This is a genomic window from Streptomyces sp. MB09-02B (assembly GCF_033794485.1).
Taxonomy (GTDB): Bacteria; Actinomycetota; Actinomycetes; order Streptomycetales; family Streptomycetaceae; genus Streptomyces.
Genome location: NZ_JARGEE010000024.1, coordinates 1 through 41,430, shown reverse-complemented (window position 1 = coordinate 41,430; position 41,430 = coordinate 1). Strand labels below are relative to the sequence as shown.

Sequence of the window (41,430 nt, the reverse complement as noted above, 5' to 3'; positions counted from 1 at the left end):
GGTGGGAGCGGCGTCGGCGGCCCTCGTGACGTCGGGGGCGGCGGCATGCGGGGCAGGATTCGCGGGAACGGTGCCTTGCGGAGTCGCGCCTTGCGAAGCGAATCCCTCTGCGGGAGCGTCCGCCGGGACGGAGCCCTGGCCGGGGCTGACCTGCGAACCGGGGCCCTGGTGGGACGGGTCTTGCGGGCCTGTGCTCAGAGCGGACGGTTCCTGCGGCTCTGAGCCCTGAGCGGACGGCTCCTGCGGACCGGCAGGCTGCGTGACGGCGTCCTGAGACCCCGAACCCTCCGGCTCGGCCCCGTCGGTGACGCTTGCGGAGACGTCCTCGGAAGCCGCGACGCCGCCCGGCTGTGCGCCCTCAGTGTCACCCGCAGAGCCGGACACCACCGCGGCAGCGGAACCCTCGGCGTTGCCACTCCCCTCCTCGGTCTGACCGTCGCCGCTCTCCGCCTCCTGTCCCTCGCGGGACGAGGCGGCGTCACTCGACGTCTCGACGACCTCAGCGGCAGCGGAGGGGGCGGCACTCTCTTCGCTCGCACCCGAAGTCGCACCCGCATCCGCGGGATCGCTGGAGGGACCCGTGTGCGCGGCCACATCCGCGATCTCTTGCCTCAACGCGGTAGCCGAGATGCGCATGGTCGCGCCGCTCTCGATGTCCGCACCGTGGCCGCCGGCCTCGGGCGCCGCTGCCACCGGGGGCCACGGCGGCGGAAAAGCGCCACCCGAAGCGGCACCGGGCGGACCGGCCGCACCGGACATGTCGACGGGCGGACCGGCCGGCGGCGCGGGCGGGGGCGTCACGGCCCCGACGGCGGGAGGAACGCTCCCCGGCCCTGCCGCCGCGTCAGCGTGCGTACCCGAACCCGAACCCGAACCAGATTCCGAACCGACCCCTCCCGACGAAGCGTTCTGCGTGTACCAGGCAGGCGGCGCGTAGTCGATGGTGAACTCGCCCGTCGTCTCGACGGCGGACTCCGCGTCGGGCTGGTCATCGTCGGGTGTGGCCCATCCCCCGCGCATCCCGTCCCGATCGCTGCTCACAATTCCTCCTGGTGTGGTCGAGCACCCTCATGCCGTGCTGGGGCGACCGTTCCTGTCGTCCGTTTCGCCGGGCTGATCCCCCCTCGGGCCCCGGGCCATGCCGCACAGCCCGTACCACCCGATCGCGGGCAACTCGCGACGTGCTGTACCCCAGCCTAATCATCGCAACCGCGGGCACAGCAGGCCCGCCTCTCCAGACCGGCTTCCGTGAAGCGCTCAATTGCCTTGATCGTGTCGCAACTTGGACATACGCCCCTACCTGATCTCCGCTGCCGGGCTCGTCCCCGTTCGGACGACTCAGTCCACGCGACGTGCTCCGCCCAGGAGACCGGTCTCCGCGTCGGTGGCCTGGGTCATCACGTACTGCCGGTCCCGCTCCGTGCACCACAACGTGATGCCGTCCTGCAGTCCGGGCAGGGACCGGATCTCGGGGTGCGGCAGCCCTATCACACGCCCGATCTCCGTGGCCTCGTCCGGCGACACCCGCTGTACACCCACGAGGCGAGCCTGGCGCATCAACCGCGGCGCGACCGGACTCAGATAGGGAAGAAGTGTGAGTACGGACTGCCAGGGTGCTGATGCCACGCGTCCGCGGGGCGGTCGCATGCCGCAGTCACGCACCACCAACACCGGTGTGCCGGCCGACGCGCCCTGGGGCGGCACTCGCCCCACGTCGTACACGGCCAGGCCGTTCTGGCCGCCGCCGACGGCGTGCACCAGCGGCATCCAGGCCTGTGCCCGTCCTGTCTCCACGGCAACACGCGCCCCCGTCGCCGCCGCGCGGAGTGCCAGGACCTGGGCCGTCCACAGACCGCCGATGAGGACGACGTCGAACGGGGTCGGGCGGTTGATCCCGAGAACGGCGGGCTGGCCCTGTTGGTTGACACCCACCACCACACCGTCGTCTCCGATGGGCAGGGAGAGTGCCCCCACCTGTTCCACGGGCAGTGTGTGGCGCGGGTGCCGGGGACCCAACAGCCCGAACCCGGTGCGTAGTCGCTGTCCGAGGCCCGTGACCTCCGAAGTGCCTTCCGGTGCGGACGCGGACGACGGCGATGCCGATGCCCTCATGGCCATCAGCGGGTACCTCCGAGCGGCAGGGTGGCGAGAACGCCGGGGAGTTGTTCACGGTCCAGACGCACGAGCCCGGTCCGCGCCTGACGCGCTTCATGTTCCAGCTCGCGCCGCGCGTCGGTCAGCTCCTGATTGCTGCGACCGGTGATGCGAAGGTGGCCCGCAAGGGTGACGTCTTTCCGGCCTCCCTTGGCCAGCGTCAGACTGAAGGTCGTCGCCAGCGCGGGAACCGCGGTCAGATGTGCCACCAACTGTGCCAGCGAGGTGCCGGACTCGCCCAGTTGAGGCCAGCGGCGCACCCAGTACGTGGTGTGGCGACGATTGTCACAGCGCCAGCTGCGGCTGGACTCCTCGGTCCGCCGCTGTGGTGCCTCGTCCCGCCCGGTCTGTGCGGCCTGCGCGGTCACCATCGGGTTGGCGCACGCCGAGGTGGCGATGGCAGCTGTCAGCTCCTCCTCCGTCAACAGATTGGCCCGGAAGCCGGCGCCGGTCAGTCGACTGGACAAGTGCTCCGCCGACCGCACCAGACACTTCTGCGCCCCGCGGAGCCCGCCGCCGCGCGCGGCCACCGCTTCAGGGCACGACTCGGGGTCGAGTTTCAACGCTATCCACACGATGCGCACCGCCGGAGCGCCGGTCTGGGCCTGGAGCGGTGCGTAATTGCTCACGACGACCGACTGCTGGGGCAGATGCAGCGCGGGCGCCGGCTGGGTGTGCACCAGGATCTGCGCCGACTCCAGCCGGATTCCGTCGACTTCGAGGACGTCCTGCACGAGCGCGACGGGCAGCGGCCGGCGACTGCGCTCGGCGCGCAGCGCACCGGCATCCGACTCCAGCTGGAGCACTGCGGTGAGGAATCCTCCGTCGCCCACCATGCCGACCGGCCGCTGGTCGCGACGGTCGCCGCGGTGGAAGCTGTATGTCCGCAGGCTGGGATCACACTCCACGGCAGGTGCGAGGCCGGAATCGATCCCCGAAGGAGCCGGTGTGCTCGCGGCCCTGCGCATACGGGCCCGCAGTGCCAGCAGCGAGCCCAGCCACTCGGGCAGGGAGTGCCCGCGGCGTCGTACGAGAGCGAGCACGACCAGCACGGCGGCCGCCGCGACGGCCGGAATGAGCGCGGCCGTACCGGCGAGCCATCCGACGACCACGAGGGCGGCCGCCATCTCCAGCATCACCAGCCGCTGTACCGCGAACGAGCCACCGTGCCCCGAGTGGGACCTCAGATGGGGCGACACGGACCCGCGGGAAGACGCGGCGGCGTCGGGCGCCGCTCCCGACCGCGCTGTCGGAGAAGGAGAAGACGAACCGCGCGAACGCGACCGAAGCGTGCCACCTGATCGCGGCCCCGATTGCGATCGCGACCGGGCCCGTGTTGCGGAAGCCATTGCTCCAAAACCCCCGAACTCTCCCTAAAACCCATGCACTCAGGGCCCTGCACAGCCTGAACGCCCTGCCCGTGCCATCAGCACAGTCACGCAACAGGCATAGTAGGGGGCGTCTCTGACAGCCTGGGCGCCAGAGGCAATTGAGGACAGGGGCGGATCTTCACGGTTCCCCCCATGGCTCCGCACGGGGAGAGAGCGGACACAGATGGCATCACGGCGGGACGAACTCAACGCCTACACCTTCGCGAAGCGCCGTACGCTCGCATCCTTCCTTCAGCCGTCTCCGTCGGGTTCGGAGGAAGGCGCCCCCAAGCCGCTTCGGGCGCTGTGGCCCGGCGCTGTCGTCGGTGTGGTGATTCTCGCGGTCTTCGGGGGCATCGGTGTGTTCAGCCCGAAGGCACCCAAAGACTGGGCCAAGGCGGAGGAGCACGTCATCGTGGCGAGCGATTCCACCACCCGATACGTGGTGCTGAAGACGGATGGTCGCGAGCAGCTGCATCCGGTTCTCAACATGGCGTCGGCCAAACTGCTCCTGGATCCCGGCAAGGCCGACATCATCACCGTCGACGAGGAGATCCTCGACAGCGGCAAGCCGCCGCACGGTGCCACGATCGGGATCCCCTACGCCCCCGACCGTCTCCCCTCCCCCGACGAGGCGGAGGTCGCCAAGCGCTGGGCCGTGTGCGAGCGTCCCGGTGACGGCGGCCGCGCCATCCAGAAAGCCGCGTTCGTGCTGGCCGAGAAGGAGTTCGACAAGACGGGAGGCGCCGAGAAGCTCTCTGGCGGCGACCTGATGTACGTTGTCGGCCCGGACGGCAAGACGCAGTACGTGGTCGACGCGCGGGGCACGGCGTACCAGCTGGCCGACCCGACCGATACCGAACTGCTCAGGGCCCTCGACACCCAGGGCAGAGACCCGCAGCGCGTGTCCCAGAAATGGCTCGACACCCTCCACAAGGGCGACCCGATCTCCATCCCGGAGATCGACGGTACGCCCGGCACGAAGGCGAACGCCTCCACCGGCCTTGAGCAGTACGACAAGGTCGGTGAGGTCATCAAGGCATACGACGGTCGGCGGATGCAGTACTACGTGGTGCTGCAGGGCGAGGTGGCCCGGATCTCCGAGTTCGTCGCCACGCTGCTGCTCAACAGCGGGGACCTCGTCGACGTCGGACAGGCCGGAGAGGCACAACAGGTCCACCCCAGTGCGGTCGCCGACAGCACGACCTTCGAGGCGGACAAGACCTGGCCGGCGTTCAAGCCGAAGACGGTGAACGACGGCTCCAGCGCCACCTCGGGCCGCAACACCGTCTGCAACGTCCTGCTGTCGGTCGGCTCGCAGGGGAAGACAAAGCTGTCCACCTGGGTGGGCACCGACTTCCCGGCTCAACTGCCGACCGGTTCCTCCAGCGCGTATGTCACTCCGGGCTCCGGCCAGCTCTACCGCCAGTTCAAGGGTGCGGAGACGAGGGCAGGTGGCGTCTTCCTGGTCACGGACACGGGCCTGCGTTACGCGCTGCAGTCCAACAGCGACAGCACCACCGGGGACGAGGGCATCGGCACCTCGGCCAAGCAGCGTGAGGAAGAGCTCAACGAGGCGAAGATCGCCCAGACCCGGCTCGGCTACGAAAAGGTGACGCCCTCTCCCGTCCCGGCGCAGTGGTCGACGTTCCTGCCGACGGGGCCGCGCCTGTCGGAGGCGGCGGCGCGGCAGCCGCAGGGTTCGTAGACGCGCGGTGGAGGGGAGCGAAGCGATGTCGAAGGCGAACGCGAGGGCGCTGAGCGCGCGGCTCAGGCGGAACACGCGGCTCAGGCGGAACACAGAGACGTGGGGGCTCCGGAGCGGCTGGGGTACGAGACCGACGGCCCGGGCTGCCGCGACCGCGCTGATCGCCACCACCTCGGTACTCGCTCTGCCCGCGACCACTGCCTGGGCCGACGCCGGTCAGTGCACGTTCCCGTCGAAGGACTATGCGGGCCGTCCCTGGGCGCTGCAACGCGTCAACCTCGACGAGCTGTGGGCGCTGTCCACGGGGAAGAACGTCCAGGTGGCCGTGATCGACACAGGGGTGGATGTCAAGAACCCCCAGCTCACCAAGGCCGTGGACGCCGCCAAGGGCGCGAACTACCTGCCCGCGAAGAACTCCGAGGGCGAGAAGATCGACCGCGGCAACAGCCAGGGCACCACCGACACAGTGGGCCACGGCACACGTGTGGCCGGCATCATCGCGGCCCGGCCGCTGAAGGGGACCGGCTTCGTGGGCCTGGCCCCGGACGCCGAGATCATTCCGATCAAGCAGAACAACGCGGAGGGCGACGGAACGGCCCTCACCCTGGCGTCGTCGATCCGTCACGCCGTCGACGTGGGCGCCGATGTCATCAACATCTCGCAGGACACGGCCAACGCCGTGAAGCCCGATGCGAGGCTGGAGGACGCCGTCGACTACGCCCTCGACAACAAGGTCGTGGTCGTCGCCTCGGCCGGCAACGACGGCCTGGGCGGCAACGTCAAGGTCACCTACCCGGCGTCGTACGAGGGAGTCCTGGCGGTGGCGTCCTCCGACCGCAACAACGAACGAGCCCCCTTCTCACAATCAGGGGAATTCGTAGGAGTCGCAGCCCCGGGCGTCGACATGATCTCCACAGTCCCCGACGGCGGGCACTGCTCCGACAACGGCACGAGCTTCTCCGCGCCGTACGTGGCCGGTGTGGCGGCTCTCCTGAAGTCCAAGTACCCGGACTGGACCGCCCAACAGGTCGTCGCCCAGATCGAACAGACAGCGGAACGCTCGATCCCCGGCCATGACCCCTTGGTGGGGTGGGGAGTGGTCGACCCCGTCAACGCGCTGACGAACGTGGACCCGAAGCGCCCTGTCGAGAGCCCGAAGCCCGAGGGCGGAGTAGCCAGGGGCGAGGCACCCTCGGTCACCCCGCTGCACTTCGGCGAGTCGGCGGAGGAACGAAACACGCGCCTGGCGACGTATGTGACCGTAGGCGGCCTCGTCCTGGTGGCGGGGCTGAGCGGCACGGCGGTGGCGGTGCGGGACACACGACGCAAACAGCGACGCAGCCCGGAGGGCAACACCACATGGACCCGCTGACCCAACTGACCGTGCTGGGCCTGATTCTGTCCGCGGTACTTCTGGCCATGGCCTGCGTCAAGGCGGACTGGGTACGCGCCTGGCGCTCCCGCGTCAACCCATCGGCCGAGGAACTGCCCGACTCCGCCTTCATCGTCGCCCGCATCACCCTTATCACGATGGCCGGCATGCTCATCTACCTGGCTGTCCAGAGCTTCGGCGTCTCCCGATGACGCGGGGTGGGACGACAGCGAGCTGACCGGGGCGGTGCAGGGCCACGGACGGCCTGGACGGCTGGATGCAACCCGACCGACTGGGCTGGCGACTCCCTTTGCCTCGATCACTACTCGACTCCCCGCAAGGACATGGTGTCGCAGAACGGCGGCGGTGATGCCGGACTCTTGTCTGCCCGGCTACGTGAGAAACATGCTGCCCCTCGCCGCCCGTTGCCGCTCGGCCGACTGTGAGCGCCAAATGGATCGCAGGACGCACCGCGTTGCGTCGAAGTCGGCGAGCCGTGCTGGCCTCCACCTCGCGTGCACCGGCAAACCGACTCCGTATAGCTTGACTTCATGGGACTCTTCGACAAGCTGACCGGAACCAAAAGCCCCGCCAGCGGTGTCGCCCCGCGATCTGCGGCCGAGGTGCACGCGGCTCTGCTCGACCTCAACCGCCTTGACCTCCCCTACGTCATCCGAGACGGTCGAGAGGAGGGGGCAGACCTGGTGGCGGAGTGGCGCATCCTGGACCCGGCCTGGCAGACCTTCTTCGGCCGCACCCAGGGGAGTCGGGTCTTCCAGGTGCGGATGCGCCTAGTTCCGGAAAAGAACGAAGTTCGTTCCCTCGATCAGGAATACGAGGTCACTTGGGTCGGCGAAACGCCCAGACTGGCCGTCGCGGCAGAGGCCCGACGTGGCCAGGGACATACGGTTTCCAAGAGCTGGACGCTCGGCCGGGGCCAAGACGGCCGCCTCGAAGCGAACGAGACGTTCACCTTCGACAGCTTCGAGCTGAAAGGCCCTCTGCAGGACGCCGTTCTGGACGCGGGATGGACCTGGCGCGGAGTCATCACCGGCAAGTTGTGAGGTTGGCGGGCCCTGACCTCGCCGCCTTGGTGTGCGGCTCAACAACCTCACCCTGGCGGCCGCACGTCAGTGGTGGTCGTCGAGATCACCGGGCAGGCCCTGGTGATCGCGTACCGAGTTCAGCCCAGAACGTCGGGCCGCCGCCCGCCCGACGCTGCCCCCCCAGCGGCTGGCCAGGGCAGTGGTGATGAGCAGGCCACGCCTGTGTTCTTCTTCTGCTTCCACTTGCGAGCCCGGTAGCCGTGACGGCGGGATCGGGACCTTGAGCCTCGGACCCTGCACTCGTCTCTTCACCAGCGGCTAGGCAGAATCCAGCACGGGCTTCGGGGGAGCCCGCCGTTCTTCTCGCAGCGCAGTTCCTTGGCCATGGCCAGCGAGACGGAGTGGGCCACGGTCGCGTAGGCGTCCTTCAACGCCTCTATGGCACCCTCGGGTTCATGAAATGGATCCCGGTACTCCACGCCGATCTCGATGTGGGCCGCATCCGACGAGCCACCCAACTTGTCGCTCTTGCATGCGAACTGGACGTACGCCTTGTTCGCCGCTGCCAGGGCCCGCTCCCCCATCTTCAGCACGGTGAACTCCGACGCGGGGGTGCCCGTCGCAGCAGTGTCGACCCGCCTCCAGGTGATTCTGAGGTCGAAATCCGGCGTGTCGGTGGGCGTGTAAACACGGCAGACGTCCCCGCGGTACACGTTGGGATCCCAGAATGTCTCGACAATGGTCGTCGCGGCCTGCGCGGTGGTGTACCTCTCTGCCGAGGCCTCGAACCGCGACGCCCCCGTGATCACCTTCAGTGCCTTGGACGCGTCGTCGGACATGGCGTCGCCACCGCAGAGTTGTGTCCCCGTAACGACCTTGTAGTCGTCCGGAACTCCGTCCCCGTCCCCTCCACAACCTGTGGCCCCGAGAAACAACGAGCCGGCCACGGCCGCGGAGAGGAGCCCCCCGCGTACTGACCTACGACTGATCACTGTCCGCATCCTTATGTGTCCCCGGCCGTCCACCGGCCTCAACCGGTTTCCGGGTCGTGGCCCTGCTGGTTCTCCCGGTCGTTGCCGACTGCGTAACAGAGCAGCATCGATTCACGTAGGTCCTGTGCGAAATCGCTGCGGGGGTCCACGCCGTTGTGCCGCAAGAAAGCATCCATCGGGACCTCGGCCATACTCTCACCGGCGGAGTAGATCTCGTCCTTCTCCGCGTCGGCGAGGTCCTCCATCTTCCCCTTGTGCTCATCCACCGATTTTTCGGACATGTCGCCGACCATCTGACCGATGACCTGTTCGGCAGCGCCAGCGGCGGTATCCGTCGCCAGCGAGATAAGCACTGCGGCCGTGCCTACGGCCGCAGTCGCGGGCAGGAAGGCGACGCCCGCCGCGATGCCCACCGCGGCCCCGAACTGGACCCAGCCCGCTCGCTTGGCGACCGCCTTCTCGTAGTCCTCGTGGGTCTTGAGGTTCGTCGCCTCCACATGGTCGGCCCGGGACTGGTCGAGCATGCCCTGGACCTCGGCGCCCACCCGCACGGTCGCCCTGGCAGCGCCCTCCTTGATCCCGTCCGAACCCACTGTCTCTTCCAGCACGCTACGGGTGTAGACCTGCTCCGCGGCCGAGACCGTCGCGTAGGCGTCCGGGTGCTGACCCAGGGTGCTGAGGAAGCCCCGGACGATACTCCGCCCGTGACCGTCAACGGTGTCCGCGAAGTCGAGGTGGCCCTCCGGGTTCTTGCCCGGCGCGAACACGCTCTCCGGGTCGTTCTTGTCCAGCGCCCAGTTGATGTCGTCGATGTAGCCGCCGCCCATGACGCCCAGGCTGTCGGCCAACGCTTCGTGGCGCTCCTTCAGCAGACCCCGGTCCGCACCGTACTTCTCCATGACCTGCTGCATGACCGCGGCGTTGTCCGCGTCCCGCACCACGCCGGCGTCCGAGTGCCCAGCCGGGTAGCCGAGGGTTGCTGCCTCCAAAGCGTGGCCAAGAGTGTCCGGCATCTGGTCGAGGGCTGCCTCGTGCTCGTCGACCGAGTTGACGTCAGGGAAGGACTCCCACTTCTCGTTGCCGAAAAAGTCGAAGTAGTTGTCGATCGCCTGGCCGTCCTTGTCCTTCCCGAGGTCGGCCGTGGCACCGCGGTCGACCGTGCCGTCCTCGTTGTACGCGGTCGGCGGGTCGGTGATTCCTAATGCTGTTTGTCAAGCCGCGTGAGCGGCGGGAGGCACGGCCCCGTAGGTCCGTCCGTCGCGTAGGAGGGCCCAGAGGACGTTGACACGGCGGCGGGCCAAGGCGAGGACGGCCTGGATGTGGCGCTTGCCTTCGGAGCGTTTGCGGTCGTAGAACCGTCGGGAGTCGTGGGCGGCGGAGGTTGCCGCTGATCATGCCGGAGTCACGGGGAACGGGAGCAACGCCGCCGAAGCCGGCTAGGCGGTCAGGAGTGCCGAAGAGACTCATGTCGCCGCCGGTCGCGGCAAGGAACTCGGCACCGAGGATCACGCCCAGGCTGGGCATGCTGGTGATCACTTCGAAGTCCCGATGTTCGCGAAACCGGGCCTCGATCGCCTCATCGCGCTCGGCGACCTGCTGGTTGAGGGCCTTCACTTCCCGCGCGAGTGTGTGCACCATCTGGGCGGTCAGTTGTTCGCCGGGCAAGCTGGCGTCCGGCGGCTTCCAGCGCTGTCTCGGCGAGCCGGTCAGGGCGCAGGACCTTGCGGTTGCGCAGCCAGGTCTCGAGCCTCTTCTTGCCTGTCCGGCGCAGGGAGGTCGGGGTCTGGTAGCCGGTCAGCAGCATGAGCGGGCCGGTGTTGGTGAGGTCCAGTGCCCGTTCCAGGCCAGGGAAGATGCCAGTGAGTTGGGCGCGGAGCTGGTTGACGGTGCGGGTGCGGTCGGCGACCAGGTCCGTGCGCCGGCCGGTGAGGATCTTGAGGTCGGTGACGGTCTCGTCGCTGGTGCGTAAGGGGTGCAGGTCGCGGCGGATTCGGATCTGGTCGGCGATGACGGCGGCGTCTTTGGCGTCGGTTTTGCCTGCGCCGCGGTAGCTCTCGGAGGCGCGGTGGATGGCCCGGCCGGAGATGTTGTGCACCGGCTGGTCGTGGTTGGACAGGATTGTGATGGCCAGGGCGGCTCCGCCGTCGCCCAGGTCGATGCCCCAGGTCACGTCATCACCCAGGGCCAGGACGTCGGTGAGAAGTTCGAGGAGTTCGGGTTCATCGTTGGCGACGCGTCGGGACAGCAGCTGGTGGCCGCTCTCGTCGATCGCGACGCAGTTGTGGTGCGTCTTGCCTGCGTCGATGCCGGCCCAGATCATGGCCATGTGGTGCCTCCGCGTGGTGTGGTGCTTGTGCCTCCCGACGGACGACCTCGCTGTCGATTCCCTAAAGCTTGTCCCGTAAACGATCTCCGTACCTTCCGCGACCAGTAGCCCTGTCCGCTGGTCCAGATGTGCGGCAGACTTCGGGCAACAGACATGACCGAGGGGATGGGGAGGGCGCATAGAACACGTCAGTGAGTCGTTGAAGGGCTGTGGTCCATCGGTACTGGACGCGCTTGGTGCTGCTGGGTGGACAGCAGGTCGCAAGATCGCCACTGGAGACTGGACTCAGCAACTGGCAGCCGCTGGGTTCGAGCTAAACGAGATGGGGGTCGGGGTCTGGGCCGAGTTCGGCGAGCTGACGATCAGAAGCTGCCCCGCTCGCGTTCCTGCCTCGTCACTGCACATAGACCCCGTGGACGCTTGCGTCGACACCGCCGCGGAGGCGTCCAAGCTGAGGCGCCGATACGCGGAGAGCTACAGCCCTCTGGGTATGTGGTCGGTCCAGTTCAGGTCGTATATCGCGGCCAGCGGGCGCGTCGTCGCCGTCGGCCCGAATTTCCTCTGGCCCCTGGGGTCGACCTTCGCAGAGGCGCTGGCCTACGTGGTGGACGGCGATGCCGGCGTCAATCGCGCAGAACAAGCAGACTGGCTCGCCAACTGCCTCCCCGGCAGATGAGACGATCTCGCGGTGGCTGGTGTGATCACGGCGTCGGAGCCTTCCTGGATAGCCCCGTTCACCGGGCTGAGCCCACGGCAGTTCGACAAGATGGTCACCGCGCTGCGGCGCGAGGGTGCGGACCCGGTCCGCAAGGGCCGGCCCTGGAGCCTGCCGCTGGAGGATCGGGTCCTGCTGGTGGCCGCGTACTGGCGCACGAACCTCACGCTGCGGCAACTGGCCCCGCTGTTCGGGGTGTCGAAGTCGGCCGCAGACCGCATCATCGACCACCTCGGCCCTTCGCTCGCGTTTCAGCAGCGCAGACGGTTCCGCAAGGACACCGTGCTGATCGTGGACGGCACCCTGGTTCCCACCCGCGACCACACCGTCGCCGAGCAGTCGAAGAACTACCGGTACTCCACCAACCATCAGGTCGTCATCGACGCCGACACCCGGCTCGTCGTCGCCGTCGGCCGGCCGGTCCCAGGGAACCGCAACGACTGCACGGCATGGGAACTCTCCGGGGCGAAGGACGCCGTCGGCCGCACCACGGTGATCGGGGACGGCGGCTATCGCGGAACCGGCGTGATCATCCCGCACCGCCGTGACCCCGGGCAAAGTGAACTCCCGGCCTGGAAGGAAGAGCACAACCGTTCACACCGCAAGGTCCGCGCCCGCGTCGAGCACGCCTTCGCCCGGATCAAGACCTGGAAGATCCTCCGCGACTGCCGCCTCAAAGGTGACGGCGTCCACCACGCCATGCTCGGCATCGCCCGCCTGCACAACCTCACGCTGGCCGGCTGAGAAGCAACAACGATGGTCAACCGGCATGTCGTAGATCATTTACGGGACAACGCTTACTCAGCGATCATCCGCAATTCCTAATTGGCAGCCGAGTCGTCGTGGGGGACCGGGCGGCCAATCACTGAAAGCCACAAGCGGCAGAGCTTTTTAAATCACACCCGGTGCCCCTGGGTGGATGAACCATACGAGGGGCTCACCGCGTCCCGCAGAAAAACGTAGGGAGCTTCTTCGAGTTGGCCACCGATCAGGTGATGGCCCCGTGAAGCGCAGCGAGCGAGGCCCCCGGGCTGTTGATCGAGATGTCTGACGTCTCAATCACGTTGCTCGGGGGCCTCACTGGTCATGATCCTGCCGCACTCGCTACCGCATGCGCTCGTGGAGTGGGTCACCATGCTGATCGTCACCCGCGAGGGCGACTGCCGCTGCAAGGTCCGTCCGTCCCAACGCGCGATGATGGCACTGGTGTACCTGCGCGAACACACCACCCGGGCAAAGATCGCCGCCGGGTTCGGGATCAGCGAGTCCACCGCACACGCCTACACCAGCGCGGTCATCCACCTGATCAAATACTAGCCCTGCCGCCTCAGTTGCATCGACTAGAGTCCTCAAGTTCCTTGGTGTACGCCGTGATCAATTTCTTCATTGCATCGGAGTCCGATCGATCGGGAGTGAACACCTGGATCACGGCGTACATATTCTGATCGAGATGATCCGATGACTTGCAAGATGCCGAGGTCTTCCCTACAGCGCCAGTGCCCGAGTATAGGTAGCGGTTGTCGTCGGTCACTTGGCCATCCTCCATTTTGTCGTAGGCGGCGGCGACAGTGGACGCGCTCTCTCCGGTACTCCACCATGTCTGGATTTGCCGAACTGTTACGGCTCCATCGACGATCACGTCACACCGTTTCGTTCCCCCGTTGGGGGAGGCGGGCTTCACGGAGATGGAGTCTCCCCCCGGCAGGAAAGCGCCGAGTAGAACAGGTTTCAATGCAATTCCGCAGAGTGCGCTGGGGACCGTGTAATTCTTCTCTTCTTCTCCGCCTCCGCCTGAGCATGCGGCAATTGCTGTGGTGACTGCCAGCGTCATGGCGAGAGTGGCTGAAGCTCGAACAATTCCTACAGGGCGGTTGGGTTGGGGGCGGAACATGACCAGTCCCTCTCGTATGGTGTCAGATATCGGTCTTGAGGTGTGGTGTCATGTACTCAGTGTTTGTACCCGCGTCCCGGAAGCCCTGCTGCGCTGCCGTGCGCGCCTTCTCATCGACGCTGATGTCTTGAAGGTCAGTGCGACCGTGGGCCTTGGCCGCGAGTTCGGCGGCCCGCTCGGTGTAGGCCGCGTTCTCTTCGAGTCCGCTCTCCCAGTTCTCTCCCATAGTGGATCCAGCATTTTCCTTTGCGTGCCCCTCTGCATTCTGGAAGAGCTCCTCGAGGACCATGCTGCTGACAGTGCCAGCTAGGCCGCCAGCGGCAGCACCGGCAACCGGGCTTGCGACGAACGTCGCGCCAACGCCAATACCCGTTCCGATGACACCTGAGACACCGTTCTTCCACTGGGCGACAGAATGGTCGTAGGCTTTGTCGTCCTCGTCTGCCGGGCCGGCAACTGCCTCTTGACGTCCGATGGCCAATGTCCCCGAGACCTCGCCCGAACCGTGTGCGAGCTGCTCGACAGCGAATTGCGTGTCCTTCGAGTATCTGTCACTTGCCGGCAGGTCCGGGTTCATGTGGTAGTCCATCAGGTTTGCCATGTAAGACTTATTCGCTACTTCGACGGCTGCATAACCTTCAGGGTTCTGCCCGACTGCAATAAGTAGTGCAGTCACGTCCCGATGGTTGAGGGTGGCGGATGAACCACTGACAGGGAAAAGTTTGTTTGTGTCTTCGTCGGAGTCGTCCGTCATTGCCCGATTAATATCCGGGAGATACTCTGATGTGATCTGTCCAATACTGTCGGACATGTACCCATTATCGGTGAGACGTCCGCCATCATCTGAAATGGACGATACGAGACTCTCGAACAGCCTCGTCTGTTCTTCGTTGTGGGCAGGTGTGTCCGCTGTCGGTAGCTCGCCAGCCGGATGCCCTGTAGTCGCCGCCTCCAGCGCTAGTGCCAGATTGTTCTTCCCCGTGTGGAGATCATCTCCGGTGGAGCTCGTCTCCTGGGGCCAATCCCGTTCCTCAAAAAGGTACTGGAAGTTGGATAGCTCCTTTTTGGCCATGTATTCGTCTTCGTCATCGGAGTCCCACTCGAAGGGGTTTTCCGGATCGTCCTTCGAAACGTATTGCTGGTTGAAGAAATCGGTAGCCGCCGCAGGGCTGTTGGACAGGCCCTTCAAGTAACCCGTGAGCGGGTCGGAGCCGCTGTCCTCTCCGATCCGGTTCAGTCGGGGACTGCTGCCGATCTGCTGCCAGACCCCGTTCCCATGCTCGCCATTTCCGGTGAGCCTGCGCTCGGTGTCCATGAGCTTGGTGCCGTAGTCGTGCAGGAACTGGTCGTCGTAGTCGCCGGTTCGCATCAGGTTGCTCATGACCTGGAAGCCCATCGGACCGCCGCTGGTGCCGTAGATCGGCTTGTCGCCGATGTCGATCATCTGGCGCTTCCAGTCGGTCATGGCCAGGGAGTCGCTCTGCGAGGCGTGGGCCAGCGTGGTGCCAAGGTTGCGCTGGAGGTCGTCGAACTGGTCGAGACGCTTGTGAGTGAGTTCGTAGTTTCCCCTGTTGGTGTCGGTGACACCGGTCCAGAACTCAAGAGTCTTCTTCGGACCGAGGGTCGTCGCGAACGTCTCGCCGAAGAGGTCATCGTTTGCGTACTTCTTGAGTCCGTCGTTGAGCCTGTCGAAGTCCTTGACCGTCAGGTCGTCGGGGTCCTTCTTCGCGAGCTTCGCCAGTTCCTTGGCCGCCTTGACAGCTGCGGCCGCGGAATCCCGGTCGGAGTAGTTGGCGTCCGAGAAGCCCAGCCTGCTCTGATCGGCGATTGCTTGGAGGACGGTACTTGCCGAGTCGTCGCTCTGGGTGGCTTTGTTCAGAATTCCCTGGACCTCGTCGCGAAGCGCGGTGATGTCCCCCTGGTTGTCCGTGTCCGCCTTGGCGCGGCCTTCCGGAGGAACGTCCGAGGTGACTGTGAATCCGCCCTCGTACCCGATGACCTTCAGGTTCTTCTTCCGTCCGCGGTCGATGGCCTCGGTCAGCTGCCGGTGATAGCCCTTCAGCTCGCCCCAGGTGTCGCTGAGGATGCTGTGAATGGTTTTGGCCTGTGTGTGGGCATCGGCGAACTCGCCCGCCGTCTTGCCGATGAACTCCTTGGAGACCTGGGCGTTCACACCAGCCCAGTTGGCCTTGTTCGCGGCCTGGTGCAGCCCGTCTTCGGCGTCCTTCTTCAGTTCTTCGAGGCGATCGACGAGTGTCGACCAGTCGGTGACGGCGTCGTCGAGCAGTTTGAAGCTGGCATGGAGGAGAGTGTCGAGTTGCATCGGGTTTCGTCCTCAGGGCAGAAAAGTAGGGGGAGTAGGCGTTGGGTGCCGCACGGCGCAGATGCCGGTACTGGGCGGCGGCGCGGTGGGACCATGCCGTCGACGGCCCGAGCCGCCGCTACTCCTTCTTCTTGCTCTCCTCCGGGTAGTAAGCACGGTTCTTTTCACCAGGCCCGCCGACGCGTTCGTCGAATCCGGCGTCCAACGCGTCGATGCTGCTCATCTGCCGCTGGATGTAGCCATCGTCACCGTCGTGCAGCTTCGTGGTGACATGCATGTGGTTCGAGATGTGTGCGACGGCGTCCCTCAGGGACTTGAGCTGCTCTTCCCAGCGGGTCGACACATGCTTGAGGCCGGCGCCGAGGGCGAAGCCTTGCTTCGACAAGTCACCGGCCGCCGAGTCACTGCTGGGGACGGCGACGCGGGCCTTGTCCCAGAGATCGTTGTAGAGGGTGTGCGCGATCTTGCCGATCTTGCTCAGATCGGTCTGACTGGCCTTGAGGACCCCGAACTTCTCCGGAAGCGCAGAAGAGCCGCCACCACCCTCGACCCGGTTCAACTGCATGTGCGTCGACTGCCGCTCGGCTGCCTCCGCCTTGATCTGCTCCCACTCTTCCCATGCCATGGGTAGACCCTTCCCCCGTGTGCTCGGCCAGCGCTCCTCATGCCACCGTCTGGGACAGACGCTGCTGTTCCGATGGTGTGGGTGCGAGTCAAGTTAGCAACCCGGCCCATGGTGAGTTTGGATCACATCCACTGTACGTAGATTGTCGGTCGTGAAGGTTCGCGGGAGACATGTGCTCGGGACCCCGGTGACGGCTGGAAGGGGGAGGGGACCCGTGGTTGGGTGTCGCTTCGGCCACGACACGCAGGAGTTGACGCGGAGAGTCGATTGGCTGCCTGCGCGAGTCTGATGAAGATCGAAAGCAGTGTGATGCCGTCGTCCGTGGTGGCCCTGCATCATGGGGTAGAGCCACGCGGGCCCGGTGCACGGCCCGTCATGTGCACCCGTTCACAGTGAACAGGCAAGACGGGCAAAGGGTGACAGCCGGTCGGTCTCGTAACCGGGCTGACGTACATCGCTGTTGGCCCTGTTGTGCGGGTTGACTACAGTGGCAAAAGCGCCGTGAGGCACGGCTCGCTTTGCGAATCGTACGGCGCGTGGTTGGCCGAGTCCCGATCAAGGTCGGGGCTGACGGGTGTGCGGGGAAACGGGGAGGGGCATCGTGCTTCCGGCAGAGATGGCGGGGGGTGTGTCGGCGGCCAGGGCGGCGAACCTGGAGGCCAGTGGCGAGGCGCTGGACAAGTTCGTGAAGCGGGTGGACGCGGTTCTCCGCGACCTTGAGACGTCGGCCGGCAACCCGACGAAGGTGGGTGCTCAGACCATCAGGTCCACGTCCCTGAGCGCGGGGGCGGACGGCATCTTCCCTGAGGCCGATGGCTTGTACACGCAGTACAACCGGGTCCATCGAGAGCTCACGTCCCTGTCCAAGACCCTGCATCTGCAGATTGAGGCGACCGCCATCGCGGTTCAGGGTGCGCATCGGGGCTTCGACAACCTTGAGGAGGAACTGCGGCAGCGGTTCCACGCCATCCAAGGAGAGATCACGGAGATCCAGGATGCCAAGGACGGCAAGCAACGCGTCGGTGACGGCCGCACGATGGTGAAGTGACGATGACTGACAAGCGGCACGAGGCGGACGTCGACCGCGTCGAAGGGCAGAACGGCGTCACGGACATTGTCCGAGGGTTTGAGGACCGTCCGCAAGGTGGCTTGCTCAACCGAATGGTGCGCTCGGCCTTCGTGGACAGTTCGCTGGGGCGGACCATCGCGGATCGGACAGACTTCGAGAAGCGTGACTTCGACCTCAATCAGCTGATTGACCTCGTCGAGCGAACAGACCCGGAGGACCTGGAATCCTCGGGCAAGGCGCTGTGGGATGCGCGCGACGCCATCAAGGCGGCAGCTGACGAACTCGAAGGCCACATCGACAACGTCCACTGGGTCGGAGAATCGGGTGATGCCTTCCGCAAGTGGGGCAGCTCGCTCGTCACCAACACGCACCACTTGAGTGACTTCGCGGGAACTGCAGGGGACCAGATCACCGCAGCCGCCGTGGGCCTTGCGTCTGTGCGCGGTGCCATGCCGTCTCGTGACGCGGAAGCGAGCCGGAAGCGGCCCGAGCACTTCACAGAGGCCGAGAAAGTCGCGGACAAGAGCGAGTATGCGGCAGCCGTACGGGTGGAGAAGGACCGTCAAGAGGCGATCAACCAGATGAACCGGTTGGCCTCGTACTACGCGGTGTCCGAAGAGGTGCTGGCCTCCCTACCTGCCAAGGACAAGACGCCGGAGTTCACGGCCATGCCTGATGTCGGAGTTCCCAAGCCTGTTGCTCCGCAGGTGGATTATGGCCCTTCGGCGGCCGGTACGGACTCACACACCCACGGGACAGCACCTTCCGTGGGCGCTCAGGCGACTGGCGATATCTCCAGGCACACTGCAAGCGACAACCAGCTCACCACCAATGACGTCACCAGTAAGATCACGTACCCCGACGAGCCTGTCCGTACCAATATCGACAGCGTCGGCACGCTGCCACCGTCCACAACTACACCCGCGACCGGCCACATTCCGCCGTCATTGGGTACCCCTGCTCCCGGTGGCGGCCAGCAGGGTATGTTCGAGGGTGGTCTAAGGGCACCGGTCTCAAACGGTACGTCAGGCCGGAACCTGGGCGGATCGAATAGTTTCCGTAATCCTGCGTCGGCTCAGGGGCGCACTGGTTTGCCCGGTTCGCCTAGTTCGGCTCCTGGACGCTCTACGGGGCAAGGGCCCATGAACCAGATGGGGCGACCCACGTCGACCGGACGGCCCACTGCCGGAGGCGTGGCTCCCGGATCGCATTCGTCCCAGATGGGCCGTGCGGTCACCGTCGGTACGCCGCGAGCCGGTGGCACGGCTGCTCCGCAGGCGAACAGCCGTCCTGTGACCGGAGCCGGTCGCGTGAATGGAGTTGTCGGGGGACAGCCCACTGCCGCTGGCGGCGCTTCCGCGAAGGGTGCGGCGAGAATTCCTCGCGGCACGATCATCGGTGGCGAGGGGGCGGCGGCCAACTCGCGGCCTGCTACTGGTCGGCCGGGGCAGCGTGGGGTTTTCGGAACGCCTGAGACCGGGGCGAGGTCAAATTCAAGCGCGACACCCCCTCGTGGGGGTTCCGGAACAACCGAGGCTGTCACGGGTAGGCCGACCGCACGCAACTCCGTGTCAGGAGCCGAGCGTAACGGCCTGACGCGTGGCGGCGCCGGACTCGTGCGCGGCCCTGGCCACGGGACGCCCGGTAACGACGGGAACACCCAGGGATTGCCGCGCCTCGACCACCGGCTCGAAGACGAAGAGACTGACCTGCCCAACAGGCCGCGGCGTGACGTGCCGCCGGTCGTCAACTGACCGAGCATGAGCGAGGACACGGAACACGATGACGTCAGGGACCAGCCGACGAGCCGAGCAGGCCATGTTCCATGGATCGCGCTGCGGTAGACGAGTCCGGGCTGTGGGTGCGCTGGTCGGTGCCCTGGCGGTCGTGAGTGTGGGATTCGCTCCTGGTGCCGCTGCGTACGACGCCCAGTCCGAGCAGTGGTACCTGGAAGCGATGCAGGCCCAACAGATGTGGAAGGTCAGCACAGGCAAGGGCATCAAGGTGGCTGTCATCGATAGCGGGGTGAACGCAGATACCCCGTCATTGAAGGGGCAGGTTCTGGTCGACGAAGTGCCCAAGTCGGTTGCGTACGGCGCTACGGACGATCAACTAGGCCATGGAACCTCCATGGCCGAGTTGATCGCAGGTACGGGAGCAGGCGGAGGCCTGCAGGGGTTGGCGCCGGGGGCGAAGATCATTCCGTATCGCATTGAGCTTGAGGGACTTAAGGGCGGGGCGGAGGAACTGGAGAAGACCCCTGATCTCATAGAAGCGATCAGGGCGGCAGCCGACACTGACGCGCAGATCATCAGCATGTCGTTCGGATCAGTGGGGCCGAGTTCCAAAGAGAAGGAAGCCGTCGAGTACGCCGCTTCGAAGGGCAAGTTGATGATCGCCTCGGTTGGCAACAAGGGGCAGACCAAGGGCGCGATCGGCTATCCGGCCGCATACCCGTATGTGCTCGGGATCGCGGCAGTGGACTCCTCCCTAACGGTGCCAGAGTTCTCCTCGTCAGGAAATTACGTGGATCTCTCGGCACCAGGGGCAGGCTTCCCGGGGTGGTGCGATGCGACCTTCCGCTCGTACTGTGACGACAGGTCCGGCACGAGTCCTGCAGTCGCCGTAGCCGCCGCCTCCGCGGCCCTGATCTGGTCCGCCCACCCTGACTGGACGGTGAACCAGGTCACCCGCTCCCTGATCGATACCGCTGGCCGCACATGGGCGAAGGACGAACCGAGCAAGTACGCCGGTTATGGCTTCGTCCGTCCTCGGATCGTTCTCAAGGACCCGGACTATGACGCCGGCTCTGCCGACGTCGACCCCCTCGCAAAGGACAACGGCGGAGATCTTCTGGCCGACTCTGCGTCCGCTGCTTCGCCCCCTCCCTCCCCCTCTCCGTCGATCGCATCACCGGCACCCGAAGAGCGCTCCACAGGCGGCACATCGGCTGCAGGATCAGCTGCGAAATCGACCGATGACAGCAACACCCTTTGGATCGCGCTCGGCGCAGCCGCCGCAGCCATCGTGATCGGTGGTGTCGGCGTGGCCGTAATGCGGGCGCGACGCGCCAGGTGACATCGACAGCCGTAGAAGGCCGTCACGAGCCCTGCGCTGTTCGGCTCAAGCCAAGACAGTTGGATCAGGAAGCAGAAAAAGAAAGGACGGCTGACCATGGCCGGCAAGCAGAAGCTCGAAAACGATGCGGTAATTCTGCTCCAGAAGCAGATGCTCTCGAAGTACGAGAACGTCAAGTCGCGTGTTCACAGGCTTCAGGGAATCATCGACAGCCTGGAGACCGGTCAGTGGGACGGAATCGGTCGATCCGCGTTCGACAAGAAGCAGTTCGAGATCAACGAATCGCTGCGGAACATGGGCAACATCCTTGCTGAGGTCATCGACGCTATGACCTCGGCGCGCAACATCGTCGACAGCAAGGAAGACGAGGTGCGCGCGGCGGTCAACAGGATCGACCTCCAGGACGGTGCCCCGACGGTTTCTCCCTTCAGTTCCATGAGTTGAGCCGATTTTTGGACCAGGGCCGGACTTACGGCCGCATCAGCACGGACCAGTGAGACGAGGTTGGTAGAGATGGCCGGTAACTACACCGACGGACTTGCCGTCACTTATGACGCGCTCGACATCACGGCGACCAAAATCGCCAATGAGGCCAGGGACCTTGAGCAGGACCTGCAGGAGCTGAAGAGGCTCGTCGAGAACAGCTTGCAGTACTGGGAGGGTGAGTCCCAGAGCGCCTTCGATGCCAAGCTGAAGAGGTGGGACAAGGAAGCCACCGACATCCACACCGCCCTCACGGGTATCGGTCACGTCGTGGCCACGGCGGGTGGTACCTACATGGAAGGTGACAAGCGGGGAGCGAGTTACCTGCAGTAGCACGAGGTTCGTGGAGCAGTTCCGGGGTGGGCGCGCGCGGGAGGCGCCCACCCCGTTGTCGGATCAGGGACTCGGGCGACGATCAGCAGACCGACACCCGTCCGTCACCCGTCACCAACTCCCGTCCTTCCGCATTCCCGTCCTCACACATTCCCGTCCTCGGTCAACCCCACCTGAACCAACGGCTTCCCCCGCTTCCGAGACACGAACACACCGCGCCCCGCAGGCATCGGCCGCGGCCGTACACCGCCCAGCAGGTCGCCCTCGCCCGGGTCGCCCGCGAGGACGACGCCTTGAGCCCCGAGTTCCTTGATGCGCTGAGTGAAGGCCTCGTAGCCTGCGCGGCCGGCACCCGCGGTGGAGCGGGCGATGATGAAGCGGACGCCGACGTCACGGGCGAACGGGAGCATGTCCGTGAGCCCGGAGAGCGGGTTGCCGCTCGACGTGGACACCAGGTCGTAGTCGTCGACGATCACGAACACCGTGGGGCCCCGCCACCAGCTGCGGTTGCGCAGTTGCTCCTGTGTGACGTCCGCGGTGGGGGTGCGGCGTTGCATGAGGTCGGCCAGGGCGTCCATATGGTGCTGCATCTGGTTCGACATGGGGATGTACTCCGCCAGATGGGAAGGAGGGGTGACACCCAGCAGCGAGCGGCGGTTGTCGACCACGAACAGCTTGCAGTTGTCGCTGTCGTAGCGCTCGGTGAGACGCCTGATGAGCAGTTTCAGCAGATTCGACTTACCGGACTCGCTCTCGCCGAAGACGAGGAAGAACGGGTCCTGGTCGAAGTCGACGAACACCGGCTCGAGGCTGTCCTCGTCGAGGGCGAAGGAGATACCGCGGTTCGGGAAGCGGTTGCCCGGGGGCAGCTGAGATGCCGGGAACTCCCGCGGCAGCAAGCGGACTTCGGGAGCGCCAGGCTGTTGCCAGTGACGGCCGACCTCGGAGGCGAGGGCCGCCGTCGCCTCCGCCAAATCCGTGTCGGAGGACAGACCGTCGATACGCGGGACCGCCGCCATGAAGTGTTGCTTCTGCGGTGTCTGACCGCGTCCGGGAACACCTGTGGGAACGTTCGCTGCCACCTTGCGGTCGAACTCGGAGTCCATGGGGTCGCCGAGCCGCAACTCCAAGCGGTTCATCAGATGGTCCTTGAGGTTCGAACGGACCTCCATGGAGCGCGAGGCGGTGAGGATCAGGTGGATGCCGTAACCGAGGCCGCGCGCCGCGATGTCCAGGATCACCGGATCCAACGCCTCGTAGTCGGTACGGAAATTGCCCCAGCCGTCGATGGCGAGGAAGACGTCGCCCCAGGGCTGGTCGGTCACTGAGATGTCCCCCCGTGCACGGCGCGCACGGAACTCGGCGATCGACGAGATGTTCGCGGTGCGGAAGTACGCCTCACGGCGGGTCAGGACGCCGTATACCTCGGCCACCGTACGCCGGACCTTCTCGGGGTCCAGTCGTGAGGCCACCCCTCCCACGTGCGGCAGGTCGGCCACGGCCGACAGACCGCCACCACCGAAGTCGAGTCCGTAGAACTGCACTTCGTGAGGGGTGTGGGTGAGGGCGAACGACGCGATGATCGAGCGCAGCAGTGTCGACTTGCCGGACTGCGGGCCGCCGAGGACCTGCATGTGGCCGGCCGCGCCGCCGAAGTCGGTCCAGAGCGGTTCGCGCCGCTGCTCGTACGGCTTGTCGACGAGGCCGACCGGGACGACGAGCCGACCGGCACCCTCGTAACCGGGCTGTGTCATGCCCCGGCCGGGCACCGGGGCCAGCCCCGGGAGCAACGAGTCGAGCGAGGGCGGACTGTCCAGTGGGGGGAGCCACACCTGGTGGGCGGCCGGCCCCTGGGCCTCCAGACGCCGGACGATCACGTCCAGCACGGTGTCGGCGAGCGCGTCGTCCTGTTGCGCGTCGGGCTCTTCCTGACGCTGCTGCGGTACCGGCGCGTACTGCACAGGGACATCGGCCGCGGTGAACAGCACGGGTCGACGGTCGACCGGGAGCGGTCCGCCGGGCACGACGGCCTGCTGGGAACCCGTGCGGTACACACCGGAGACGTACGCCGCCTTGAATCGCACCATCTCCTCCGTACCGAACTTCAGGATGCCGGAGCCCGGCACGTTCGGCAGCTCGTACGCGTCGGGGACACCGATCGCGGCTCGGGACTCGGCGGCCGAGAACGTCCGCAGACCGATCCGGTACGACAGGTAGGTCTCCAGCCCCCTCAGGCGGCCTTCCTCCAGACGCTGCGAGGCGAGCAGCAGGTGCACACCCAGAGAACGGCCGATACGGCCGATCTGCACGAACATCTCGATGAAGTCCGGCTTCGCGGTGAGCAGTTCGCTGAACTCGTCGATCACCAGGACCAGCGACGGAATGGGCTGCAGCGGGGCGCCGGCGGCGCGGGCCTTCTCGTAGTCGTGAATGTTGGCGTAGTTGCCGGCATCGCGGAGCAGCTCCTGGCGACGGTTCAGCTCACCGCGGATGGAATCGCCCATGCGGTCGACGAGGGTCAGGTCGTCCGCGAGGTTGGTGATCACGGCCGCCACGTGGGGCATCTGCGCCATGCCGGCGAAGGTCGCGCCACCCTTGAAGTCCGCCAGGACGAAGTTCAGCGTCTCGGAGGAGTGGGTCACGGCCAGGCCCAGGACCAGCGTGCGCAGCAGCTCCGACTTTCCGGAACCGGTCGCGCCGACGCAGAGGCCGTGGGGACCCATGCCCTCCTGCGCGGCCTCCTTGAGGTCGAGCATCACGGGCCGGCCGTCCTCGCCGAGGCCGATGGGTACGCGCAGCCGCTCCGACTGCGAACGCGGGCGCCAGGTGCGCCGTGGGTCGACCGAAGCCGCGTCGCCCAGGTTCAGCAGTTCCGTGAAATCCAGGTTGGCCAGCAGCGGTTCGCCGTCGTCGCCACCCGATGCCATGCGCAGCGGCGCCAGTTGTCGGGCAAGAGCTTCGGCGGCCTCGTACGACAGGACGTCCGGTGTGCCCTCGTAGACCATGCCGTGCGCCGACTCCAGACGCAGTTCCTTGGGCTGCACGATGATCGAGAGGTCGCCGCGCCCGGAGCTGAGGTCACCGGGGACGATCTCGATGACCGTCACGCTCTGCAGGCCTTCAGGACCGGCCAACAAGGAAGCGGGCGGCAGTGAGACACCGTCGAGCAGGACGACCAGGTGCGGTTGCTCGGAGACCGGCGGAGCGGCGGGGTGGAAACGCGGGCGGCCCTGGAGGACGTCGGTCAGCCGGTCCTCCAGTTCCATCGGATCGGTGGTGATCAGACGCATGCTGCCCGCGCCGTCCGTGACGCCCCGTGTCTGCGTGTGGGGCAGCCACTTCGCCCATTCCCACGCGGGCGCCGCCTCCCGCCCGGTGGCGATCGCGATGACCAGGTCCTCGGATGAGTGCAGCGCCGCGAGGCAGGCCGTGACCGCTCGGGCGGTGCCGCGCACGGTGCCGGGTTCGCCACTGATCGTCACGTGGTAGAAGGCGCGCAGCGAGACCGCCATCGGCAGGCCCTCAAGCGTGCTGTGCGTGGCCAGGAAACGCTGCATGGCCCCGGCGGTCAGCGGCTCCAACTCGTCGACCGGAGCGGTCTGCGGTGCGATCAGGGGAGTCGCCAGGCCCTGGGGGCCGAGGCCGACGCGCACCTGCCCGAAGTCCTCGTCACCGGTGCGCCGCTCCCACACCCGGCTGCCCTCGGCGACCAGGGCCCACAGTTGCTCCGGTGAAGGATGCAGGTAGTACTGGGCATCGCGCTGGGCCTTGGCGGTGTCCATGGCCTGGTGCCGGGTCTGCGACAGGTAACGCAGGTAGTCCCGTCGGATGTCCGCCAGTTGGCCCTGGTTGCCGCGGCGGTAGCGGACCAGCATCGCGACGCCCATGGCGATCGTGGAGGCCACCATCACCATGCCCATGATCTTCATGAAGGGCTGGGCCTGCGGGTTGAAGAAGAACACCACGGAACCGCCCATGCCGAGCATGGGCAGGAGTTGCATAAGTGCACCCTCCTGCTGCCCACGCGGAAGCTCCGGCGGAGGCTGCAGCACGACCTCGTCCGTGGGCACTTCCTTCGGCAGCGCCCGCGGTGGGCGCTTGACGACGATGTGGCTCACTACGCACCAATTCCCTTGCCGGACCGAGATGTTTCGTCCGCCGCCCCGTGTCCGGCGGACGTCGATCGCGAACGGTGATCCTACTGACAACCACCGGTACCGGCGGGCGGTAGGGTGCCCATGAGGTGTGTGAGCAGTTGCGAATCGTTCCGGGAAAACCGGGCAATCCGCAACGCTCGGAACCAAGCGCCGCCCCGCACTTCCCGGGCGTGACGACATCGTCGCCCGGTTGCGTGGGCGGCGCGGCGCAACGTGCACAGGATCTTTGCGGGCGGACGGGTATGCAGCGGCACCGCGGACCGCCCGATCACCGACGAGGGGGAACAGCAGGTGAGCTTGACGGCCTCCGCGCCGGTCGGCGCGACCGGCGGACCGGGCATCGGAGCCCCTTCCGGAGCAGGCGCGGGCCTGGGTTTCTGCCGGGTCACCATCGTGGCACCCGACAGCCGCATCGACGTGGCGCTGCCCGACGACGTACCGGTCGCCGACCTGTATCCGGAGATCCTGAGGCTTTCCCAGCAGAGCCCTGACGAGGGTGCTCCTGTCGGCTATCACCTCGTACGCCGTGACGGCACAGTCCTCGACGGGGCGCGGTCGTTCGCGGCGCAGCGCATCCTCGACGGAGAGCTGCTCACCCTGCGTCCGTTCGCGGCGTCGCTGCCGCCGGCCGTCCTCGACGACGTCTCCGAGGCGGTGGCCGCTGCCGTCACCCGTGACCGCACCCTCTGGAACGGCGAGCTCACACGGACCGCCGGTCTCATCGCGGGCGGCGTCCTGCCGGTGCTGCTGGCGTTCGTGGCCTGGAGCTCCGAGATCCGTCACGACATGCACAGCCTGCAGGGCGTCATCGCCGGCGTTTTCGGACTGCTGTTGCTCACCATCGCCTGCGTGCGCGCACGGGTGTACGACGATCGCGGCTCAGCCATCGCTCTCGGCCTGGGTTCCTTCCCGAACGTCGCTGTGGCCGGTTCCGGGCTGCTTCCTCTCTCCGAGGGACAGGGCATCGGGCGGCTGCAGTTTCTGCTCGCCTGCACGGCCGTCCTGCTCGCCGCTGTGCTGCTCACTCTGTTGTCGCCCGGAGGCGACGGTCCCTTCGTGGCCTTCGTCTTCGCCACCGCGATCGGTCTGATCACCACCTTCATCGCCATCCTCACGAAGCTGCGGCCCATCGAGACGGCCGCCATCTGTGCCCCGCTCTCCGTTGTCGCGCTCGCCTTCCTGCCCGGCCTGTCCATGCGCTTCGCGCGGTTGCCGATCGGTTTCGAACCGCCCAATCCGTCCTGGGGCGGCTACGACGAGGGTGAGCCGGACGCGCAGGATCCCATCGACGTCGAACGCGTCGCGGCCCAGGCCCGCCGCGGCCACGAGCTTCTCGTCGGTCTCGTCGGCGGCTGTGCGCTCGTCTCCGTGGGCGCGTCGATCGTCCTGGCCTTCTCCGGCAATGTGTGGGCGGAGCTTCTGGCTCTGTCCACAGGTGTGGCGATGTTGATGCGCGCCCACCTCTTCCGCTACACCGCGCAGGTGGGTGCTGCCCTGGCGGCAGGCCTCACGGCCCTGGTCTTCCTCGGACTCGGGCTCGCGCTGAACCCGCCGCAGGACTATGTGCGCGACGCCGTCCTCGGCGATACGGCTGCCCTCGACATCCGTAGCGTCTGGCTCGCTGCGGCGATCGCCACAGCCGTCGTCCTCGTCACCGCGATCGGTCTGATCACCCCGCAGCGTGGTGTGACCCCGTTCTGGGGACGCTTCCTGGAGATCGCCGAGAGCTTCGTCCTGCTCACGCTGATCCCCCTGGCTCTGGCCGTCTTCGACGTGTACGCAAGGGCCAGGGCCCTGACGAGCTAGGGCCCGTCCCGCGTACCTGTCCGGGTAGGAAGCGGGCAGTGCTCTTCCGCCGACGGGCCTGGCGATCTGTCGCCGGGGCGAGGGCGGACAGGCAGTCAGGGCCGAACTCCGGCTCGCTCCCTTGCCTTTGCCACCGGCCTACTGTCGCGGCGGATGGACCAGCGCGTGAACCGTTGTGGTGACGACCCTCGGCGCCGGGGAGGTTTCCTCCACGAGCAAGGAACAGGGCGACCTTGTCAACGATGCCGACGGATCTGCGGATACCGTGCAAGCCAATGGGGCAGGGAAGCCGATCGCTGGTTCCCTACCCCATGCATCAGAGGCCGGTCTCCACGTCCAGCCCCCCATGGTGCGGAGTCGGTTCCAGATCGAACTCGCCGTCCCGGGCTCCCAGCACGAAGGCTCGCCACTCCGCCTCTGTGTAGCGCAGCACGGTCTCCGGGTCGAGCGACGACCGCATCGCCACCGCGCCTTCCGGGAGGTATGCGATCTCCACTCGCTCCTCGTGTTCCTCCGTGCCAGGGGCGCTGTGCCACTCGAGACCCGAGATGTCGAGCGCGTAGAGCTCGTCCTTCTCCCGCTCCTTGCGTGCCTTGAGTTCTTTGTCCTCAGCCTCGGCCATGACGGCATCGATCCTTCCTCCGCGCCAACGCACCGTGAGGTCACCCTACTTGCTGCCGTTCTCGCTGCTCAGGGGTTCGCCCAGGTACGACCGTAACGAGGAGTGTCAGCTTCGTTACAGGGTTCGGTGCGCCCTCACCAAAGCTCCACGCGGGGGCTCGGTCGCCGCCGCACGGCGAGCCGTATGGTTCTTGATCATCCTTCGCGCCCATACCCGGGTGGCAGTGTCCCCATCGCACAGGAAGGCCATGGCCTGTGAGCGGCCCGTTCCACTCTCCGTACACCGCCTCCGCCCTCGCATCCGAGCGCCGCACCCGACTTCGGCGCCTGAGGACGGCCGGCGCGGCGGTTCTGGCCGCGGCGGTCGTCGCCGTGGGCATCCTGGGCCTCAGGTCCGGCGGTGACGATGTGGAGCCGGAGCGGCGTCCGGTGGCCGTCCGGCAGGCTCCGGACGACATCCGCGAGACCGTGGAGAAGGCGCCCGAGTCGCCGGAGGGCGGCAGGTCCCTCTACCTCGTCGAAAAGATCAAGACGGTGGGCAGGAACATCTCGTCCATCGGCACCTGGGCGACGGAAAAGGTCTTCGCGAAGGGCGTCGGGGACTACGTCCAGGGGTTCACCCAACACGGGGACAAGAGCAAGGAGCTGTACAAGCTCGACTTCCCCGCCCCACTGTGCGCGGTGACGCGCCACGTCAGCGTGGCCGGCTGGACGGCCGTCGCCTACCCCGGCCAGAGCCCCGATCCGGACGAGAACCCCACCTCCACGGCCATGAGCCTGCCCTGCGACCGCCTCGCGGTCTTCGACGTCGACACTGGCAGGAAAAGGTGGGACGTGCGGCTGCCGGGCGACGGCAGCGCCACGTCGGTCAACGTCACGATGACCAACGGTGCGGTCCTCGTCACCTGGGGACAGGGCTCGGCGGCGTACGACATGACCACCGGCAAGCGGCTGTGGGCCGACACCACACCGTCGGCGTGCGAGGACTCCGGGTTCGCGGGGGGCCGGGGTCTGATCGCGCTGCAGCGGTGCGGAGACTCGGGGGACCCCGAGTTCCGGGTGGAGAAGGTCGACGCCCGCACGGGCAAGTCCCAGTGGACCTACAAGGTCGCCACGGGCGTCAACGAGGTCTACCTGATCTCCTCCGAGCCGGCTGTCATCGCCGTCATGGCGGGCGGCTACGCCGTCACCGACCTGATCTCCCTCGACGACAGGGGCAAGGCGCGCGCCTCGATCCAGCCCAACCGCGATCACCAGGTCATCAACTGCAGCGAGACGTTCAACGCGGTGGTCGAGACCTGCAGCACGATCGTCGTCGGGAAGGAGCGGCTCTACATCACGACGGACGACGACATCGTCGCGTACGACCTGGGCACCGGAAGGACCGTGTTCAAGTTCGACTCCATACCCGGACGGCGGATGTACCCGCTGAGGATGAGCGGCGGTGAACTGATCGCGTACCGGGAGGCCGGCAATCTCTCGCCCGCCGCCGTCGTCAGCCTCGATCCGGTGTCCCGCAAGGAGACGCTCCTCCTGCTGATCGGTGGAATCCTCGACCTCGGCGCCGTCGGTGATCCGACGGAGGACGACATCATCTACGAGCACGGCCGGATCTACTTCGCCACCGAAACCCTGTACGGCCCGAGCGACAAGGGTGAGGTCGGGGAGGAGACCACCGTGGCGATCGGTTATGAGAGCGTCGCCCTCGACAGGCGCTGACGGGCCCCCGGACAGGCCGGTCCCCCGCCCTGGTACCCTGTGTGACGGCCGTCTGTGTACGCACCTCCGGGCTCTCCCAAGAACCCCGGAGGCAGCGCCGACGGACCCGCCACCCGAGTCACAGAAGCCCCCCTGAGAAGAAGACCAGGGGCACTCGGTGGCATCAACGAGACTCATGAGGAGTATCGCGTGTCGCTCGACGCCGCTACGAAGAAGCAGATCATCAGCGAGTTCGGTACCAAGGAGGGCGACACCGGCTCCCCCGAGGTCCAGGTCGCGATGCTCTCCCGCCGCATCTCGGACCTGACCGAGCACCTCAAGACCCACAAGCACGACCACCACTCCCGCCGTGGTCTGCTGATCCTGGTCGGTCAGCGTCGCCGGCTGCTGCAGTACCTCGCCAAGAAGGACATCCAGCGCTTCCGTACGCTGGTCGACCGCCTCGGCATCCGCCGCGGTGCGGCGGGCGCCAAGTAGGACGCCGTGCAGGGGAGCGGTTCCCGGGAGAATGGGGACCGCTCCTTTTGCTGTACTCGCCGTACTTGCCCTACGCCCCTCCGCGGCACCGCCGGACCCCGGCGCGACCCCGCGGGAAGGGGGCGCGCGGCCCCGCCGTACGCGGGACGTACGGGCGGAAACGTGCGGAGTGTCACCACCCCTTTGTAGTGTGGTAGCACAACGCAAGAGGCACGACACAGCGTGAGGACGCCCGGGCACGGGCGACCGCACGCACACCGAACGAGGAGAAGCGCACCTCGCCGCCGCCGGTCCTCGGTAGTGGCCCCCGGGGAATTGCGACCCCCGAGGGCTTCGATCGAAGACCGGCCCGCACCAGACGGCGCGCTTCTCCGCCACCGTCCCCCTGCCACACGGGCGGGACCAGGGACGAAGACGAGGAGAATTCACTAGTGGAGAACGAGACCCACTACGCCGAGGCCGTCATCGACAACGGCTCCTTCGGCACCCGCACCATCCGCTTCGAGACGGGCCGCCTGGCCAAGCAGGCCGCCGGCTCCGCCGTGGCGTACCTGGACGACGACACCATGGTGCTGTCGGCCACCACCGCCTCCAAGAACCCCAAGGACCAGCTCGACTTCTTCCCCCTCACGGTGGACGTCGAGGAGCGGATGTACGCCGCCGGCAAGATCCCCGGCAGCTTCTTCCGCCGTGAGGGCCGTCCCTCCGAGGACGCCATCCTCACCTGCCGCCTCATCGACCGCCCGCTGCGCCCGTCCTTCAAGAAGGGCCTGCGCAACGAGATCCAGGTCGTCGCCACGATCATGGCGCTCAACCCCGACCACCTGTACGACGTCGTGGCGATCAACGCCGCCTCCGCGTCCACGCAGCTGGCCGGCCTGCCCTTCTCCGGCCCGATCGGCGGCGTCCGCGTCGCGCTGATCAACGGCCAGTGGGTGGCCTTCCCGACGCACTCCGAGCTCGAGGACGCCGTCTTCGACATGGTCGTCGCGGGCCGCACCCTGGAGGACGGCGACGTCGCGATCATGATGGTCGAGGCCGAGGCCACCGAGAAGACCATCCAGCTGGTCAAGGGCGGCGCCGAGGCGCCGACCGAGGAGGTCGTCGCCGCCGGTCTGGACGCCGCGAAGCCCTTCATCAAGGTCCTCTGCAAGGCCCAGGCCGACCTCGCGTCGAAGGCCGCCAAGCCCACCGGCGAGTTCCCGATCTTCCTCGACTACCAGGACGACGTCCTGGAGGCCCTCACGGCCGCCGTCAAGGACGAGCTCGCGCAGGCGCTCACCATCGCCGGCAAGCAGGAGCGCGAGTCCGAGCTGGACCGCGTCAAGGCGCTCGCCGCCGAGAAGCTGCTCCCGCAGTTCGAGGGCCGCGAGAAGGAGATCTCCGCCGCGTACCGCTCGCTGACCAAGTCCCTGGTCCGTGAGCGCGTCATCAAGGAGAAGAAGCGCATCGACGGCCGCGGCGTGACGGACATCCGTACGCTCGCCGCCGAGGTCGAGGCCATCCCGCGCGTGCACGGCTCCGCCGTGTTCGAGCGTGGCGAGACCCAGATCCTGGGCGTCACCACCCTCAACATGCTCCGCATGGAACAGCAGCTCGACACGCTGTCGCCGGTGACGCGCAAGCGCTACATGCACAACTACAACTTCCCGCCGTACTCCACCGGCGAGACCGGCCGCGTCGGCTCCCCGAAGCGCCGCGAGATCGGCCACGGCGCCCTCGCCGAGCGCGCCCTCGTCCCGGTCCTGCCGACGCGCGAAGAGTTCCCCTACGCGATCCGTCAGGTCTCCGAGGCGCTCAGCTCCAACGGCTCGACGTCCATGGGCTCGGTCTGCGCCTCCACCATGTCGCTGCTGAACGCCGGTGTGCCGCTGAAGGCCCCCGTCGCCGGTATCGCCATGGGCCTGATCTCCCAGGAGATCGAGGGCGAGACGCACTACGTCACCCTCACCGACATCCTCGGTGCGGAGGACGCCTTCGGCGACATGGACTTCAAGGTCGCCGGCACCAAGGAGTTCGTGACCGCCCTCCAGCTCGACACCAAGCTGGACGGCATCCCGGCCTCCGTCCTGGCCGCCGCGCTCAAGCAGGCCCGTGACGCCCGCCTCCACATCCTCGACGTGATGATGGAAGCGATCGACACGCCGGACGAGATGTCCCCCAACGCCCCGCGGATCATCACCGTCAAGATCCCCGTGGACAAGATCGGTGAGGTCATCGGCCCCAAGGGCAAGATGATCAACCAGATCCAGGAGGACACCGGCGCCGACATCACGATCGAGGACGACGGCACGATCTACATCGGCGCGGTCGACGGACCGTCCGCCGAGGCCGCCCGCACCACGATCAACGGCATCGCCAACCCGACCATGCCGGAGGTCGGCGAGCGCTACCTGGGCACCGTCGTGAAGACGACGACCTTCGGCGCGTTCGTGTCGCTGCTCCCGGGCAAGGACGGTCTGCTGCACATCTCGCAGATCCGCAAGCTCGCCGGCGGCAAGCGCGTGGAGAACGTCGAGGACGTCGTCGGCGTGGGCGCCAAGGTCCAGGTCGAGATCGCCGAGATCGACTCCCGCGGCAAGCTCTCCCTCATCCCCGTGATCGAGGGCGAGGAAGGTTCCGAGGACAAGAAGGACGACGGCGACAAGTGACGTCCCGTAGCTCCAAGGCGACGGCCCGCACCTCCACGGAGGCGCGGGCCGTCGCCCGTACCCAAACCCTGATCAAGGGCGCGAACGGCATCGGCACGGTCCGCAAGACCACCCTCCCGGGCGGCCTGCGCATCGTCACCGAGACCCTGCCGTCCGTGCGCTCGGCGACCTTCGGCATCTGGGCGCACGTCGGTTCCCGCGACGAGACGCCCGCGCTGAACGGCGCCACGCACTACCTGGAGCACCTGCTCTTCAAGGGCACCGCCCGCCGTAGCGCGCTCGACATATCGTCCGCGATCGACGCGGTCGGCGGCGAGATGAACGCGTTCACGGCCAAGGAGTACACCTGCTACTACGCGCGGGTGCTCGACTCCGACCTGCCGCTGGCCATCGACACGGTCTGCGACATGCTCACCGGCTCGCTCATCCGTGAGGAGGACGTCGACGTCGAACGCGGCGCCATCCTCGAGGAGATCGCGATGACCGAGGACGACCCGGGCGACTGTGTGCACGACCTGTTCGCGCACACGATGTTCGGCGACACCCCTCTCGGCCGCCCGGTCCTCGGCACGGTCGACACGGTCAACGCCCTCAGCGCCGACCGCATCCGCCGCTTCTACAGGAAGCACTACGACCCCACCCACCTCGTGGTCGCCTGCGCCGGCAACATCGACCACAACAAGGTCGTACGCCAGGTTCGCGCCGCCTTCGAGAGCGCCGGCGCCCTCACCCGCGTCGACGCCACCCCGATCGCCCCGCGCGAGGGCACCCGGAGCCTGCGCACGGCCGGTCGTGTCGAGCTGATCGGGCGCAAGACCGAGCAGGCGCACGTAGTTCTCGGCATGCCCGGCCTCTCCCGCACCGACGACCGCCGCTGGGCCCTCGGCGTCCTCAACACGGCACTGGGCGGCGGCATGTCCTCCCGCCTCTTCCAGGAGGTCCGGGAGAAGCGCGGCCTCGCCTACAGCGTGTACTCGTACACGTCCGGCTTCGCCGACTGCGGCCTCTTCGGCGTCTATGCGGGCTGCCGCCCCTCCCAGGTCCACGACGTGCTCAAGATCTGCCGCGACGAGTTGGACCAGGTCGCCCAGCACGGCCTGCCCGACGACGAGATCGAGCGCGCCATCGGCCAGCTCCGCGGCTCCACGGTCCTCGGCCTGGAGGACACCGGCGCGATCATGAACCGCATCGGCAAGAGCGAGCTGTGCTGGGGCGAGCAGATGTCCGTCGACGAGATGCTGACCCGGATAGCCATGGTGACCCCGGACGAGATCCGTGCCGTGGCCCGCGAGATCCTGGGCCGGCGCCCCTCCCTGTCGGTGATCGGCCCGCTCAAGGACAAACAGGCGTCCCGTCTGCACGAAGCCGTCGCCTAACCCCAGTTAAGGAACCAAGCAATGAGCAAGCTGCGTGTGGCGGTCCTCGGTGCCCGGGGCCGTATCGGCTCCGAGGCCGTACGGGCCGTCGAGGCCGCCGAGGACATGGAGCTGGTCGCCGCCCTGAGCCGGGGCGACAAGCTGGAGACGCTGGCGGAGACCGGCGCCCAGGTGGCCGTCGAACTGACCACCCCCGCCTCGGTCATGGACAACCTCGACTACTGCGTCCGCCACGGCATCCACGCGGTCGTCGGCACGACGGGCTGGACCGACGAGCGCCTCGCGCAGCTGAACGGCTGGCTGGCCGGATCCCCGGAGACCGGCGTGCTCATCGCGCCCAACTTCTCCATCGGGGCCGTCCTGAACATGAAGTTCGCGCAGATCGCCGCCCCCTACTTCGAGTCGGTGGAGGTCGTCGAGCTGCACCACCCGAAGAAGGTCGACGCCCCTTCGGGCACCGCCACGCGCACGGCTCAGCTCATCGCGGAGTCGCGCCGCGCGGCAGGCACGGCTCAGGCGCCGGACGCCACGGAGACGGCTCTGGACGGCGCACGCGGCGCGGACGTCGACGGCATCCCCGTCCACTCCGTCCGGCTGCGCGGCCTGCTGGCTCACCAGGAGGTCCTCCTCGGCGGCGAGGGCGAGACCCTCACCATCCGCCACGACTCCCTCCACCACAGCAGCTTCATGCCGGGCATCCTGCTCGGCGCCCGCCGCGTGGTGACCACCCCGGGCCTCACCTTCGGCCTCGAACACTTCCTCGACCTGGGCTGACAGGCCGACAACGTCATGCGCGCGAAGATCACCTACGCCGTCACGGCAGCCGTCCTGGTCGTCTACTTCGTCCTGGTCGGCAGCCGCGGGATCCTGCTCATAGAGACCGGCACCCCGATCACGATCGCCTTCGGCGTCGCCGTGCTCGTCCTGCCGGCGATCGGTCTCTGGTTCCTCTGGAAGAACACCCAGTTCGTCCGCAGGGCCAACCAGCTCGCCGCCGAACTCGACGCCGAAGGGGGCCTCCCCGTCGACGAGTTGAAGCGCACCCCGAGCGGCCGCATCGACCGCGACTCGGCCGACGAGGTTTTCGCGCAGCGCAAGGCGGAGACCGAGGACGCGCCCGACGACTGGCGCACCTGGTTCCGTCTCGCCGTCGCCTACCACGACGCCCGCGACACCCCCCGGGCCCGCAAGGCCATGCAGCGCGCCATCGCCCTGCACGACGGCAGACCGGCCCCGACCTCCTGACCCGCCGTACCTCCGCACAGCGATGAGGGGCCGGCCCGCGAGCGCGGACCGGCCCCTCACGGCCGTCGTCGACCTATCGGTGACCTCGGTGACCTCGGTGACCTCGGTGTTCGCTTACGCGGCGCGTCCGTACTCCGCCGCCCACGCCTCGATGGTGTCTGCCGCCCGGTCGAAGGCCTCCGTACGCGCCAGGAAGTCGGCGTTGTGCGTGGTCATCAGAGGCGTCACGTACTCCTGCACCCGGTCCCTGCGGACGAGGAGCACCGCCTGCCCCTGCACGGAGCGCGGGAGCCCGAGCCAGCGCACCGGCTGCTGCACGGTACGCACGGAGACGCTCGCCTCCCAGGACGCCGTCCGCGTGCGGAAGAAGCCCACCTGCCGCACGCCGCGCGCGCTCACCCAGATGCCGACCCGCAGCAGCCGCAGGGCGCAGACGATGATGAGCAGCGCGCCCCCGAAGCAGATCGCGCCCGCCTGCGGTGTCTCGGCCGCAGCGATGATGACCGCCGCGACCAGCACGTACGAGGCGAGCAGCAGCAGGAGCGCGGCCGCGCCGACCCGCCACGGGCCGGGCCGGTAGGGACGCCGCCAGCGGTCACGGTCCTCGAACGGCAGCGCCTCGTCCACCACCTGGTCGAAGGCGCGGTCGGCGGTCAGGAAGGGCAGGGGCACGGCTGAACCTCACTCAATCCACGCACAGCTATCGCCGGGTGAGGCTACCGAGCCGGACCCTTCCCCACCACTCGCGGGGGTCCAACAGAGGCACAAGAGGGCGCAACTCGGGGCATCCGGCCCCTCGTCGGTGCCGGCCCGTAGAGTGGGCGCCGCCCGAGAGCAGCCATGGGAAGGACCCTCCGAGCCGTGACCGACACTCCCGTCGACGATCTCAAGCCCAGCTTCCGCAGCGATGTCACCGTCGAGTTGGTGAAGCACAGCGCCGCCGACTCGGACGTGCTGTGGGCCGCCCGCGTCTCCACCGCCGGCGAGCAGTCCCTGGAGGAGCTGCAGAAGGACCCCGAGCGCTCCAAGGGCCTCATCAACTACCTCATGCGGGACCGGCACGGCAGCCCCTTCGAGCACAACTCGATGACCTTCTTCATCAGCGCCCCGATCTTCGTCTTCCGCGAGTTCATGCGGCACCGGGTGGGGTGGTGCATCGCCGGAGATACAGAGATCACGCTGGAGAGCGAAACCGGCAATCTCAGGCGGCGCTCCATCGCAGAGCTCTACAAGCTCTGGCACCTCGGAGTTGAGGACCGTCTTCCGCATTCCGCCGGTGGAGTGACCTGGCACAGCCGGGCCGGGAAGTGGATGGCGCAGGTCCGGCGCGGCGAGAAGAACCACTACCTCGGCCTGTACGAGAGCCGTGAGGCCGCCGAGTCCGCCGTGGCGGAATTCCGGGAACTCCACCCCAGTACTCGTATCCGCAAGCTCGAATCGGTCCGCCGCAATCATGTGCGCTGCTACGACGAGGAGACGATGCTGGCCCAGCGAGCCAGGATCGTCGACGTCATCGAGTCCGGGGTGAAGCCGCTCATCAGGATCACCACCGAGTCCGGGAAGACGCTCCGCTGCACGGTCGATCACGCGGTGCTGACGCCTGAGGGCTGGAGCAAGGCCGGGGAGTTGGCCGTCGGGGACGCGGTCATGGCGGCGGGAACCGTCCCCCGCCCGTCGGAGGCACTGGTCCCGCCGAGCCTGCGTCGCGGCATCGGCGTGTGGACCTCCATGCAGCGAGAGCGGCTGATCAAGGAGATCGACGTCTGCCACCTCTGTGGCCAGGGTTTCCCCCGGGCGGAACTCGCCCTGGACCACGTGGTTCCGGTGGCGGGCGACCTGACCCAGGCACTCGACGAGAAGAACCTCGCCCCCGCGTGTGAACCGTGCCACGCGATCAAGAGTGCCGGCGAGCAGGCCCTGGCCCGTCGAGGCGGCAAGATCGCCAAAGCCGTTCCGGACCGGATCGTCGCCGTCGAACAGGATGGCGAGGAGATGACGTACGACCTCTCCGTGGAAGGCCCCTGGCACAACTTCCTCGCCAACGGGATCGTCGTCCACAATTCGTACAACGAGGAGTCGGGCCGTTACCGGGAACTCCAGCCCCATTTCTACGTCCCCGACGAGGCCCGCAAGCTCGTCCAGGAGGGCCGTCCCGGGAAGTACGTCTTCGTGGAGGGCACCCAGGCGCAGCAGGAGCTGGTCGGGAGGGTCATGGAGGACTCGTACGTCCACGCGTACGAGGCGTACCAGGAGATGCTGGCCGCCGGAGTCGCCCGCGAGGTAGCCCGCTCGGTCCTCCCGGTCGGACTCTTCTCCTCGATGTACGCCACCTGCAACGCCCGCTCGCTGATGCACTTCCTCGGTCTGCGCACCCAGCACGAGCTCGCCAAGGTCCCGTCCTTCCCGCAGCGGGAGATCGAGATGGTGGGCGAGCGGATGGAGACGGAGTGGGCGCGGCTCATGCCGCTCACACACGCGGCCTTCAACGCGAACGGCCGCGTCGCGCCGTAGCGGACTTCGCCGCGCCGTAGCCGACCGTCGACTTTCGGCCAGGCACAGATGTGCGGGTCAGCCGAGCGAAGTGTCCGTATTGCGGCATTTCGCGAAGTTCATCTAGCCTGATCAAACGGACCCGGCACTGCTTGAACCCCCGAGCAGGCAGTGCCGGGCTCCGCATTTGTCCTGACTTTTCCCGCCCCCCGAGGGCAGACCGCGCCCTGAGCAGCGAGTAGCGTGTTACCCATGGCTCCGACCTCGACTCCGCAGACCCCCTTCGGGCGGGTCCTCACCGCCATGGTCACGCCCTTCACGGCGGACGGCGCACTCGACCTCGACGGCGCGCAGCGGCTCGCCACCCACCTGGTGGACGCAGGCAACGACGGCCTGGTGATCAACGGCACCACCGGCGAGTCCCCCACCACCGGTGACGCGGAGAAATCGGACCTGGTACGAGCCGTCCTCGAAGCCGTCGGCGACCGCGCGCACATCATCGCGGGCGTCGGCACCAACGACACCCACCACAGCATGGAGCTGGCCCGCGCCGCCGAGAAGGTCGGCGCCCACGGCCTCCTCGTCGTCACGCCGTACTACAACAAGCCCCCGCAGGAGGGCCTGTACCGCCACTTCAAGGCGATCGCCGACGCCGCCGACCTCCCGGTCATGCTCTACGACATCCCGGGCCGCAGCGGCGTCCCGATCGACACCGAGACGATCGTCCGGCTCGCCGAGCACCCGCGCATCGTCGCCAACAAGGACGCCAAGGGCGACCTCGGCCGGGCCAGCTGGGCCATCGCCCGCTCCGGCCTCGCCTGGTACTCCGGCGACGACATGCTCAACCTCCCGTTGCTCTCCGTGGGCGCGGTCGGCTTCGTCTCGGTCGTCGGCCATGTCGTCACCCCCGAACTGCGCGCCCTCGTCGACGCGTACGTCTCCGGTGACGTCCAGAAGGCCACGGAGATCCACCAGAAGCTGCTCCCGGTCTTCACCGGCATGTTCCGTACCCAGGGCGTGATGACCACCAAGGCGGCGCTCGCCCTCCAGGGCCTGCCCGCCGGACCGCTGCGCGCCCCCATGGTGGAACTTTCGCCCGAGGAGACCGCCCAGCTCAAGATCGATCTTGGTGCCGGCGGGGTACAGCTCTAACACCGGACTTCGCACGACGCGACACCAGACTTCACAACTGAATAGGCAGGACGAAGCGCCTGCATCCACATCCACAACTGCTTTTGCACGAACGTCATGCGCGCCACGTGCCACAGAGGTACGTGGCGCGCGTGGTGAGGAGAGTCTTTTGAGTCATCCGCATCCTGAACTCGGCCCGCCGCCGCCGCTCCCCGAAGGTGGCCTCCGGGTCACCCCGTTGGGCGGTCTCGGCGAGATCGGCCGGAACATGACCGTCTTCGAGTACGGCGGCCGGCTGCTGATCGTCGACTGCGGGGTGCTCTTCCCCGAGGAGGAGCAGCCCGGAATCGACCTCATCCTGCCGGACTTCTCGTCCGTCAGGGACCGCCTCGACGACATCGAGGGCATCGTCCTCACGCACGGTCACGAGGACCACATCGGCGCGGTCCCGTATCTGCTGCGCGAGAAGCCCGACATCCCGCTGATCGGCTCCAAGCTGACCCTCGCCCTGATCGAGGCGAAGCTTCAGGAGCACCGCATCCGCCCGTACACCCTCGAGGTGGCCGAGGGGAACCGCGAGCGCATCGGCCCCTTCGACTGCGAGTTCGTCGCGGTCAACCACTCCATCCCGGACGCCCTCGCGGTGGCCATCCGCACCCCCGCGGGCATGGTGGTCCACACGGGTGACTTCAAGATGGACCAGCTCCCGCTGGACAACCGCCTCACAGACCTGCACGCGTTCGCACGACTGAGCGAGGAGGGGATCGATCTCCTCCTCTCCGACTCCACGAACGCCGAGGTCCCGGGGTTCGTTCCGCCCGAGCGCGACATCTCCAACGTCCTGCGCCAGGTGTTCGCGGGCGCCAGCAAGCGGATCATCGTGGCCAGCTTCGCCAGCCACATCCACCGCATCCAGCAGATCCTCGACGCCGCCCACGAGTACGGCCGCCGGGTCGCCTTCGTCGGCCGCTCGATGGTCCGGAACATGGGGATCGCCAGGGACCTGGGCTACCTGCGGGTTCCGCCGGGCCTGGTCGTGGACGTCAAGACGCTCGACGACCTCCCGGACCACCAGATCGTCCTCGTCTGCACCGGATCACAGGGCGAGCCGATGGCGGCCCTGTCCCGCATGGCCAACCGGGACCACCAGATCCGCATCGTCCAGGGCGACACGGTGATCCTGGCCTCGTCCCTGATCCCCGGCAACGAGAACGCGGTCTACCGCGTCATCAACGGCCTGACCCGCTGGGGCGCCAAGGTCGTCCACAAGGGCAACGCCAAGGTCCATGTCTCTGGACACGCCTCGGCCGGCGAGCTGCTGTACTTCTACAACATCTGCCGCCCGAAGAACCTGATGCCGGTGCACGGCGAATGGCGCCACCTGCGGGCCAACGCGGAACTGGGCGCTCTGACCGGCGTACCGCACGACCGCATCGTCATCGCCGAGGACGGCGTGGTCGTCGACCTCATCGAGGGCAAGGCCAAGATCGCGGGCAAGGTCCAGGCCGGCTACGTGTACGTCGACGGCCTCTCGGTCGGTGACGTCGGTGAGCCGGCGCTCAAGGACCGCAAGATCCTGGGGGACGAGGGCATCATCTCCGTCTTCGTCGTCGTGGACTCCTCCACAGGCAAGATCACCGGGGGGCCGCACATCCAGGCCCGCGGCTCCGGCATCGAGGACTCCGCCTTCAGCGCGGTCGCCCCGAAGATCACCGAGGTTCTGGAGCGTTCGGCACAGGACGGGGTCGTCGAACCCCACCAGCTGCAGCAACTCATCCGCCGCACCCTCGGCAAGTGGGTCTCCGACACCTACCGGCGCAGGCCGATGATCCTGCCTGTGGTGGTTGAGGTCTGACCCTCCGTCAGCGCTCAGCCGGAGCGGGGCACCTCGATTTGCATCGGGGCGCCCCGCTCCAGTACGTTTACGGCTCCGCCCAGGAGGGAACCCGGCGCAACTGATGCGCCAGGAGCCAACCGGACCGGGTGGAAATTCCGACTCAGAACCTCTGATAAAGTCGGAACCGCCGGAAAGGGAAACGCAGAAGCGGAAACGCGGAAGCGGGAACCTGGAAAGCACCGAGGAAATCGGAACCGGAAACGGTCTGATAGAGTCGGAAACGCAAGATAGCAAGACCGAAGGGAAAGTGCCCGGAGGAAAGCCTGAGAGTAGCTCGGGTGAGTACAAAGGAAGCGTCCGTTCCTTGAGAACTCAACAGCGTGCCAAAAATCAACGCCAGATATGTTGATACCCCGTTCCCGGCCGGTCTTCGGT

Annotated in this window: 30 protein-coding genes and 6 pseudogenes; 24 read left to right on the top strand and 12 right to left on the bottom strand. The window is 67.2% G+C overall.

All coding sequences use genetic code 11. The features are described from left to right. The 3 genes from P1P70_RS45690 to eccE form a co-directional block, all read right to left on the bottom strand. The coding region (locus P1P70_RS45690) for an SCO5717 family growth-regulating ATPase (protein WP_413471423.1) at positions 1-1,041 on the bottom strand (1,041 nt) is incomplete at its 3' end. Between the two features lie 297 nt (positions 1,042-1,338). Further along, the gene (locus P1P70_RS06145; protein ID WP_319235221.1) at positions 1,339-2,112 is read right to left on the bottom strand and encodes a hypothetical protein; all 774 of its coding nucleotides are present in this window, start codon (positions 2,110-2,112) and stop codon (positions 1,339-1,341) included. A 5-nt stretch (positions 2,113-2,117) separates the two neighbouring features. Next, positions 2,118-3,503, bottom strand: coding sequence for a type VII secretion protein EccE (eccE, locus tag P1P70_RS06140; protein ID WP_319235219.1), 1,386 nt, complete (start codon positions 3,501-3,503; stop codon positions 2,118-2,120). Positions 3,504-3,708: 205 nt separating this feature from the next. Between eccE and eccB the strand changes: the two genes are divergently transcribed. From eccB to P1P70_RS06120, 4 genes are all read left to right on the top strand, one after another. After that, positions 3,709-5,232, top strand: a complete 1,524-nt coding sequence (gene eccB, locus P1P70_RS06135) for a type VII secretion protein EccB (RefSeq protein WP_319235217.1) — start codon at positions 3,709-3,711, stop codon at positions 5,230-5,232. 25 nt (positions 5,233-5,257) lie between these two features. Further along, positions 5,258-6,604 (top strand): type VII secretion-associated serine protease mycosin, encoded by a 1,347-nt coding sequence (gene mycP / locus P1P70_RS06130; protein ID WP_319235216.1) that lies wholly within the window; start codon positions 5,258-5,260, stop codon positions 6,602-6,604. After that, positions 6,592-6,816, top strand: a complete 225-nt coding sequence (locus P1P70_RS06125) for a hypothetical protein (protein ID WP_319235213.1) — start codon at positions 6,592-6,594, stop codon at positions 6,814-6,816. The genes mycP and P1P70_RS06125 overlap by 13 nt, the downstream gene beginning before the upstream one ends. A gap of 339 nt (positions 6,817-7,155) precedes the next feature. Beyond that, the gene (locus P1P70_RS06120) at positions 7,156-7,668 is read left to right on the top strand and encodes a hypothetical protein (RefSeq protein ID WP_319235212.1); all 513 of its coding nucleotides are present in this window, start codon (positions 7,156-7,158) and stop codon (positions 7,666-7,668) included. 290 nt (positions 7,669-7,958) lie between these two features. On the opposite strand, the gene P1P70_RS06115 is transcribed toward P1P70_RS06120, so the two are convergent. The 3 genes and pseudogenes from P1P70_RS06115 to P1P70_RS06105 all read right to left on the bottom strand — a co-directional run bounded on the left by P1P70_RS06115 (position 7,959) and on the right by P1P70_RS06105 (position 10,968). After that, positions 7,959-8,489, bottom strand: coding sequence for a hypothetical protein (locus P1P70_RS06115; RefSeq protein ID WP_319235210.1), 531 nt, complete (start codon positions 8,487-8,489; stop codon positions 7,959-7,961). 191 nt (positions 8,490-8,680) lie between these two features. Then, a pseudogene (locus P1P70_RS06110) lies at positions 8,681-9,835 on the bottom strand (hypothetical protein); the annotation flags it as partial. An 18-nt stretch (positions 9,836-9,853) separates the two neighbouring features. After that, positions 9,854-10,968, bottom strand: a pseudogene (locus tag P1P70_RS06105) (IS110 family transposase). Between the two features lie 199 nt (positions 10,969-11,167). Here P1P70_RS06105 and P1P70_RS45685 point away from each other — a divergent pair. The 3 genes and pseudogenes from P1P70_RS45685 to P1P70_RS06095 form a co-directional block, all read left to right on the top strand. Continuing rightward, on the top strand, positions 11,168-11,644 hold the full coding sequence (locus tag P1P70_RS45685) for an SUKH-3 domain-containing protein (RefSeq protein WP_413471422.1): 477 nt from the start codon (positions 11,168-11,170) through the stop codon (positions 11,642-11,644). A 12-nt stretch (positions 11,645-11,656) separates the two neighbouring features. Beyond that, positions 11,657-12,427: a transposase gene (locus tag P1P70_RS06100; RefSeq protein ID WP_319235209.1), complete on the top strand. Its 771-nt coding sequence runs from the start codon at positions 11,657-11,659 to the stop codon at positions 12,425-12,427. 342 nt (positions 12,428-12,769) lie between these two features. Further along, positions 12,770-12,991, top strand: a pseudogene (locus tag P1P70_RS06095) (helix-turn-helix domain-containing protein); the annotation flags it as partial. A gap of 19 nt (positions 12,992-13,010) precedes the next feature. Here the strand turns inward: P1P70_RS06095 and P1P70_RS06090 are convergent. From P1P70_RS06090 to P1P70_RS06080, 3 genes are all read right to left on the bottom strand, one after another. Next, positions 13,011-13,514 (bottom strand): hypothetical protein, encoded by a 504-nt coding sequence (locus P1P70_RS06090; protein WP_319235207.1) that lies wholly within the window; start codon positions 13,512-13,514, stop codon positions 13,011-13,013. A gap of 82 nt (positions 13,515-13,596) precedes the next feature. After that, positions 13,597-15,897, bottom strand: a complete 2,301-nt coding sequence (locus P1P70_RS06085; RefSeq protein WP_319235205.1) for a hypothetical protein — start codon at positions 15,895-15,897, stop codon at positions 13,597-13,599. A 118-nt stretch (positions 15,898-16,015) separates the two neighbouring features. Further along, positions 16,016-16,522, bottom strand: coding sequence for a hypothetical protein (locus P1P70_RS06080; RefSeq protein WP_319235203.1), 507 nt, complete (start codon positions 16,520-16,522; stop codon positions 16,016-16,018). Positions 16,523-17,123: 601 nt separating this feature from the next. Here P1P70_RS06080 and P1P70_RS06075 point away from each other — a divergent pair. The 5 genes from P1P70_RS06075 (at position 17,124) to P1P70_RS06055 (ending at position 21,485) form a co-directional block, all read left to right on the top strand. Further along, a complete protein-coding gene (locus P1P70_RS06075; protein ID WP_319235202.1) occupies positions 17,124-17,570 on the top strand; it encodes a hypothetical protein in 447 nt (148 codons plus the stop codon). A 2-nt stretch (positions 17,571-17,572) separates the two neighbouring features. Then, positions 17,573-19,345 (top strand): hypothetical protein, encoded by a 1,773-nt coding sequence (locus P1P70_RS06070; RefSeq protein WP_319235226.1) that lies wholly within the window; start codon positions 17,573-17,575, stop codon positions 19,343-19,345. A gap of 64 nt (positions 19,346-19,409) precedes the next feature. After that, the gene (locus tag P1P70_RS06065) at positions 19,410-20,669 is read left to right on the top strand and encodes a S8 family serine peptidase (protein WP_319235224.1); all 1,260 of its coding nucleotides are present in this window, start codon (positions 19,410-19,412) and stop codon (positions 20,667-20,669) included. Positions 20,670-20,765: 96 nt separating this feature from the next. Beyond that, positions 20,766-21,113: a WXG100 family type VII secretion target gene (locus P1P70_RS06060; protein WP_037691671.1), complete on the top strand. Its 348-nt coding sequence runs from the start codon at positions 20,766-20,768 to the stop codon at positions 21,111-21,113. A gap of 69 nt (positions 21,114-21,182) precedes the next feature. Continuing rightward, positions 21,183-21,485 carry a WXG100 family type VII secretion target gene (locus P1P70_RS06055; protein WP_086798066.1) on the top strand — a complete coding sequence of 101 codons (303 nt, stop codon included), beginning with the start codon at positions 21,183-21,185 and terminating at the stop codon, positions 21,483-21,485. A 143-nt stretch (positions 21,486-21,628) separates the two neighbouring features. Here the strand turns inward: P1P70_RS06055 and eccCa are convergent, their stop codons facing one another. After that, positions 21,629-25,603 carry a type VII secretion protein EccCa gene (eccCa, locus tag P1P70_RS06050; protein WP_319235200.1) on the bottom strand — a complete coding sequence of 1,325 codons (3,975 nt, stop codon included), beginning with the start codon at positions 25,601-25,603 and terminating at the stop codon, positions 21,629-21,631. A gap of 336 nt (positions 25,604-25,939) precedes the next feature. Here eccCa and eccD point away from each other — a divergent pair, with 336 nt between their 5' ends. Continuing rightward, the gene (gene eccD / locus P1P70_RS06045; RefSeq protein WP_319235222.1) at positions 25,940-27,448 is read left to right on the top strand and encodes a type VII secretion integral membrane protein EccD; all 1,509 of its coding nucleotides are present in this window, start codon (positions 25,940-25,942) and stop codon (positions 27,446-27,448) included. 316 nt (positions 27,449-27,764) lie between these two features. On the opposite strand, the gene P1P70_RS06040 is transcribed toward eccD, so the two are convergent. Next, positions 27,765-28,070, bottom strand: coding sequence for a DUF397 domain-containing protein (locus P1P70_RS06040; RefSeq protein ID WP_319235198.1), 306 nt, complete (start codon positions 28,068-28,070; stop codon positions 27,765-27,767). Positions 28,071-28,324: 254 nt separating this feature from the next. Between P1P70_RS06040 and P1P70_RS06035 the strand changes: the two genes are divergently transcribed. The 6 genes from P1P70_RS06035 to P1P70_RS06010 all read left to right on the top strand — a co-directional run bounded on the left by P1P70_RS06035 (position 28,325) and on the right by P1P70_RS06010 (position 35,537). After that, a complete protein-coding gene (locus tag P1P70_RS06035) occupies positions 28,325-29,788 on the top strand; it encodes a PQQ-binding-like beta-propeller repeat protein (protein WP_319235196.1) in 1,464 nt (487 codons plus the stop codon). 189 nt (positions 29,789-29,977) lie between these two features. Further along, positions 29,978-30,265 carry a 30S ribosomal protein S15 gene (rpsO, locus tag P1P70_RS06030; protein ID WP_033529274.1) on the top strand — a complete coding sequence of 96 codons (288 nt, stop codon included), beginning with the start codon at positions 29,978-29,980 and terminating at the stop codon, positions 30,263-30,265. A 431-nt stretch (positions 30,266-30,696) separates the two neighbouring features. Next, positions 30,697-32,916: a polyribonucleotide nucleotidyltransferase gene (locus P1P70_RS06025; RefSeq protein ID WP_319235194.1), complete on the top strand. Its 2,220-nt coding sequence runs from the start codon at positions 30,697-30,699 to the stop codon at positions 32,914-32,916. Continuing rightward, the gene (locus tag P1P70_RS06020; protein WP_319235192.1) at positions 32,913-34,292 is read left to right on the top strand and encodes a pitrilysin family protein; all 1,380 of its coding nucleotides are present in this window, start codon (positions 32,913-32,915) and stop codon (positions 34,290-34,292) included. Before P1P70_RS06025 ends, P1P70_RS06020 begins: the two co-directional genes overlap by 4 nt. Before the next feature lie 21 nt (positions 34,293-34,313). Next, the gene (gene dapB, locus P1P70_RS06015) at positions 34,314-35,066 is read left to right on the top strand and encodes a 4-hydroxy-tetrahydrodipicolinate reductase (RefSeq protein ID WP_319235190.1); all 753 of its coding nucleotides are present in this window, start codon (positions 34,314-34,316) and stop codon (positions 35,064-35,066) included. Positions 35,067-35,081: 15 nt separating this feature from the next. Then, positions 35,082-35,537 (top strand): hypothetical protein, encoded by a 456-nt coding sequence (locus P1P70_RS06010; protein WP_319235189.1) that lies wholly within the window; start codon positions 35,082-35,084, stop codon positions 35,535-35,537. A gap of 114 nt (positions 35,538-35,651) precedes the next feature. Here P1P70_RS06010 and P1P70_RS06005 read toward each other — a convergent pair whose 3' ends face one another. Further along, positions 35,652-36,209 carry a hypothetical protein gene (locus P1P70_RS06005; protein WP_319235187.1) on the bottom strand — a complete coding sequence of 186 codons (558 nt, stop codon included), beginning with the start codon at positions 36,207-36,209 and terminating at the stop codon, positions 35,652-35,654. Between the two features lie 189 nt (positions 36,210-36,398). Here P1P70_RS06005 and P1P70_RS06000 point away from each other — a divergent pair. From P1P70_RS06000 to P1P70_RS05980, 5 genes and pseudogenes are all read left to right on the top strand, one after another. Further along, positions 36,399-36,689: pseudogene (locus P1P70_RS06000) on the top strand (FAD-dependent thymidylate synthase); the annotation flags it as partial. Beyond that, positions 36,669-37,595: pseudogene (locus P1P70_RS05995) on the top strand (HNH endonuclease); the annotation flags it as partial. The pseudogenes P1P70_RS06000 and P1P70_RS05995, both read left to right, overlap by 21 nt. Before the next feature lie 3 nt (positions 37,596-37,598). Then, a pseudogene (thyX, locus tag P1P70_RS05990) lies at positions 37,599-38,048 on the top strand (FAD-dependent thymidylate synthase); the annotation flags it as partial. 231 nt (positions 38,049-38,279) lie between these two features. Continuing rightward, positions 38,280-39,179 carry a 4-hydroxy-tetrahydrodipicolinate synthase gene (dapA, locus tag P1P70_RS05985; RefSeq protein WP_319235185.1) on the top strand — a complete coding sequence of 300 codons (900 nt, stop codon included), beginning with the start codon at positions 38,280-38,282 and terminating at the stop codon, positions 39,177-39,179. Between the two features lie 148 nt (positions 39,180-39,327). Beyond that, on the top strand, positions 39,328-41,013 hold the full coding sequence (locus P1P70_RS05980; RefSeq protein ID WP_319235184.1) for a ribonuclease J: 1,686 nt from the start codon (positions 39,328-39,330) through the stop codon (positions 41,011-41,013). Positions 41,014-41,430: the final 417 nt, after the last annotated feature.

What these genes read in the sequence shown, in the direction of transcription:
- dapA (WP_319235185.1), top strand. Translation starts at nt 38,280, where the DNA reads ATGGCTCCGACCTCGACTCCGCAGACCCCCTTCGGGCGGGTCCTCACC.
- dapB (WP_319235190.1), top strand. Translation starts at nt 34,314, where the DNA reads ATGAGCAAGCTGCGTGTGGCGGTCCTCGGTGCCCGGGGCCGTATCGGC.
- P1P70_RS06125 (WP_319235213.1), top strand. Translation starts at nt 6,592, where the DNA reads ATGGACCCGCTGACCCAACTGACCGTGCTGGGCCTGATTCTGTCCGCG.
- P1P70_RS06115 (WP_319235210.1), bottom strand. Translation starts at nt 8,489, where the DNA reads ATGTCCGACGACGCGTCCAAGGCACTGAAGGTGATCACGGGGGCGTCG.
- P1P70_RS06090 (WP_319235207.1), bottom strand. Translation starts at nt 13,514, where the DNA reads ATGACGCTGGCAGTCACCACAGCAATTGCCGCATGCTCAGGCGGAGGC.
- eccE (WP_319235219.1), bottom strand. Translation starts at nt 3,503, where the DNA reads ATGGCTTCCGCAACACGGGCCCGGTCGCGATCGCAATCGGGGCCGCGA.
- P1P70_RS06120 (WP_319235212.1), top strand. Translation starts at nt 7,156, where the DNA reads ATGGGACTCTTCGACAAGCTGACCGGAACCAAAAGCCCCGCCAGCGGT.
- mycP (WP_319235216.1), top strand. Translation starts at nt 5,258, where the DNA reads ATGTCGAAGGCGAACGCGAGGGCGCTGAGCGCGCGGCTCAGGCGGAAC.
- P1P70_RS06060 (WP_037691671.1), top strand. Translation starts at nt 20,766, where the DNA reads ATGGCCGGCAAGCAGAAGCTCGAAAACGATGCGGTAATTCTGCTCCAG.
- eccB (WP_319235217.1), top strand. Translation starts at nt 3,709, where the DNA reads ATGGCATCACGGCGGGACGAACTCAACGCCTACACCTTCGCGAAGCGC.
- P1P70_RS06065 (WP_319235224.1), top strand. Translation starts at nt 19,410, where the DNA reads ATGTTCCATGGATCGCGCTGCGGTAGACGAGTCCGGGCTGTGGGTGCG.
- P1P70_RS06055 (WP_086798066.1), top strand. Translation starts at nt 21,183, where the DNA reads ATGGCCGGTAACTACACCGACGGACTTGCCGTCACTTATGACGCGCTC.
- P1P70_RS06145 (WP_319235221.1), bottom strand. Translation starts at nt 2,112, where the DNA reads ATGAGGGCATCGGCATCGCCGTCGTCCGCGTCCGCACCGGAAGGCACT.
- P1P70_RS06070 (WP_319235226.1), top strand. Translation starts at nt 17,573, where the DNA reads ATGACTGACAAGCGGCACGAGGCGGACGTCGACCGCGTCGAAGGGCAG.
- P1P70_RS06040 (WP_319235198.1), bottom strand. Translation starts at nt 28,070, where the DNA reads ATGGCCGAGGCTGAGGACAAAGAACTCAAGGCACGCAAGGAGCGGGAG.
- P1P70_RS06085 (WP_319235205.1), bottom strand. Translation starts at nt 15,897, where the DNA reads ATGCAACTCGACACTCTCCTCCATGCCAGCTTCAAACTGCTCGACGAC.
- P1P70_RS06080 (WP_319235203.1), bottom strand. Translation starts at nt 16,522, where the DNA reads ATGGCATGGGAAGAGTGGGAGCAGATCAAGGCGGAGGCAGCCGAGCGG.
- P1P70_RS06010 (WP_319235189.1), top strand. Translation starts at nt 35,082, where the DNA reads ATGCGCGCGAAGATCACCTACGCCGTCACGGCAGCCGTCCTGGTCGTC.